Origin of the sequence: Flavobacterium sp. (assembly GCF_036405015.1) — a bacterium.
In the GTDB taxonomy this organism is placed as follows: Bacteria; Bacteroidota; Bacteroidia; order Flavobacteriales; family Flavobacteriaceae; genus Flavobacterium.
This window is the reverse complement of record NZ_DASWYK010000238.1, coordinates 1-50,812: the sequence shown is the minus strand read 5'-3', so window position 1 is coordinate 50,812 and position 50,812 is coordinate 1. Positions and strand designations below refer to the sequence as shown.

Genomic DNA, 50,812 nt, shown 5'->3' with positions numbered 1-50,812 from the left:
AAGAGAGTAAATATTATAAAAACAAGTTTTTTCATTCAACTAAACATTCGCATTAATCGACATTAAATACTTTTTCGGTGTTGTTCCGAATTTCTTTTTGAATGCGGCTATAAAATGACTTCCCGTGCTGTAGCCAATTTTCAATCCTACTTCGTTTACATTATAAGAACCGCTGTCTAATAGTTTTCTAGCGAAATCCATTTTGTAATCGAATAAGAAACCGTAAACCGTATCGCCATAAATTTGTTTGAAACCCATTTTTAGCTTTTTCAAATTCAAACCAATTTCATCTGCCAATTCTTGCAATCCTGGCGGTTCGGCCATATTGGCGATTACAATTTCTTTGGCTTTTCTGATTTTTAAAACATTGTCTTCGTCAATTAAAAACGGACATTGTTCTGCATTCGGGTCTTCGGTTCTGTTGAAATACAAACTCAACAATTCGTATCCTTTTCCTTTGTAATAAAGGTTTTTTATCGAAGGATGAAGATTATAATGAAATAACTGACTCAACACAATCGCCATCGACGGACTGATATTTCCTTCGTTATAATACTTCTTGTCTTTATTGTCTGGACTTAAAAAAGTAATATAATCGGCTTCGGCAGAAAACAACGCGTGAAATTTCTTGATGGAAACAATTACTGAAATCGCCCACGAGTTTGGAGCAAGTTCTAAATTAAGCGGTAATTCTTTCTGCGGATTGTATAAAAGCAACGATTTTTCTTCTTTCAATTCTAAAGCATAAGTGCCTTGATTGAACAAGAATTTTGCATTCCCTTTTATCCCGAAGTGAAACTGTATCAGACCAGTACCTATAATTTCGTGTTGTGCATGAAATGGTTCGGCACCGTCGTTTTGAAAACGGATCAGCGTAAAGTCGTCTTCAATTTTTATAATTTCTTGAGAACCCATAGCGATATTTTTTTGAAACGAAAATCAAAACAAAGTTCAAATCTTATTTAGAATCACTCTAAACTAATCCTTTCTAATGAGTTGATTTTGCTACAAAAGTAGTCCTTTTTACTCAAAAACACCTATTTAGGTTCAAAAAAACATACAGCGACATAAAAAGTACTTTTAGCGTTATTTTTATCAATGCTATAGTAATAATTTTGTTGCACTTTTATGAAAGTGAATTTATGGAAAACAATAACGTACCGAAACATCTTTATTTTTACTCAGTTGGTCTGAGTTATAAAAAAGCGGATGCCGAGGTAAGAGGCCAATTTAGTTTGGATGCAGTTGCGAAGACTCGCCTGCTGGAACAAGCTAAAAGCGAAGGAATAGAAAGCTTAATTGTAACTTCAACCTGCAACAGAACCGAGATTTATGGTTTTGCAGAACATCCGTTTCAATTAATAAAACTTATCTGCGACAACAGTAATGGTTCTGTTGACGCTTTTCAGAAAGTTGGTTTCGTTTACAAAAATCAAGAAGCAATCAATCACTTATTTCGCGTAGGAACTGGTTTAGACAGTCAGATTTTAGGTGATTTCGAAATTATATCTCAAATTAAAACCAGTTTCATTCATTCTAAATCTTTAGGTTTAGCAAATGCTTTTATGGAAAGACTGGTAAATGCGGTTATTCAAGCTAGCAAAAGAATTAAAACTGAAACTGAAATCAGTTCTGGTGCAACTTCGGTTTCTTTTGCATCGGTACAATACATTCTTAAAAATGTAGAAGACATCAGCAACAAAAACATTTTACTTTTCGGAACTGGAAAAATTGGAAGAAATACGTGTGAGAATTTAGTAAAACACACTAAAAACGAACACATCACTTTAATAAACCGTACTAAAGACAAAGCAGAGAAATTAGCAGGAAAATTAAATTTGATTGTTAAAGATTACTCTGAATTGCATTTAGAACTTCAAAAAGCCGATGTTGTGGTTGTTGCAACTGGCGCACAAAATCCAACTGTTGACAAAGCGATTTTAAATCTGAAAAAACCTTTATTGATTTTGGATTTATCAATTCCGAAAAACGTTAATGAAAACGTTGAGGACTTAGAAGGCGTAACTTTAATCCACATGGATTATTTGTCTCAATTGACAGATGAAACTTTGGAAAACAGAAAATTACACATTCCGGCAGCCGAAGCGATCATCGAAGAAATCAAAGAAGAATTTGTTACTTGGATGAAAGGAAGAAAATTTGCTCCGACAATTAATGCTTTAAAAGAAAAACTAAACGCTATTAAAGCTTCGGAATTAGATTTTCAAAGTAAAAAAATTGCCGATTTTAATGAAGAGCAAGCTGAAATCATCAGCAATCGAATCATTCAAAAAATCACTACACATTTCGCAAATCATTTAAAAGACGACAGCACCATGGTCGATGAAAGCATCGAATGGATCGAAAAAGTCTTCAAAATAAAAGCATCTTAGTTTAAAATTTAAACCATATAAGTTATATAAGTTCATTTAAAAACTGTGTTTTACCCAAACCTCTTAAATTAATTATATAACTTATATGGTTCAAAAATAAAAAACAAGTTATGTTAGTTTGATTTAAAAGTATGTTTTCCCAAACTGCTTAAATTTACTTATATAACTTATATGGTTCAAAAAATAAAACATGGCTGAAAAAACAATCAGAATAGGAACGCGTGACAGCGAATTAGCACTTTGGCAGGCACATACTGTAGAGAAAAAACTAAACGATTTAGGTTATAAAACCTCAATTGTTGCGGTAAAATCTCAAGGTGATATTATTCTGGATAAACCTCTTTACGAACTTGGTATTACGGGAATCTTCACGAAGACTTTAGACATTGCCATGATTAATGGCGATATTGATATTGCGGTGCATTCTATGAAAGATGTTCCAACGGCTTTACCAAAAGGAATCGTTCAAGGAGCAGTTTTGGCAAGAGCCAATGTTTTAGATATTTTAGTCCATAAAGGAAATCCTGATTTCACAAATCCAAGTACCATTGCAACCGGAAGTCTGCGTCGCCAGGCACAATGGTTCAATAAATATCCCAATCATACTGTAGTTGATTTACGCGGAAACGTAAATACGCGTATGCAGAAGTTACAAGATAACAACTGGGACGGAGCTGTTTTTGCTGCTGCAGGTTTGGAAAGAATTAATCTAAAACCTGAGAATTTCATCAACTTAGATTGGATGATTCCTGCGCCGGCACAAGGAGCGATGTTGGTTGTGGGAATGGAAAATGACAATTATACTTTGGATGCGCTTTCTCAGTTAAATGATATTGAAACTGAAATTTGCACACACATCGAACGTCAGTTTTTAAGAACGCTTGAAGGCGGATGTACTGCACCAATTGGAGCTTTGGTTACATATAATGAAGACGAAGACACATTGCATTTTCAAGGTGTTTTGCTTTCTATCGATGGAAAACAAAAACTGGAAATTGACAAAACTGTTGATATTTCGGAATGGAAAAAACTAGGTTTCAACTCGGCTCAGGAGATTTTGAATAATGGCGGAACGGAATTAATGCAGCAAATCAAAGAATCCCTGAAAAAGTAATGGCAAACCGAGTTCAAATAGTATCTACAAAAATATTATCTCCTCTTCATAAACAAGAGTTAATGAAATATGGCGTTGAATTAATCGAAGCCGATTTCATTAAAACCGAAAACAAACCTTTCGAATTAAAGGACCTCAACGAAAATCTTATTTTCACCAGTCAAAATGCTGTTCATAGTATTTTATCACATCCAGATTCAGAGCAATTAAAGAAAAAAAACGTGTATTGCGTTGGATCAAAAACCAAAACGCTTTTAAGCGATAATGGCTTTAATGTCGTGGCTCATACAGGTTATGCTGCCGATTTGGCTGAAATTATCACATTGATTTATGGAAGTGAGAGTTATACTTTTTTCAGCGGTAATATGAGAAGAGATACTTTACCAGAAGCTTTAAAAGAAAACGGAATTAAATTCAACGAAATTGAGGTTTATGAAACTACACTTCAACCTCAGAAATTAAAAGCAAATCCAGAAGCGATTTTGTTTTTTAGTCCGTCTGGCGTTAAAAGTTATCTGAAACACAACACCATAAATAAGCAAATTTGTTTCTGCATTGGCGATACTACCGCAGAAGCTTTAATAAAAATCACCAAAAACATTATCGTCGCAGATCAGCCTACAATCGAGGATGTGATCGAAGATGTAATTCACGAATATAAATAAGAACCTTTGCAACTTTGTCACTTTGAGACTTTGCAACTAAAATAAAAAACATGTTAAAAAACGACCTATTTTTAAAAGCATTAAAAGGAGAAACAGTTCAGCGTCCACCAGTATGGATGATGCGTCAAGCGGGAAGATATTTGCCAGAATTTAGAGCACTTCGTGATAAATATGATTTTTTTACACGTTGCGAAACTCCAGAATTAGCTGCAGAAATTACCGTTCAACCAATTCGTAGAATTGCTCCAGATGCTGCGATTTTATTCTCAGATATTTTAGTTGTGCCACGAGCAATGGGAATTCATGTAGAATTGAAAGATAATTTAGGTCCGATTATTCCAGATCCAATTCGTACCATGGAACAAGTAAACCAAGTTTTTGTTCCAGATGTAAATGAAACTTTAGGTTACGTTTTCGACGCAGTGAAATTGACTAAAGAAATGTTGAATGACGAAGTTCCGTTAATTGGTTTCGCAGGTTCGCCTTGGACAATCTTCTGTTATGCTGTTGAAGGAAAAGGCTCTAAAAGTTTTGATACAGCAAAAGGATTCTGTTTTTCAAACCCAGTTGCAGCGCATACTTTATTACAAAAAATCACAGATACGACTATTTTATACTTAAAAGAAAAAGTAAAATCGGGAGTAAATGCTGTTCAGATTTTTGATTCTTGGGGAGGAATGCTTTCTCCAGTTGATTATCAAGAATTTTCATGGAAATACATCAACCAAATTGTGGATGCTTTGGCAGAAATCACACCGGTTATTGTTTTCGGAAAAGGATGCTGGTTTGCTCTTGGCGAAATGGGTAAAAGTAAAGCTTCTGCATTAGGAGTGGACTGGACTTGTTCTGCAAGAAATGCTAGATATTTATCTGGCGGAAACATTACTTTACAAGGAAATTTCGATCCATCAAGATTGCTTTCTCCAATTCCAACAATCAAAAAAATGGTTCATGAAATGATCGACGAGTTTGGAAAAGACAAATATATTGTAAATTTAGGTCACGGAATTTTACCAAATATCCCTGTAGATCACGCAAAAGCGTTTATTGACGCTGTGAAGGAATACGGGCAATAATAGTTTTCAGTATTCAGTCGCAGTTTTCAGTTTGACTGAGACTGGAAACTGCGATTGTAAACTTAAAAACCAAAAAGCCTATGTTTGCCACTTTAAACTTCAACAGAAACTCCCCTTTTTCATTTATTGAATACGGCTTTCAAGCCTATTACGCTTATGTGTTTTTAATGGTTTGGATTCATCCTGAACTTCATCCCGTAAGTTTGATAAATGATTTGGCGATTTTAATGGCTTTTGAGTTTATAATGGTACATTCTGGAGTTTTTATGGCGGTTATGCCTAAAAAGTGGTCTCTATTTATATTTTTTCCGTTGTACGGATTATTTGCGTTTGGTTTTAATGAATCCGTTGTAAACACCAACATTCTATACATTTACCTGCTTACAGTCTTAAACAGAATGCGATTTGCATTTTCAAATGTAAGTCCAGAAGTTCGAATGACACAAATGGGAAAATCTGCTCTAAGAGCCATTTTCTACTTTTTCTTGATACTAGGAGTTTGTATTGCAAATAACATTATCCCTCCATTTGGATTGACACAAGAGTATTTAGAAAAATCTGGTTATTTTCAAACGGTTAAGTCAAGCGGATTGTTTATAGAAAAGCCTTTTGTACCAATTTGTATGGGATTTATCTATTATGCTTTACCTGTTTTATATTTTGTTTATCGAACAATAAAGAAATTTGGTCCAACTTCAAAAGGTAAATTAGTTTATAGTCAAACCACATTCAAATCTAATAAAATGTAATTTATGCTGAATAAAGGTTTAAGAGATGAAGAAAGTATACGAATAGAAAATACTTTAAGAACTTTACATGCATTAATTTTCGTTCCAAAATTTTGGAATGCTGAAGATACAAGTCTTATTGACGAACAGTTAAAAAGCTTCGGTTTAAGTTTACAAAGAACAATTGAAATACCGGAAGATGAATTAATCATTCTCTTGCAAAGATGTCATTTAGATTGGAATCAACAAGAACAGTTTGCAGATATTCTAGTTGGATTATCTCAAGAGAGTCAATTTAATTTTTTAGGTAAAGCACTTGCCATTTATCAATACATTCAAAAAGAAAGCAAAGTATTTTCTTTTGGAATTAACACTAAAATTGCTTCGGCGAAAGCCAAAAAACAATAACAATGAAAGACAAATTTTACGCCTACATACAAAATTTACAAGACCAAATCTGCGCTGGATTAGAAGCGGTTGACGGAACTACAAAATTCCGAGAAGATTTATGGAAACGTCCAGAAGGTGGTGGCGGAAGAACACGTGTTATTGAAAACGGAACTGTTTTCGAAAAAGGCGGTGTCAACATTTCGGCCGTTCACGGAAAACTTCCTGAAACCATGCAGAAAATGTTTGGAGTTGGAGAAGCCGATTTCTTTGCCTGCGGATTAAGTTTGGTGATTCACCCGAAAAGCCCGATGGTTCCTACCGTGCACGCCAATTGGCGATATTTCGAAATGTATGATGAAAACGGAAATGTCATTCAGCAATGGTTTGGAGGCGGACAAGATTTAACACCTTATTATTTGTTTGAAGAAGATGCTGTTCATTTTCATCAGACTTGTAAAACAGCTTGCGACAAACACAATCCAGAATTTTATCCAAAATATAAAAAACAATGCGATTCGTATTTTTGGAATGCACATCGAAATGAAGCTCGTGGACTTGGTGGTTTATTCTTTGACTATTGCAAAGCAAATGAATCAATGTCAATGGAAAATTGGTACGATTTCGTAACCGAAGTCGGGAATAGTTTCCTTCAAGCATATGTTCCGATTGTAGAAAGAAGAAAAAATCTTTCGCACACACCAGAACAAAGAACCTGGCAGGAAATTCGCCGCGGACGTTACGTCGAATTTAATTTGGTTCACGACAAAGGAACTTTATTCGGTTTAAAAACAAACGGAAGAATTGAAAGTATTTTAATGAGTTTGCCACCGCACGTGCAATGGGTTTACGATCATCATCCGGAAGTTGGAAGCGAAGAAGAAAAATTAATCAACGTATTAGCAAATCCGCGTGAGTGGATTTCTTAATCTAAAAATTTTTTAATTTGATATATATGTCGCCCCGCTGGGGCTTCTTTTTTTAGTTGTCGACTCAATTTTCTATAAATATTATGCTCCGCTGGAGCATTTTTTTTGCTTACTATATAAAGGGAATGTATATAAAATATGTTTCGCTCCGCTGGAGCTTTTGCTTTGTCTTGTCTTTCTATTCTATAAATATTTCGTCCCGCTGGGACTTAGCACTTACCTAAAAAGCTCCAGCGGAGTGAAATGTTTATAGAACAAATTTACATCCATTGAAAAAAAGTCCCAGCGGGACGAAATATTTATAGGAATTCAAATCCACATTTTCAAAAAGAGCTCCAGAGGAGCGAAATATCTGTAGAAAAATTCCCCCTCAGGTAGAAAAGCTCCAGCGGAGCGAAATATCTATAGAAACAGTTGACCCCAATTTAAAAAAGCCCCAGCGGGGCGAGATATCTATCTCCAAAAAAACAATATTTATCCTACAAATAAAAAATTATTGATTAGCTTTATCAAACTAACATTCTAAATATGGCAAACACTTATTCTCAATTGTACATTCAACTTGTTTTTGCCGTAAAAGGAAGGCAGAACTTAATTTCAACAAAATGGAAAGATGAAATCTACAAATACATTACAGGAATCATCACAAATCAGAAACAAAAACTAATTGTAATTAATGGAATGCCAGATCATATTCATATCTTAGTTGGAATAAAACCAGACATTTCAATATCAGATTTAGTAAGAGATATTAAAACCAATTCATCAAAATTCATAAATGAACAAAAATGGATTAATGGTAAATTTGAATGGCAGAATGGTTTTGGTGCTTTCTCATACGGTCATTCACAATTGGGAAATGTGATAAAATACATTGAAAATCAGGAAGAGCATCATAAAACAAGAACATTCAAAGAAGAATATATTAAGTTTTTAAAACTATTCAATATTGATTTCAAAAATGAATATCTTTTTGAGGAGGGTTAATTTTTATGTCGCTCCGCTGGAGCTTTATTCATTCGGGCGATTTAATTGCTATAAATATTCTGCTCCGCTGGAGCATTTTAAAATTATTGTTCATGAATTTAAAATTAATTTACGCTACATTCTTCACCAGCATTTTGGGCTGTTTTGCCCAAAACGACACTTTGCAGAATCCGTATTTTAAATCATATGATGAAAAAATTACTGCAAGCATTTATTATTTAGATACTTCCAATAGTTTTGAGATTGCTTCAGATAATCAGGATCCTAAAATATTTGTCAATCTTATTCCTAATCGTCGAGAACAGATTGGTTTCAATTTAAATTATAAAATCATTGATGTTACAATTGGTTTTGCTCCTAAATTTCTGAGCAGAAACAAAGGCGATTCTAATTCGAAACACTTCAATTTCAACACTCGTTTTTATTATAAAAAATGGATGCAGTCTTTCACTTTTATCAATCAAAAAGGATTTTATATTAGCGATGACAATATAACAGCCCAATTACCACGCATGCGAACCACTAAAATCGGTGGATCTACTGCTTATGTTTTCAACGATAAATTTTCTTTTAAAACATTGGTAAGTCAAAACGAATGGCAAACAAAGAGTTCTGGAAGTTTTATTCCGTCCTTTTCATTTTATTATACCAATCTTGATTTAAATACTCCCGATTCGTCTCCTGGAGATATGTATGTATTTACATTGGCTCCTGCCTACTTTTACAATTTTGTAATTAGTGATCGGGTTTTAATTGGTGCTGGAATTGCTTTGGGTGCTGGAATTAATGATATTGACGGAGATACCTCAGCTTTGTATCAAGCCGATTTCAATTTAAAACTAGCTTATAATAAAGATCGCTTTTTTGGTTTTGCCAGCCTCAATACAATAAGCTTTGCGCAAGATGATAAAGTTGATCCAAGATTAAATGATAATATTGCTACTGTAAAACTTTCTGTTGGCTACCGATTTGATCCTCCAAAAAAAGTAAAAGAAGTCTACGATAAAGTCAATAAAAAAATCGGACTTTAAGAAATCTTCAACCTGAATATTGCACCAAGACCAATTAAAATGCTTAAATTACAGAGATTTATACAAACTAAATTTCATAATTATGGCAAATCAGGAACAATTAAATCGAATGCAAACCGGCAAAGGATTTATCGCAGCACTTGATCAAAGTGGCGGTAGTACACCAAAAGCATTATCGCAATATGGCGTTGAAGAAAACAGCTATTCAAATGACGAAGAAATGTACACTCTTGTACATGAAATGAGAACCAGAATTATCAAAAGTCCTGCTTTTGAAAGTGAATATATCCTCGGAGCTATTTTGTTTGAAAACACTATGGACCGTAAAATCGACGGTCAATGGACCGCAGATTATTTATGGGAAAAGAAAAATATAGTTCCGTTTTTAAAAGTAGATAAAGGACTAACTGACCTTGCAAGCGGTGTCCAGCTTATGAAACCAATTCCGAATTTAGATGATTTATTGACTAGAGCCGTAGAGCGAAATATTTTTGGAACTAAAATGCGTTCTGTTATTAAAGAAGCAAATCCTGATGGAATTCGCGATGTTATAGAACAGCAATTCAGAGTCGGGTTACAGATTTTCAATAAAGGACTTATTCCAATTATTGAACCTGAGGTTGATATTTACAGTCCTGACAAAGCAAAATCGGAAGAAATTCTAAAACAGGAAATCAAAAAACAGTTGAATGCTTTGGACAAAGATGTAAAAGTAATGCTGAAGCTATCTATTCCTAATGTAAATGATTTTTACAAAGACTTAATTTCAGATCCGCATGTGGTTCGCGTTGTGGCACTTTCTGGAGGTTATTCGAAAGAAGAAGCCAATGACAAACTCGCACAAAATCACGGATTAATCGCCAGCTTTTCCAGAGCATTATCTGAAAGTCTAAACGCCAAGCAGTCTGATACTGATTTTAATACAGAACTTGCTAACACTATAAAAGCTATTTACAAAGCTTCAATTACTTAAAATCAATTTCTTTTAAATAAAAAAATCCCCGAAACTTCAATTTCGGGGATTTACTTTTTTAACTCGACTCTTATTTTGAAGCCATCATTTCATCAGCTAAATCTAATGTTTGTAAAATGATGTTTTTATTCGATTGCGAAGAGTTTAATTTAAAGACAAACTTAAATTTATTGTCAATTAGTTTTTTTGGTGACTCTATTGCAAAGTCAGAAAACTGATTTGTAATTCTATTGATTCGAACTAAATCGTCTTGTTTCGCATTTTTACCAAAAGATTTTACTGTTTGTGCAATATCCAGCTTTCCATAGATGCTGTTTTTTCCTAAAACTTTCTTAGCATCACCAACAAAAGAACCATTTCCTGTTCTAAAATAATCTTTTGTATTCGCAACAACTACAACATCTTTGTCTTTCAAAATAAAAAGATCTCCATATTCTTTCGCGCCCAAAATCTGGTAATAATCGCCATTTTGCGATAATAGCTTTTTACGAACGCCCAATTGCAAAAGTTTGTCTCCAAATGTCGGATGCGTCGAAGTAAAAATCACAGAAAACAAAGGGACTGATTTCTTCACTTTTTCCTCTGTTATTTTTTCTTCATAATTCTCATCATAACCATATTTTTTGGTCATTACCTCAACATCTTTCATTCCGTATAAAAAAGCGCTTAAATCGCCATCAAAAAGCTTTGCTGTAGCTTCTTCATCCACAATTGTAGAAATTAAATCGGTAATTAACGTTATGTCTTCTTTTAGCAGTTTCGGACTTTGCAACATTTCACCCATTAAAGACGGAAAGTTTTCAAGCGTCGCTTTTGTATTGAAATGATACGACATATATCCCAAAGGTTTTGTTGCTGGGAAATAATTGAAAATATTTTTGTTGATTTTTCTATTGCTTATTTTACTCACAACTTCTGCCATATCTTTAGAATATTCTACAAGTTCTTCAATTCTGGCATTGTCATTATCAAAATAAAAATCAAGATTTATACCTTTTATAAAATTTCCGAAGTTTTTCTGCATTGGAAGATATTTATCCAAACCTCCCAAAACTGCCATTGGATAATTGTACATCGAATACAAACTCGAAATGGCGCCGCCATAATCTACCCAAGTTGAAATATCTGCTGACTCATTTATTTTGGAAGAAGTTGGCGCAATAAAACCATTTTCAAATAAGTTTTTTATAATCTCTTTTTGACTTTCAGCCAATTTTTTATCAAACTCTGCTTGTTGAACTGTGTATTCTTCATACGGATTTCCATCGTACAAAGAATCTTTTTCAGCTTCAGCTGGATCATCAAATATAATTGGATCTGTATTTTTTGAAGCTGGCTCCGCAATTGTTGGCGGATTTTCAATTGTTGGAACTCCATAAGCAGGCACATCAACTACTGTTTCTTCATACGGTTCTGCAACTGCAACAGAATCCATTGCCACAGAAGTTTCGGCAAAATCATAAAATTTAGAAGGAAGTTTTTTAGTCAATTCAAAAACAACCAAATAATTCTCATTCCATACAAATGATCTTTTTACTCCTTTTGGTGTAAAAACAGCATATTTTCCAAAATCTTCAATCGAACCGTTTTTTCCATTTGCATTTTGTTTTTCAACCAGATATTGTCTAACCGCTTCTTTATTTTGAATTGGAATCGTAAATTGATAATACGGAACGCTATCTAAAAAGCTCCCGTGAATGGTAATTTTCTGGTCCATTTTAATAATCGAAGTATATTTTCGAAGATCAAAATCAGGTTTTTTACTAATGTATTTCGTGATAATCGGATGATTCAATACTTCATCAATACTGACTTTTTTAGAAAGCTGATTTCCGTTGAATTGTATAAAATAATCGTGTTTTGCAACATTTTGTCCAAAAGTCAAATAAGTGGCGAATAGTAAAATTAAGGTGTAAAAATGCTTCATAAATCAAGGCGTTAATTGGATGGAATTATTCATTAAAGTCGATTTTTTTAAAACGCTGTACATGCTTTGTTTTAAAAAAACGGTTTTTTTGTTTTTCGAAATTTTACTGTTCGTATTGTCAGCAGTTAAAATATCTCGGTCAAAAGTGTAAATAGAAATAATGCTGGCTTCTTCGAGATCTTTCTTTTTCTTTGGGTCGTTTACCACTTTTTCTGGAACGGGATAAGAAGCAATTCGTTGGAAATTTTTATCGCTTCCGCTAAAGTGAATCTGATCGCGCTGATTGTTTATCGTATTGACCACAGCGTTTAAAGCTTTCAAATTCGCGTAATTGAGTTTGATGATGAAAACATAATTTTGAAAATCGGTTTTAGTACTGACATTTGAAATTCCATCAATTTTTAAAGCTTTTGTTTTAAAGTCTTCCAGTTTTTGAGTGATTTCCTGTTCGTTCGGAATTTTGACTCCGTCAACTTCTTCCAGCCAAATAGCCGATTTGGTTTTAAACCAAGACTTCGAAAAATCGATCATCAAAGTATATTCACCACTTTGATCATCGTGATGTTTGATTCTTTCTGTAATCTCAAAACAACTTGTTAAGAACAGACAGCAAAATAAAGCGAGAATTTTCTTCATATTACAAATTTAGACGGAAAAATTCTAAAAACCTATTTTGATCAAATTCAATATAAAAAATCAAATTTTTAGATAATATTAACGGATTCTGTTACGAGCTAAACGCCTTATTTTGTTCCTTTTTCAGTAACTTTGCACCGCTTGTAAAAAGTAACACAACTTCAAAAAAAAATAAAAAAACAACTACGGTTTTAGAAACCACGATTTATAAATCTGAATTCTAAAATCTAAAATCTAAAATGATATGTTCCCATTACAAAGAGGCAGAAGATTAAGAGTAAATGAATCCATTCGTTCTTTAGTACGTGAAACCAGTTTAAGTCCATCGGATTTTATGTTTCCAATGTTTATTGCTGAAGGCGAAAATGTAAAAGTCGAAATTCCATCAATGCCGGGAATTTTTAGAAGATCTATAGATTTAACGGTTGAAGAAGTAAAAGAACTTTTTGATTTAGGAATTCGCGCGGTTAACATTTATGTAAAAGTGAGCGAAAACCTAAAAGACAATACTGGAAAAGAAGCTTGGAATCCAAACGGATTAATGCAACAAGCTATTCGTGCCATAAAAGCGGCTTGTCCAGAAATGATTGTGATGCCTGACGTAGCTTTAGATCCTTATTCTATTTATGGTCACGACGGAATTATAACAAATGGCGATGTAGAAAACGACAGCACTGTTGATGCTTTAGTAAAAATGGCAGTTTCTCACGCAGAAGCCGGTGCCGATTTTGTTGCACCAAGTGATATGATGGACGGGCGTGTTCTACGCCTTCGCGAAGGTTTGGATGCTGCAGGATTTCAAAATGTTGGAATTATGAGTTATTCTGCTAAATATGCTTCGGCTTTTTATGGCCCGTTTAGAGATGCTTTGGATTCTGCTCCAGTTGACACAACCGATATTCCGAAAGATAAAAAAACCTACCAAATGGATTATGCCAACCGCATTGAAGCTATTAAAGAAGCTTTGTCTGATGTAGAAGAAGGCGCAGATATGGTGATGGTAAAACCTGGAATTGCTTATTTGGATATTGTTCGCGAGATCAAAAACACGGTAAATGTTCCTGTAACGGTTTATCAGGTTTCTGGAGAATATGCCATGATTAAAGCAGCATCTGAAAGAGGCTGGCTAGATAATGACAAAATTATGATGGAACAATTAATGTGCATTAAACGTGCAGGTGCCAATCTTATTTCTACTTATTTTGCTAAAGAAGCGGCAATTCTTTTAAAGAAATAAGATGAAAAAGGTTTTATTTTTAGCGGCTGTTTTAGCTTTTGCTTCTTGCAAAAAAGAAGGTGCTGAAACGACAACAACGGAATCGGTTTCTGAAGGCGAATCAGCGAAAGCGAAAACTCCTGAAGAATTAGGAAAAGAACTTTTTGAAGGAACCGGAAATTGTTTTGCCTGCCATCAGCCAGATCAAAAAGTAATTGGACCTAGCATTAAAGAAATTGCTAAGATATATAAAGATCAAAAAGGTGATATGGTCACTTTCTTAAAAGGAAACGCAGAACCAATCGTAGATCCAAGTCAGTTTGCGGTGATGAAAACCAATTTTGCCATCACGCAAGCCATGTCTGATGAAGAATTAAAAGCAATTGAAGCTTACATTTATAGTCAATTGAAATAATTGTATACTATGTTTCCTAGAAATGTTTGGTAGACTATATGACTAAAATTTATATTAAAATCAAACGTTCCTATGGAACGTAAACAAATGTGACTTCAATATCTTTACTACCGACGAAACATTCCTACGGAATGATACCTGATATCACAAATTATAAACAGAAAAATTAAAAAGGGGCAGTTCACTTTAGAAACCGCCCCTTTTTCATTCTTAAAATTGACTACCAAATTTTAACTCGTTTATCTGGTTCCAAATACATTGGATCTCCTTTTTTAATTCCAAAGGCATCATAAAAAGAGTCTAAGTTTTTGATTGGCACAACCGCTCTGTACATTCCTGGAGAGTGCGGATCTGTTTTCACCTGACTTTTAATTGCTTCGTCTCGAGATTTTGTTCTCCAAACTGTTGCCCACGAAATAAAGAATCTTTGTTCTGGTGTTAATCCATCGATCAAACCTGGGTTTCCGTGTTTTTTTAGATACAATTGCAAACCGTCATAAGCTGCGTTAGTTCCGCCTAAATCTCCTATATTTTCACCTAATGTAAATTTACCATCTACAAAAATTCCAGGAAGTGGTTCCAATGCGCTGTATTGCGCTGCCAATTGACCACCAAGGGCTGTAAATTGTTTTAAATCTTCTGGAGTCCACCAATCCACTAAGTTTCCGTCAGCATTGTAACGAGCTCCAGAATCGTCAAAACCATGAGAGATTTCATGACCAATTACGGCTCCGATTCCACCATAATTAACGGCTTCGTCAGCTTGGTAATTATAAAAAGGTGGTTGTAAGATGGCCGCTGGGAATACAATTTCATTATATGAAGGATTGAAATAAGCGTTAACGGTTTGTGGAGACATTCCCCACTCTGTTTTATCAACTGGTTTTCCAAGTTTTGCAAGATTTTCAGCGTAAGCCCATTTTGCTAAATTTTTCATATTATCAAAATAAGTACCGCCTTCATTTACATTCTTAAGTTCTAATTTTGAATAATCTTTCCATTTGTCTGGATATCCAATCTTAACAGTCAACTTATTCAGTTTCTCGATTGCTTTAACTTTTGTTTCTTTCGACATCCATGGCAAAGCGTTGATTCTGTTTTCATAAGCCAACATTACATTTGCAATCATATCTTTGGCTTTGGCTTTAGCTTCAGCTGGAAATAATTTTTCTACATATAATTTCCCTAAAGCTTCTCCAGTTGCTCCGTTGATTACTTGTAAAGCTACTTCTTCGCGAGGACGCTGTTTTAAAGCTCCTGTTAATGTTTTTCCATAGAAATCAAAGTTGGCATTTTCAATATCTGTGGTTAAAGTTGAAGCTGCTTTGTTTAATAAAGACCATTTCAAATACTCTTTCCAAGCTTCTACTTTCTTTTCTGTAAACGTTTTTTCTAAAGCGATCATGTAACGAGGCTGCGCTACATTTACCGTATCTAATTTTGTCATTCCGATTCCTGAGAAATATTTTTCCCATTGAATTGAAGGTGTATTCTTTTTCAAATCGGCAACTGCTGTCGGATTGTATTGTTTTCTTCTGTCTCTTCTCTCCACACGATCCAGTCTTGGAGCCGACATTTCGATTTCTAAAGCCACGATTTGTTTAGCACTTTCTTTTGCTTTCGCTGGAGATTCTCCAATATACTGCATCATTCGGGCAACATGAACTTCATACTTTTCACGTTTTTCTTTAGAATCTTTATCATCAGAATTGTAATAATCTTTATCAGACAATCCTAAAGTTCCTGGGCTTAAGGTTACAGAATTTTTATTACTATTTTTAGCATCAGCTCCAACATAAACTCCAAAGAAACCTGATCCGCCAGAAAGTTGCATTTCAGTTATGTAATTTTGAAGATCAGCTACATTTTTAATGGCATCAATTTTCTTTAAATAAGGCTGAAGTGGTGCAACTCCTCTTTTATTTCTTCCAACAGTATCCAAAATGGTATTGAATAAAGCAATGGCTTTACCCTGATCTGTATTTGATTTGTACTTTGGATCTTTTGATGCTGCTTTTAAAATAGCAAGAGCATCGTTATCCGTTTTTTGACGAAGTTCATTAAAACTTCCCCAAGAATTACGGTCACTTGGAATTTCCGTTTTGTCTAACCAGGTTCCGTTTACATAACGGAAAAAATCCTGACTTGCACTAACTTTAGGATCCATGTAAGAAATATTAATTCCAGGCTCCTTTGGTTTTTCATTTTGTGCTTCGGCTGCTGTCAACGAAAACATTGCACAAACCACACAAAACATAGGTTTAGAAAGCTTTTTAGTCATTTTTATTTAGTGTTTTAGTATATTTACAAACATATTGTTATTATTTTTAATTCTGTGTTAAAATTTTCGAATAAATATTTTGTAAGAATAAGTCTTGAATTTATAGCATTTCAGACAAATAAAAACGGCGCTGAATCAGCGCCGTTTTAAGTATTCTATTATTTTGATTACCAGATTTTAACTCGTTTCTCTGGCTCAACATACATTTTATCTCCTTTTTTAATATCGAAAGCTTTGTAGAAAGCATCAACATTTTGGATTGGCACATAAGCTCTGTACATTCCTGGAGAGTGCGGATCGGTTTTTACCTGATTTTTGATTGCTTCGTCTCTTGATTTTGTTCTCCAAACTGTCGCCCAAGAAATAAAGAAACGTTGTTCTGGTGTAAATCCGTCGATCAAACCAGGATTTCCGTTTTGTTTCAAATACAATTGTAATCCGTCGTACGCCGCATTGATACCACCTAAATCTCCAATATTTTCACCTAAAGTAAAATGACCATCAACATGAACTCCTGGAAGTGGCTCAAGTGCGCTGTATTGGTCTGCCAAAGCAGTTCCTAAAGCTGTAAATTGTTTCAAATCATTTTCTGTCCACCAGTCTACCAAGTTTCCTTCTGCATTATAACGTGCTCCCGAATCATCAAATCCGTGAGAAATCTCGTGTCCGATTACAGCTCCAATTCCACCATAATTAACGGCTTCGTCTGCCTGATAATTGTAGAAAGGCGGCTGTAAAATCGCAGCTGGGAATACAATTTCGTTATAAGACGGATTGTAATAAGCATTTACAGTTTGTGGCGACATTCCCCATTCTGTTTTATCAACTGGTTTTTTCAGTTTATCAATACTTTCTTGGAATCCCCATTTTGCTAAGTTTTTCATGTTATCAAAATAAGTTCCTCCTTCAGCAGTACTTTTTATCGTTAAAGCAGAATAGTCTTTCCATTTATCTGGATAACCGATTTTGATAGAGATTTTGTTCAGCTTTTCAATCGCTTTTACTTTTGTTTCAGGCGACATCCAAGTTAGTGCATTGATTCTGTTTTTGTAAGCCAAAATCACATTCTGAATCATTTTATAGGCTTTCTCTTTTGCTTCAGCAGGAAATAATTTTTCTACATATAATTTTCCTAAAGCTTCACCAACAGTTCCGTTAACCAAGTTAAGTGCTCTTTCTTCAGCAGGAAGTTGTTTGATTGCTCCTCTCAAAGTTTTGCTGTAAAAGTCAAAACGAGCATTATCAATAGCCGTTGTTAATTGTCCTGAAGCTCCGTTTAGTAAATCCCATTTCAAATATTCTTTCCACTGGTTTACCTTGTTTTCTTTAAAAACGGTTTGTAGTGCTGTCATATATTTAGGTTCAGAAACAATTACAGAATCTACTTTAGTAATTCCTAAACCAGTAAAATATTCATTCCATTTAATTGCTGGAGTTAATTTTTGAATATCAGCAATTGTCATTGGGTTATATTGTAAACGGCTGTCTCTTCTTTCTACTCTGTTTAATCTTGGTGTAGATAATTGTGTTTCTAATGCCAAAATCTCAGCAGCGCTTTGTTTTGCTTTTTCAGGAGATTCTCCAATAAACTGAAGCATTCTCGCTATATGCAATTCATATTTAGCACGTTTTTCTTTAGAATCTTTATCGTCTGAAGTGTAGTAATCTTTATCAGGAAGTCCTAGTCCGCTTGGCACAAGGTTTACAGAATTTTTTGAGCTGTTTTTATCATCTGCTCCAATGTAAATTCCGAAGAAACCTGAACCACCCTCTTTTTCCATTTCTATTAAATATTTCTGAACATCAGCAACATTTTTAATAGCATCGATTTTTTTCAGGTAAGGTTTTAATGGTTCAATTCCTCTTTTATCTCTTCCAATTGTATCCAGATAAGTGTTGAATAAATTTACGGCTTTTCCCTGATCAGTATTAGATTTATATTTTGGGTTTTTAGAAGCTTCTTTTAAAACCGCCATTACATCTTTATCCGTTCTTTTGATCAGTTCATTAAAGCTTCCCCAAGTTGTACGATCGCTTGGAATTTCTGTTTTTTCTAGCCATGTACCGTTTACATATTTGAAAAAATCCTGACTTGGGCTGACTTTCGTATCCATATAAGATACATTAATACCTGGTTCTTTTGGGGCATTTTGAGCCTGAACTGCTGTTAGCGAAAACATTGCAGATATCACACCAAACACAGGTTTAGCAAATTGTTTTTTCATAAAAATTTATAGTTTAAGGGAAAATACAAACATATTGTTATTATTTCAAAAATTATGTTAAAATTATAACCGGAAATTTAAAATCATGAATAAATTTCACAAATCAGAATTTAAAACTATTATACTTAGTCTGTAAGTCCGCTAAAAATGTTACAAAAGCCTGTTAAAAAAATAATACAGTAAAGTTTTTAAAATCTGCTTTTTGTATTTTTGCGCCAAATTATTTTTATGAAATCGCTTTTATACAAATACCGCAAATTCTTTATTGTTTTAATAGTATTTTCGGTTGTTACGATATCTTTGTTTTATTCGGCATTAAAACCTAAAAAGACACTTCCAATCTACAATCCTGCTGATGTAAATCCTGAATTAGTTGATAGTACCGTTCAGTATAAAAGTAAATACCATACTATTGCCGATTTTTCTTTTGTAAACCAAAATGGTGATACCATTACCCAGAAAAATTACGAAGGAAAAATTTATGTTGCCGATTTCTTCTTTACAACTTGTGGTTCGATTTGTCCAAAAATGACAACTAATCTGGAAGAAGTTCAAAAAGCGGTTTTGAATAATCCAAAAGTAATGTTGTTGTCACATACTGTATTTCCAGAAGTCGACAGTGTTTCGGTTTTAAAAGAATATGCCATAAAACATCATGTTGTAGATAGCAAATGGAATTTGGTTACTGGAGATAAAAAAGAAATTTATACGATGGCTAGAAAATCCTATCTGGCTGTAAAATTAGGAAGACCAGATCAGCTTTATGATATGGTTCATACCGAGAATTTTGTTTTGGTTGATCAAAAACGTCGCGTTAGAGGATTTTATGACGGAACAAATAAAGAAGACATGAAACGTCTTTTAGAAGACATCGATTTCCTTTCTCAGGAGTAAAATCCCTTATTTTTAGAAAGTTTTAGCATTTGTGTAAGCACAAAATGCCAGTATATATAGAATAATTACCTATTTTTGCAATCTAAATTCAATCTAAATAAGCTTGCAAAATACAATCCACACTCTGAAAAAAGGCGAGAAAGCCATTATCAAAGATTTTGATATCGATCTTATTCCACTTAAATTATTAGAAATGGGTTGTCTTCCGGGCAGCTTAGTTGAACTACTACAAGTTGCTCCTTTTGGTGATCCGTTGTATTTAGACATAAACGGTTCGCATGTTGCCATTCGTATTGAAACCGCTCGTGAAATTGAAGTTGAACTTATCCAAAACAATTTATAATGAGCGTTCAGAATATCAATGTTGCCCTTATCGGAAATCCTAATACCGGAAAAACTTCTGTTTTTAACCAACTGACTGGTCTTAATCAACAAGTTGGAAATTACCCTGGAATCACTGTTGAGAAAAAAATGGGATTCTGCAAATTACCCAACAACGTCAAAGCTAACATTCTGGATTTACCAGGAACTTATAGTTTGAACGCCAGTTCGATGGACGAAAGTGTGGTAATTGAACTTTTATTAAACAAAAACGATAAATTATATCCAGATGTTGCCGTAGTCGTTACCGATGTCGAAAACCTAAAAAGAAATTTACTGATTTATACTCAGATTAAAGATCTTGAAATTCCGACTATTTTGGTCATCAATATGTCTGATCAAATGGAAAGAAAGGGAATTTCTTTGGATATTCCTTTTTTGGAAGAAAAGCTGAAAACAAAAATTGCTTTGGTTAGCTCACGTAAAGGTCATGGAATCGAGGAGTTGAAAGAGCTGATTGTTTCTTATAAAACCATCACAAACGAACCTTGTTTAAATGCATCTGTAATTGATCCTGAATATTTTGAAAGATTAAAACAAGCTTTTCCAAATCAGTTAATGTACAAATTGTGGCTGGTTATCACTCAGGATGTTAATTTTTCGAATTTAGACCGAAATGAAGTCAGAAGTACTTTTACTAAATCAAATTCAGAGTTAAAACGACTTCAACAAAAAGAAACCATCAAAAGATATCAGTTTATCAATGATGTTTTAAAAGAAGGTTTAAAAATTGATGCTTCGATGGCAAAAGATATTCGTGCCAAATTAGACCGCGTTTTAACGCATAAGGTTTTTGGTTACGTTATTTTCTTTGCGATTTTGTTTTTGATTTTCCAATCGATTTTTAGTTGGTCAACCATTCCGATGGATTTCATCGACAGTACTTTTGCTTCTTTAAGCAGCTGGGTTGCTGAAGAATTACCAAGCGGAATTCTAACCGATTTACTTTCACAGGGAATTATTCCGGGAATTGGTGGAGTTGTTATTTTCATTCCTCAAATTGCGGTATTGTTCTTATTCATTTCTATTTTGGAAGAAAGCGGTTATATGAGCCGTGTGGTTTTTTTAATGGATAAAATCATGCGCCGATTCGGACTTTCAGGAAAAAGTGTTGTGCCTTTGATTTCTGGAACTGCTTGTGCGATTCCGGCTATTATGGCAACACGAAATATCGAGAACTGGAAAGAACGCCTTATTACGATCTTAGTAACGCCATTTACGACTTGTTCGGCAAGATTACCCGTTTATGCAATTATCATTTCGCTGGTTGTTCCGAGCAAACGAGTTCTTGGTTTTCTAAATGTTCAAGGATTAACTTTAATGTCATTATACGTTTTAGGATTTTTTGCAGCGATTTTGTCTGCTTATATTTTGAATAAAGTTTTAAAACTAGAATCTAAAACGTATTTCGTAGTCGAAATGCCAAGTTATAAAATGCCACTTTTCAAAAATGTTGGTATTAATGTGATTGAAAAAACGAAAGCATTTATCGCTGGAGCTGGAAAAATCATTTTAGCAATATCTGTTATTTTGTGGTTTTTGGCTTCTTATGGTCCAGGAAAAGAATTTAATGATGCTGAAAATATTGTAAAAGAAAGATTTGCCAATACCACTCTAGACGAAACTCAGTTTGAAAACGAAGTGAATTCTCAAAAATTAGAGAATTCATATATCGGATTAATGGGAAGAGCAATAGAACCAGCGATTCAGCCTTTGGGTTATGACTGGAAAATCGGAATTGCCTTAATCAGTTCTTTTGCAGCACGTGAAGTTTTTGTTGGAACTCTGGCGACTATTTACAGTGTTGGAGACACCGATAACGAATCGACCATAAAAAGCAAAATGCAGGCAGAAGTTCGTCCCGATACTGGAAAAAAAGTCTTTGACTTTGCCACAGGAATTTCGTTATTACTGTTTTATGCCTTTGCGATGCAATGTGCCAGTACATTAGCGATTACCAAAAAAGAAACCAATTCGTGGAAATGGCCTGCTATGCAGTTAGTTTTCATGAGCGGATTAGCTTATTTTGCCGCATTAATTGCGTATCAAGTTTTAAAATAAAAAGTTATGTTTCAGGAAATTATAGCCTTTGCCATATTAGGATTCGCTGTCGCCTTTTTGATTAAAAAGTTTTTCTTTAAATCGAAAAAGAAAAAAGATTGTGGTAACGGAACTGATTGTGGATGTTCTTAATTTTAGCTACTAAGTTGCTAAGATTCTAAGTCGCTAAGATTATATAAACAAAAGCTTCACAGAGATTTTTAAAATCTTTGTGAAGCTTTTTCTTTTTAGTTATACACAAAAAAACACTTTATAACTAGCAAAAAAAATGTCTTATTCTAATGGTTTTAAGACATTTAAGGGTATTTTTTAACTATTGTACAAATTATTTTTGAAGCACTAAAAATACATTCAAAATGACAAAATTTGAAAAAGAGGAGATGATTAGAAACAATAGAGTAACAAGGTTGCTTTGGTTTTCTTTTGGATTTTTATGCGCTTTCGGAATAATGTGTCTTATAAAATCTAAATTATAGATTTACACAAATGTTCCAGTTTATGGATTGATTACAAATGTAAAACGACTCTAGATAAGAGCCGTTTTTTATTTATACTCTTAGTAACAAGACTGAGAACTGTAACTGAAAACTATTTCAATCCTTCCCATTCTGCATAAAACTGAGCAAGGAAAGTTTCCATAAAACGATGTCTTTCGGCAGCGATTTCTTTTCCTTTTTCGGTATTCATTTTATCTTTTAAAAGCAAAAGTTTTTCGTAAAAATGATTTATCGTTGGCGCATTATTCTTTTTATACTCTTCTTTTGTCATATTGGTTACTGGAGCAATTTCCGGATTATACAAAGCTCTGTTCTTAAATCCGCCGTAATTAAAAGCTCTTGCAACACCAATCGCACCGATTGCATCTAAGCGATCAGCATCTTGTACAATATCCAATTCGATTGAAGAGAACTTTCTTTCGAAATTTCCGCCTTTATAAGAGATATTTTCAATGATATTGACAACATGAAGGATAATCTCCTCTGAAACATTTTCGGCCTCTAAAAACGCTCTTGCTGTTTTTGGTCCGATAGTTTCATCTCCATTATGAAATTTGCTATCGGCAATATCATGCAATAAAGCGCCTAATTGTACAACCGTAAGATCACAATTGGTATCTTTTGCAATTAAAAGCGCATTTTTATAAACACGTTCAATATGAAACCAATCGTGTCCGCCTTCGGCATCGTTTAGTTTCTCTTTTACAAAAGCAATGGTTTTAATAATCAACTCTGAAGCGTTCATAAAGGCATTTTTTAATTATATGTTATAAAAAAATGTTGATTGTCAAAGATTCGAAAATCTTCAACAATCAACAAATATATTTTTTTAAAACTTCAAAAACTAAATTCCAAACTCCAATTTAAAAATCTAAAATCTGAAATCTAAAATCTAAAATTTATTAAAGTCTCGCTGGCTCTACCCATTTAAAGATGTGAGATTCTTTAGGAATCACAATTCTTTCAGAGATTTTTGCCATACGTGCCGGTAATTTCATTAAGTAATCACGAGCTTTTTCTGCTTCATCAGTCAAATTAGAAATTTTGTCAATTTCCCATTTGTTCATTAATTTCTGCATGATTTCTACGTAATCTGTTGCTGTATAAACTCCGATGCGTTGTGCAGAATCTGAGAATTGTTCAAAAGCTGTACTTATTTTTTGTCCAGATTCTCTCAAGAAGTGCGCTGGCATAACGATTTTTTGTTTCATCATATATTGAAACGCCAACATCATTTCGCTTGGGTCAACTTGGAAAATTCTAGTTACAAATTCGCTGTAGGCATGGTGATGACGCATTTCGTCTCCTGCAATCATTTTACACATTTTAGACAACTTGTTATCTCCGAATTTCTTTGCAATTTGCGAAACTCTATTGTGAGAAACATAAGTTGCTAATTCCTGAAAACTAGTATATACAAAGTTTTTGTACGGATCAGTTCCAGTTCCAATATCAAAACCGTCGTTGATTAAATGCTGTGTTGTCATTTCGATTTCACGCATGTTTACACGACCAGACAAATACAAGTATTTATTTAAAAGATCTCCGTGGCGGTTTTCTTCTCCGGTCCATTGACGGATCCATTTAGACCAACCATTACCACCATTTTCTACCTGATCTACTCCTTCTACATCCATCAACCAGGACTCATATGTAGGCAAAGCTTCTTCGGTGATCGTGTCACCAACAAGCGTAACCCAGAAATCGTATGGAAGTTCTTTAGCAATTTCGCGTAATTCTTTTACCTCTTCGAAGAAATTTTCTCCTTCAGAATTTGGTAAAAAATCCGACGGCTGCCAAATTTTTTCCACTGGAATTAAATACTGTTCAACGAAGCTATCCACGTTTTTTTCCAAAAACTGCATTACTTCTAATCTAATGTTTTTTATAGACATTACTTATTATAGATTTGGGTTTTACATTTTAGCTCGGACCAAAACTTAAACCTGTTTATACTCATTTATTCCTTCTTTAACTGCTTTCTCAGTAATCTCCATCAGCTCTTCAAATTTATAGTCTTTGACAGCTAAAGGTTTGTGAGCTGTAAACTTCAGATGATTTCCTAAACCAACAGGAAAAAAACCAAATTTTACCATTTTCCATGAATTATTAATACTCACAGGCACAACATATGCAGATGGCGCATATTTGCATAAAATTTTTAAACCGCTTTGAGCGAATTCTTTTGGTTTACCCGTTTTACTTCTTGTTCCTTCTGGGAAAATAACGGCAGATCTTGTGTTTTTTTCGATATATTCAGACAAGCCTTTGATAACTGGTATCGCTTGTTTAGGGTCTTTTCGGTCAATTAAGACAGATCCTCCGTGTTTCAGATTGTATGAAACGCTCGGAATTCCGCTGCCTAACTCCTTCTTACTTACAAATTTACAATGAAAACGTCTAAAATACCAAATCATTGCCACGATATCGTACATACTTTGGTGATTTGCCACAAAAATAATCGGCACGCCTTTCGGAATAGTATCTCTATTTTCAATCGTATATCTAGTTCCAACAAGATTCGTACATCTTAAAAGGCAGAAGTTTAAATAGTCAACGCTTTTTTTGTGAGCCTGGTAACCAAATATATTTAAACAAATCCACTGAATTGGATGAAAAACAGCCAAACACAAACCAAATAATAAATAGTAAATTACCGATATGGGATAAGAAATAATTTTTTCCATGCTTCAAAAATTAATGCGCAAAAGTAGTAAATATATTTTTAGACTTATTAAAATTGAAAACAATAACCGTTTTTCTGGTTTAATTGTACCTTTGTACCAAAATTTGCAAATTTTTTCTGAATTAAATGAACTTTACATACCCTAAAAACGAGCGTTTAAAAAGCAAAACTACTATTGGATTACTGTTTTCTGAAGGAAAATCGGTTTCTAAATATCCGCTTCGTTTGGTTTATCGTCAGGCGGAAGCAAATTCAGAAGAACAAACCAAGATTGGCGTTTCGGTTTCGAAGAAATATTTTAAGAAAGCCGTTGATCGCAATTACTTTAAAAGAGTCTTGAGAGAAACCTATCGATTGAACAAACATTTGCTTTTGGACAATCTGGATCAGCCATATTCGATTATGCTTTTTTATCAGACCAAAGACCGTTTGTCTTACGAAGAAATCAATACCAAAATGATTCAGTTGTTTGAGAAATTTTCACTTCAAATCAACAAAACGGAAGATTCTGAAAATAAAACAGAATCGTAAATCCCAAAACGTAAGATTAATAATCAACTTAGGCAAAAAAATCGTAGTTTTAGCTCTAAATCGAAATTTTATGAGGTCTATTTTTTCTTTGTTCGTTTTTTTTCTAATTCTCTCTGGCTGTAATAAATCTAACGAACCGGACAGCAAAGATCTTGCAGTAAGTGCTGTAATGGTTGCGCCTCCACCACCTGGCGCGAGCAATTCAAATCGAAAAGATGAGGATAAAAGTGAATCTTCACCAGAAATTCCGCAAAAAATAATTAAACAAGCTTCTCTAAGATTTGAAACTGATAATCTTGAAAATACTTTCAATCAAATTCAAAAAGCCGTTGAGAGTAATAAAGCTAGAATAATAAACGATTCTGAAGGAAAAGATTATAGTAATGCTTACAGAAATATTATCGTAAAAGTACCAAGCCAGAATTTTGACCGTTTTATAAGCGACGTTTCTAAAGGAGTTTCTTATTTTGAAGTCAAAAATATTTCTGCAGAAGATGTTACCGAACAATTTATCGATCTAACATCAAGATTAAAAACAAAGAAAAAACTCGAAGAACGTTATCTTCAAATTTTACAGAAAGCCACTAAAGTCAGTGAGATTTTAGACATTGAAAAACAGATTTCTGCCATTCGCGAAGAAATCGAAGCCAAAGAAGGCCAGCTGAAATATTTAGAAAGTCGTGTTTCTGAAAGTACAATTACCATAGAATTCTACAAAACCGTTGCCGAAAAAGAAGGTGTTAAAATATCATACGGTTCCAAACTTTGGACTGCTGTTAAATCAGGATTTTTTAGTTTATCAGACTTTTTAATTTCGTTAATTAGCGTTTGGCCTTTTGTTATTATATTTTTTGTACTAGCCTATTTTATTAGAAGAAGATTTAAAAGAAGAAAAAAAGAATAATCATGTATCCGTATTTCAAAAAGAAATTTATTATACCAGTCGCTGCGGCGGGAATGTTGTTTGTTGGAACCAGTTTTAAAGAAGATTTTTTTGAAATTGCCAAACAGATCGAAATTTTTACGACTTTGTTTAAAGCTGTAAATACCAATTATGTAGACGATACCAATCCTGGTGATTTGATGGACAAAGCGATTAAAAGCATGTTGGCAAGTCTGGATCCGTATACGGTTTATTTTAATGAGCAGGATGTTGTCAACTTCAAAATCAACAATACGGGAGAATATACCGGAATTGGCGCTTTGATTTCCAGAAAAAAAGACCGTCTAATTGTTCGTGAACCTTATAAAGATTATCCTGCCGACAAAGCCGGACTTAAAGCAGGTGACGAAATCATTCAGATTGGTGACGTTTTAATTGCCGATTTTAAAGATGACGCTTCGCAATTATTGAAAGGAACAAAAAACACTAAAATCAATATTAAATACCTTCGTCAAGGAAAACCGAACACTACCGTTTTGGTTTTGGATGAAGTAGATATTAAATCGGTTCCTTTTTACGGAAAAATTGATGACAAAACAGGTTATATTGTTTTGGCCCATTTTAGCAGAAAAGCTGCGAATGAGGTAAAAGAAGCCCTTGAAAAACTAAAAGCAGACGGAGCCAAACAAATCGTTTTAGATTTACGCGGAAATCCTGGAGGTTTACTAAACGAAGCAATTGATATCTGTAATTTATTTGTTCCGAAGAATGAAGTAATCGTAACGACTAAATCGCGAATTGAAAAACACAACAATACTTATAAAACACAAAAAGAACCAGTTGACACACAAATTCCATTGGCGATTTTAGTAAACGGAAGAAGTGCTTCGGCTTCTGAAATTGTTTCGGGCGCTTTGCAGGATTTGGATCGCGCTGTTATTTTAGGAAGCAGAAGTTTTGGAAAAGGTTTGGTACAGCGTTCTGTTGATTTAACTTACGGAACTCAATTAAAAGTGACTATTTCCAGATATTATACTCCTTCGGGAAGATGTATTCAAGCTTTGGATTATGCGCATAAAGACAAAAATGGCGTGGCTCAGAAAACAGATGCTAAAAACTTCAATGCTTTTAAAACCAGAAAAGGCAGAACCGTTTATGACGGTGGTGGTGTTTTACCAGATATCGAACTGGACGAAACCAAAACGAGTGCCATTGCTACAGCTTTGATCAAAAATGATGGCGTTTTTGACTATGCCACAACATACTATTACAAAAACCCAAACTTGGGAGATAAAATTCCAGTCATAACTGATGCAGATTATGTAGCTTTTAAACAATATCTAAAAACCAATAAAATCACTTTTGATACCGAAACAGAAATCGCTTTAAAAAATACTTTAGCTGCAGCTAAAAATGAAAAAATAGACGAAACTATTGCTCCTGAATATCAGCAGTTATTGGCCGCTTTAGAAAAAAGTGAAACTACTTTACTGGATAAAAACCAAAAAGAAATCAAAAGTATGATTCAGGAAGAGCTGATTAAAAGATATCAGTATCAGGAAGGTTTATATCAGTTTTACATTAAAAACAATTCAGAAATTAAAAGAGCGGTTAGCGTATTAAACAACCAGACCGAATACAAAACCATTTTAAAAATGTAGTAGCGTCTTAAAGACATAAAAAAAGCCGTTTAGAGAAAATTAAACGGCTTCAAAAATACAATGGTTTTGGTTAGAAAAAATTAGTAGTTTTTAAACTATGAATTGTGAAAAGTGAGAAATTCCTTAAACCTTTCACAAAGAAACACTAGATTATTTCTAAAAGCATCCAACAGAAGTTTTTAAAATGTCATTAAAAGACAAATTTCTTCCAAACAAAACTTTATTCTAAAAAATGCAGATTACAGTTTCTGATTTTAGAGATTGTTATCATTCTTATTGAGTTGCAGTTCCAGATTCTTAATATACTTTTTTTGCAGTTTTATAGTATATTTTGCTTCTTCGTATAGATCTTTGTAATTGAAGACATCCTCCCAAATACCTATTTCAGTTTCATCTGTTATCTCCTTAAGCATATTTCCTTTTCCAGTTAGAATCCATTCTGGATTTAAATCTGAAAAATGTGAGTAGATTAACTCTGCATCATACGTATTTCTAGACTTCCAATTTGAAACAACCTGAGCAGAAACTCCAATATGTCTGGCAAAAGCAACATCGCTCTTAAAATCGTAATGCTTTATTATTTTATTAATTATTGTCAATTTATCCATCATTCCCTTCAACACATAAACATTTTGTGTAAAAAACCCAACATGTAAACAAAATGTTTATACATTTGTTTAGCTCAATGAGCAAAAAAGCAAAGGTATCGTTTTAAAACTATTAGCATACAATAGTTTGCACTTTAACCTTCTTATACGCACTCTGGAATTTCCAAATTCAAAAAATATCCTCGTAAAGAGATCATCAATCTACTTACAAGCCCTCCATTTTACTAGTCTTTTTTCTTATGCGATAAAATTCGCATAAAAACGCATGAGAAAAAACTTACTTATCTGATAATTTTGCCAAAATTTCAAGATTTATGAAAAAGTATATTACAATGAGTTTGATGTTAGTGAGTTTGGGAACGATAAAAACTCATGCACAAGTTGGTATGCCAACTAATAATCCCAATAAAAATTCGGTTTTAGATTTAAATAAAACAGATGGTACCAACGATAAAGGATTGTTGTTACCAAAAGTTGCTTTAACAGGAGCAAATAATGCATCGCCACTTTCTACCCATGTTGCAGGTATGTATGTTTATAATACAGCTACTGTGGGTACAGCTGGAAATGCTGTAAGCCCAGGAGAATATTACAATGACGGAACAAAATGGCTTCGTATGCCAACATCTCCTTGGAACATTACAGGGAATGCAGGAAACACAACTTCTAATTTCTTAGGAACAACAGACGCTGTAGATCTTGCTTTTAAAACCAATAATACAGAACAAGTACGTATTACTAAAACTGGAAATATGCTAGTGGGTACAAATACGATACCAACAGGTGGAACTAATGCTAAACTTATTGTAAACAATAATACTACAGCTGGAGCTTTACAAATTGTAGATGGATCACAAGCAAATGGAAAAGTATTAACTTCTGATGTTAATGGAGTAGCTTCATGGGAGCCACCAGTTAGTGAAAACACTAAAATACTCACTATGGGAAGTGGAACTTACCTTCCAAGTTCTTCAGCTAACACAAGCGTTTGGTATTATACAGGAAATTCTATAAGTCTTCCTCCTGGCAAATGGCTAATCTCAGCTGATATATTACTTATCAAAGATACTGGCCCTACAGCTGTAAATGAAACTTGGTGGGTACGTTCTACGTTTATGGACACTCCTAATCCTGCTGTAGGTACATTACATTCTACTGATATTACATCAACATCCTATTTTATAAGTGGTTTGCTTCCTGGAAGCAGTCAATTTGCTATGATAAAAGGAAATGTAGTAATAACTAATAGTAGTACTACAAACAAAACTTATTATTATGTAGCTGGTTCATTTGATTCTATTAATACCACTGGAGGAGGTGTTTGGATTGGGGATGGAAATGTAAGTGAAAACAAAATTACCTATCAACGAATTTATTAATAACCTAACAATTATTTAGTTAGTGGGAAACACGTAAATAAAAATGAAAAGAATATTAAAAATAGTAATGATAATTTTTCTGTTAAGCATATCTAATATAAATGCTCAAGTTGGAATGATGACCAATAATCCTAATAAAGATGCAGTATTAGATTTAAATAAAACAGATGGTACTAATACTAAAGGGCTTTTATTACCCAAAGTCGCCTTAACAGCAACCAATAGTCCCTTGCCAATGACTGCCCATGTACAAGGCATGAAAGTATATAACACCGCAACAGCTGGAAGTGGTGCAACACGAGTGATACCAGGAATGTATTACAACGATGGCACCAAATGGACAGAAGTATCAGCAGATTGGGAAATCACAGGTACAGGAGCAACAGATGTAACTGCAAATTTTATTGGTAATACTACCACTGTTGACTTTCCTGTACGTACCAATAATACTGAAAGAATGAGAGTAACTAGTGCTGGACAATTATTAATAGGAAGTACCGTAACCCCCACAGGAGGAACAAATAGCCGAATGATTATTAATAATGGAACGACAAAAGGAGCGATTCAAATAAAAGATGGCACAGAGAGCACTAAACGTGTTTTGATTTCCGATGCAAATGGAGTAGGAAGCTGGAAAGATCAAGCTGTAGAAGTTTTATTCATAGATCCATCATCAGCAGGAATTAGTTTGCCAGCGACCAACACACCACGTTGGGTCTATACGAACACAAGCATAGTATTACCAACAGGAAAATGGATGGTTACAGTTAACACATTACTGTCGAAAAGAAGTTGGACAGCAGCAAATGAAACCTGGTGGGTAAGGACTTCATTTAGTGACAACAGCGCTATTATTGCTGTATCTCCAGATATTGTATCGAGATCAACTCTAATTAGTGGTTTACTTCCTTCCAATTCATTTTATGCATTATTAACTGGAACAGTAATTATAAACAATACAAGTGGAGCAAATAAAACCTATTACTACGTTGCGGGAGACATTGATTCTGTAAACGCAACTGGTACGCTCTCTAATTTTGGAGGAGGATGGGCTGAAAATGGTTTTATGGTACAAAGAATCAATTAATGTAGTTCAAAACTGTATAAAAGAAAAAATGAAAAAAATATTTAAAACTGCCTTAATATTAGCATATCTAACATTAAGCAATACATATGCACAAATCGGTGTTCCTAATAATAATCCAAACAAAGATGCTGTACTAGATTTAAATAATACAAATGGTACAAGTTCTAAGGGATTGTTATTGCCTCAAGTTTCCTTAATCAGTACAACCAGTTCTTTACCTTTAAGTACAAATGTTGCAGGTATGCACATATACAATACTGCTACCGCAGGAAGCGGCACAACTCAAGTTAAGCCAGGTGAATATAGCAATGATGGTACTTCTTGGAAAATGATACAAACAACTGGATGGGGATTACAAGGAAATGCGAATACTACTACAAGTAATTTTATTGGAACTACAGATGCCGTAGATTTTCCAATTCGAACTAATAATACGGAAAGATTAAGGGTCACCTCGGCAGGAAAATTACTCTTGGGAACAACTACAGTTCCAACAGGAGGAACTAACCCTAAAGTCATCCTTAACAATGGAACAACGACTGGTGCCATTCAATTAAAAGATGGAACTGAAGGAAACAACTTTATATTAACTTCGGATGCCAATGGCGTTGGAACGTGGAAAGCACAAACGCTTGACGTTTTCTTTGCTCAAAATTTCGGAGCTGGGGCATATATATCTTATAATCAACTAAACAAATGGTATAATACAGGAACAACAATAACTTTACCTGCTGGTAAATGGTTATTATCTATAACTATGCTCATAAATAAAGATGTTGTAAATGGAACATATTGGACTACTCCAACAGAAAGTTGGTGGGTAAATACATCCTTTAGTGACAGCAACACTACTTTAAATTATTCTGCTGATCTAATTGGTGGAAAAATTGCTAGCGGAGTATTACCTCCAAACAGCCCTTTCAATATATTAACAGGTTCAATAATCATAAATAATACGTCAGGAGCTAATAAAAATTATTATTTTATGGCTAATGTATATAGCGCAGTTGGAGGATCTGGACAACTTCGAGGTTTTGGTGGATCTTCAGGAGAAAATAATATCAGTTGGAAAGCTATAGATTAACATAACAAACCTTTGCTTCTCATTTGAGATATGGCAAAGGTTTGTTTTTTTAGTTTCAAAAAAGGAAACTAAGCATAGTGCTAAAAGTTTTGAAAAGTCAATTTATTAACTCTTAAACGAAATCAAAAATGAGTAAGGTAAAACTAACCAATGCCCGTTTGGCCAAAGGTATTTCTCAAGAGGAACTCGCAGATTTAATTGGCATGACGCAGTCTAACTACAGCCGTCGCGAAAACGGCCATAAGAAAATAACAGAACTCGAATGGCAAAAAATTGCCAAAGAACTTGGAGTCAACAAAGAAGAAATCTACGAACCAGATCCCGACACAGATCCTAAAAACGAAGTTCCAAAAATGCTACAATTTACTATTCCGCATTTTATACTAGAACACATAGAACTTTTAAAAAAAGAAAATAAAGCATTAAAAGAAAAGCTAAAACAGCTTAAAAAGAAAAATCTAAATTCTTAATTATAAAGTTCTTGCCACAAAGACGCAAAGACACAAAGTTTTTTAAACTATAGTCAGTTTTCTTTGCGAAAATACTGGTGTGATTCTTTCTTCATCAGAATAACAAACCTCTGTTGCTTTGTTAGTTTGGCACTTTGCAACTTTGCAACTTTGTCCCTTTGTCCCTTTGTCCCTTTGCACCTCTAAAAAAAACTATTTTTTCGTCATTACAATTTCCATGCTTTTGTATTCAGAGCCGTCTTTTGTATCGTACATCTCCATTTTTCTCGTTTTTGGATCTACAATGGTGTAGACTTCACGATAAGGTGTTTTTTTGCCGTTTACCGGATTTACCATTTCGCCTTTTAGCTCCATGCTTTTTTTACTTTCGTCGTATTTTCCCATCGCAACCATCATTCCGGTTCCCATATTGTCTATGAATGTTGTGGTATATTCTTCGCTGGCATTGTTGTAAGCCAAAGTGCTTTTTCCTTCAAATGGTTGTCCCATCATCGTTCCTTTATAATCGGCTTCCTGATAACGCCCTCCTAAAATCATTCTGATTACTGCGGTTGAAGTTGCTTTTTCTGGTTTTCCGTTTGCTTCAGACCAGAACGTCATATCGCAATTCCAAGTTCCAACTTCGTCTGCCATCATTTTATGTGGATTTCCTGGGGTTGCATATTCCTGCCAAGCTTTCATTTGTGCGGCAGAATCTAATGGTTCTTCAATAAGTGGTTCTTCGGTTTTAACAGCTAGAGAATCTGTTGCTGTTGTGGTTTCGGTTTTTACTTCTTTTTTACACGAAATAAAGCATAGGGTTGTTAGTACTAATGCTGCGGTTAATTTTTTCATAACTATTTGTTTTGATGTTTGTTATGAATAAAAATACGAAAATTATTTTGTTTCAGGTTTAAGATGACATGTTCTCTTCAAACTTTATTAATATTCAACTTGAAACGATACATAATGAATTGTAACACGGAGGTCGCAGAGAACTTGAAATCTGAAATGTGATAAAAATTATAGGAATTGTAACGCAGAGGTCGCGGAGAATTTTCGCAAAGGAAATTATTAAACTTTAGAAGAAGGCTAAGGGCACAGAGAACTATTCGGTACGTTCATAGCCCAAGGTTGAAACCTTGGGCTATGTTTTATAATCGAAATAGTGCTGTTTTAAGGCTTTTTAAGGTGTTTTATATGCGTTGGCCTGAAACTATGTCGAGAGCGAAGGAATTTGCGTGGAGAACGCTGTTATTCTTTTATAAAAAGGCAAAGTTCGTGGAGAATTATTCGGTATCTTCAGCCATAGCCCAAGGTTTTAACCTTGGGGAATGTATGTGTGAATATTACAATATTTTTAGATGTCAAACGTGAGGTACCCAAGGTTGAAACCTTGGGCTATATTTTATAATCGAAATGATAAAAAAACAATTCACATAGCGTGAAGATTGCAGAGAATCTAAAAATTGAAACGTAAAAAAAATTTATAGGAATTGTAATGCAGAGATCGCGGAGGATTTTCGCAAAGGAAATTATTAAACTTTAGAAGAAGGCTAAGGGCGCAAGAACTTGAAACCTAAAATGTGCAAAAATTTACAGGAATTGTAACGCAGAGATCGCAGAGGATTTTTCGCAAAGAAAATTATTAAACTTTAGAAGAAGGCTAAGGGCGCAGAGAATTTCAAAACTCTAGCACATAACTCTTAACTTATAACTCTTAACTTATAACTTCCAAATTTACCTCTTATCTACTTTTACTGATTTGATAATGGCTTCCAACTCTAACATAAGATCGCGTTCTTGATTGGACGGTGAATAACAAAATCCTTCTATAACCAAAAGTCGGCTATAGGCTTTATCTACAATTGCATAATTGATGAAGGGACCTGCCATAAAATCGTTTTTGAGTTCCCAGGTTCCTTTTGTTTCGAAAGCGTCTTTGTTGTCTAATATCACTTTTGAAAAATAAGGAGCATAAGCATCACTTGTAATCATAGGCGTATTGGGTTCGCGTCCTTTAATGTAACGTCCAACAGAGTCTCGCATGTGTACAATTGAGTTTACGACATCTTTTTTCTTTTCAAATTTATGAAGTGGAATCTGGTAGACCAATAAGCTGGTATTTCCACTGATGATTTCTTTTTTCAGCCATATAAAATTCTTTTTATGTAGCATATATTCATATCCAGTCGGAATCTGAAGATCGATGTGGAACTTATTTTTAATGATTGCAGGATTCAACAATGATTTGCTGTTGTCTTCCTGTATTTTCTGGATTTCGGCATTGCGAATTTGTCGTATTATTTCAGGCGAATTCAATTCGATACTGCAAATAATATCGTCTACAGATTTTCCGTAAATACGAAATGTATTGTGTGGAAGTGCTTTATTATGAATAACCTCAAACTTATCTGTTGCAGCTTTTTTAACTACAATAATGCTTCGGCTGTCGGTTACAAACCCTTCAAGTAATCGGGCAGGATATTGATTAATGGTAAAAAGCGGTTCTTCTTGAGTAAGTCCAAGAACCGGAGAAGCAAATTTATTTCGAATACTATCTCCTACCTCACCATACCATAACTGATCATCAATAATGATAGAAATTGTATTGGTTTTTCCAGAAACTGATTCATTTTGTTTTTCTCCTTTAAAACAGGAAATCAGCAAAAACGGAAGTAATAGCAATAAAAAATGGGTTTTATTCATTTTTTTAATTTATGAAATAAAACCCAAATTTAATAAGATTATTCTATTATCCGTTTATTTTAAGTTTCATTCCCGGTTTAATATCTTCATCTTTAATACCATTCCATTTTTTAATATCTGAAATTGTTACTCCAGGATATTTTTTAGAAATGCTGTATAAAGAATCTCCTTTTTTAACGTAATAATCTTCGCTAACGTTTTTAGAAAGTGCTTTTTTCTTGAATGAATCAACCGAGTTTGATGCAATTGCTGTTGAAGCCGGCTCTTCTATAACTATTGCTGCTTTAGAAATAATAAGTGTTTTTCCTAAACCAATGTTATTTGAAGTTAAATCGTTAAGTTCTTTTAACTCCGCAATAGTCGTACCGAATTTCTTTGCAATGCTACCTAAATTATCACCAGCTACTACAACATAGTCCATATCGACCGCTGTTGGTTTTGTTTTTTCATCTGCAGAAGCGATAGCTTCTTCTCTTTTATCAACAACAGGAGCTGTTTTAACAGGAGTTTCGTCATCAGTTTTAATTTTCAGACTTCTTCCAATAGCAACCGCATTTGTTTTAAGATTATTCCATTTTTTAAGTTCGCCGATACTTACATTGTATTTAGAAGCAATTGCTCCTAAGTTATCTCCTTTTCTAACTTTATAGAACTCAAAATCGTTATTATTGATTGTTGCAGGTCTTGCAGATGCTGGTTTAGCTTTTGGAGCATATTTAGCAGCCAATCTCGATGAAGTCGTACTAATTTCAGAATCGTGTTTTACGTATGCATAAATCTGTTCTTCGTTGGAAACAAAAGTGGCTATTTTGTCTTTTGGAAGTCTGATAAAATGTTGTTCTCCTTGATAAAAAGGAACAACATTCATTTTGTAAGATGGATTTAAAAGTTGAATCTGAGATTGTGGCATGTCTAGTAAATCAGCAATTTGCTTAAAAGACATTTGATTTTTTACACAAACAGTATCGGTTTCAAAGTTTTTAACCACTGCCCTTTCTGGATTAATTCCGTGTTCTTTATGATATTCAAAAAGATACATTGTAGCTAAGAAAGCCGGAACATAACCTTGTGTTTCTTTTGGAAGATAATTACGAATGTCCCAGTATTTTGTTTTTCCTCCAGAACGACGAATCGCTTTGGTAACATTTCCTGGTCCTGAATTGTAAGAAGCTAAAACCAGTTCCCAATCTCCAAAAATATTAAACATTTTGCTCATGTATTCTGAAGCTGCGGCTGTAGCTTTAAGAGGATCGCTTCTTTCGTCGATATAAGAATCAATTTTTAAAGCGTATTGTTTTCCGGTTCCATACATAAACTGCCAGAGACCCGTGGCGCCCATTCTAGAAACTGCTTTAGGATTTAAAGCAGATTCTACAACAGCTAAATATTTTATTTCCAAAGGAACATTTTGTTTGGCAAAAGCGTCCTCAAACATTGGGAAATAATATTCTGATAAAGCCATTAATCGAGAAAACGATTTTTTACGGTTCTTAAGAAATGACTTTATTATATTTTCTAGACCTTGATTGTATTCAATTTCAAAAGGTGACTTTTGATTCATCGCCACTAAACGCTGTTTTAGCAATTCGGTTGGCAATTCTTCATCGACAGTTACATCCTTGTTGATGGTTTGTATGTCTTTAGTTAAATCATCATAAATATCGAGACTTACTAATTCATTCATCCATAAACTATCGACTTTTGTAGCCAGATTGTTTTTTTTGAATGTGCTTTTAATAGAATCTAAATACGACAACTTAATGTCTTGCTTAATCTCTTTTGGAAATTCTGCAGATTCCTGCGCGAACATCGATAAAGAGAATAAAGCTGTCACCACTAAGGATATTTTCTTTACAATCATATAACATTATTTTAAAATTCTGTAATTCAAACAATTACGAGAGTTGTATTTTTGCAAACATAAGCCCTTTATTGAAAAAAAGTGTTTAAAAAAATGTTAATTGTGATATTTTAGTCTAAAATCGCAGCGATTCCAGGTAAAATTCTTCCTTCTAACATTTCTAGCATTGCCCCACCACCAGTAGAAACATAGCTCATTTTATCTTCAAATCCGAATTGTTTTACTGCAGCAACAGAATCTCCACCACCAACTAATGAAAATGCTCCATTTGCTGTAGCTTCTGCGATATAATCTCCTAATGCAATTGTTCCTTTAGAGAAAGTTTCCATTTCAAAAACTCCTAATGGACCATTCCAAAGAATTGTTTTTGATTCTAAAATTACTTTTTTGAAGTTTTCTCTAGATTTTGGACCTGCATCTAAACCTTGCCATCCATCAGGAATTGCAGTTACATCTACAACCTGAGTATTTGCTGTGTTTGAGAAATCGTCTGCAGCGATAACATCAACCGGAATATGAACTTGTACTCCTTTTTCTTTTGCTAATCTTAAGATTTCTAAAGCCAAATCTAATTTATCATCTTCACAGATAGACTCACCAATTTTTCCGCCTTGCGCTTTAATGAAAGTAAAAGTCATACCTCCACCAATAATCATGTGATCTACTTTATCTAAGATATTTTCGATAACCGTGATTTTAGACGAAACTTTAGAACCACCAAGAACAGCTGTTACAGGTTTTTCACTGTTTTTAAGCACTTTATTTAAACTGTCAATTTCTTTTGCTAATAATGTTCCGAAACATTTTTTGCCTTCGAAAAACTGTGCAATGATTGTAGTCGAAGCGTGCGCTCTGTGAGCTGTACCAAATGCATCGTTTACATAGATATCTCCAAGAGAAGCCAATTCTTTAGCGAAAGCTACATCTCCTGCTTCTTCTTCAGCGTGGAAACGTAAATTTTCTAATAATAAAACCTCACCTGGTTGTAAGTTTTTAGCAGCTGTCTGAGCTGGTTCTCCAACACAGTTTTCAGCAAACTTAACCTCAACTCCTAAAATTTCAGAAGCTGTTTTTAAAATATGTTTTAAAGAATATTTTTCTTCAGCACCTTTTGGTCTTCCTAAGTGCGACATTAAGATGACACTTCCGCCTTGAGCTAAAATAGCATCAATTGTAGGCTTTGCTGCTTCAATACGTGTGGTATCAGTTACATTAAAATTCTCATCCAACGGCACATTAAAGTCTACACGGATAATTGCTTTTTTATTTTTAAAATCGAAATCGTTTAAAGTTTTCATCTAGATAATTTTTTAGTTTTTTTAGAAAGAAAAACAAATATAGGACTTTTAGGCAAGTAATAAATTCGAATAAACTAAAAAAGAAGCAGGAAAAAGAACGAAAACGTTATAAATTTACAAAAAAATTGCTTTATTTAAGAATAAAAACAATTTTAGAATAGTAATTCAATATCTATCACACATAAAAAAACCTTTTCTGTTAACAGAAAAACAGAAAAGGCAAAAAATGAATCTAGTTTATTTTTTGTTTCTGGAAGTTGTAATTAGTCTTCTGTCTGAATATAACAAATAGACAAATTATCCTGAACAGGAAACATAAGGGTTTCGTATTCGTTTTTGCTTTCTGTATTTTTAGAAACCAGATAATTTCCTTCTATAATTCCGAAATAATTTAATAAGGGCGAATAAAATGTGATTCCGATTTTATGTTTGCTGCTATCTGTTACATCTGTATTTATAATATCTAACTGATAATTGATAAAAGGAAAATAATTGTTACCCAAAACATCTGTAACGCGATGAAAATTTCCTTTTAATTGTTCGACATATCCACTCGCAGCAATTCCCGTTAGAAAATGAAGTTGAGCGGCTTTTTCGTTTTCGCTTATTAATTCCCTAAACGTATTTTTTTTGTTTGCTTCAGAATTAAACTGCTGGCTTTGCATTTGATATTCTTTGAAAGTATCTTCAAAAACATATTTATCCCACAAAAACGCAGACGATTTATCTATCACGATACGATAAGCCAGTTTTATTTTAGTTATTTTCATGCATCAAGTGATTTTAATGGAACTTCGATTACAATCAAAATTGCATTTTCTGATAGCGCTTCCCATTCAATTTTATTGGTTTCTTTTAAAGCTAAACCGTCTTTTGCCTCCAAAAGACGATCTTCTACTTCAAAAGCACCGTTGAGTACAAATACAAAAACGCCATTTTTAGAATTTCTCAACTTAAAAGAACCTGTTTTTCTTCCGTCGTATATTCCGATAAATCCGAGTGCTCTTTCTACTTCAAATAAAGAATGTAGTTTGTTATGTTTATTAAAATCGAATTTGTATTGCTGAAAATAGTTTTTGTAATACTGTTTTCCCATGTGAAACTCTAGTTCCAAATAACTCACATTTTCACTTTCGTACGGATTAAAGATTTCAACTTTTAATTCGTCATCAGCAGCCAAAACTCGTATTTCATCAACTCTTAGAAATTCTTCATTTCCAATATTATCTTTATATTCTATTCCGCCGAACAAAGGCAAAAGGATCACATTTGTTTTTGAATTTACAAATCGTGTAATGCGCTGTTGTGGCGCCAGTATTACTTCGTTTAAAATCTTAAAAGATCCAAATGCATTTCGGGACAAATCCTGATACTGTTCAAAATTAAAAGTAGCAAAACAATTGTGCTTTCCTGAATTGAAAACACCTCTTGAATCTGACTTATAAATTTGGGTTGGAATCTGCGCTATCATGATAAACTATTCTTTAAAAATTAACTTGCCACGTTGATCGTATGTGTTAAAACATACCCTTCGCTGATACTTCCGGTTACGGTTCCTAATTCGTTTGCAACTGAATCTGAAAAAACATTGTCTGATGCATTATAAGTGTAACCCGACATTCCTTTTGTGTAACCATTTGCACTAGATGCGTTTACTGTAGCAACTGCGCTGTTTGTTCCTTCTGGAAAAGCAATTTGTGTTACCAACAAAGAAGTTCCGCTTGCATTGTAAATGTGAACATGAACATGTGTTGCGCGCCCTGAATACCATCCGGGAAAAATGGATGTAAAGGTTACCAAACCATTTTCGTCTGTAGTTTGTCTTCCTCTTAAAAAGTGAACTGACGTGTAATTTACCGATTGCATCCCCGTTCCGCCATATTCAGAATAATAACCGTCTTTGTCGCAGTGCCAAATGTCTACAATTGCATCTTTTAAAACTGCACAATTTGCTTTTGTGTTTTTAATCGTGATTTTTATAGTAAAACCTACACCCGTTCTATCCATCACAATATTTGATTTTACTAAAGATGATGGTGAGATTGTTGGAAACGGACCTGCAGTTTCTGATGGTGTTACGGAACAACTGCTTGAAGAAGATCCAGAACCAGAACTTGAATCGGTTCCTGTTGATGATTCAGATGAATCACTATCCTTGCTACATGAGTTTATGATTGGAATTGCCAAAGTACCAATTCCTACTAATCCCAAACCTCTTAAAAACTCTTTTCTTTCCATTTTTTTGCTTTTTTAAATGTTATTCAATGAAATGATTAACAGCTATTTTGAAGTAAAATTATTGGAAATTGAGGCGTTGTAAAAAGTTTGAGGTAAACGTTATTATTTATGAGGTAAACGGATGAAATATTTTTTTTTGCAGTAAATTTCTTAATCTAAATCTGAGTTACTTTCCTTCAAAAAGTGTAAAAAAAGCTTCTTCGTAACTGGCACTAATTGGAATTTCGGCCTGTTCAATATATATGATTTTATTTCTGATTTTAGATACTTTACTAACAGGGACGATAAACGAACGATGTACACGAATAAATTCTGTCTCTGGCAATTTTTGAAGAATTGCTTTTAAGGTCATACGAGCCACAACTGTTTTTTGATCTCGAATATGAATTTTTAGATAATCATCTAGACCTTCTATGTACAAAATGTCTGAAAACAAAATTTTATTAAGACTGTAATCGGCACGAATAAAAAGATATTGCTGTTCGATATTCTGGTTTTGCAATTTCCATTGTGTAAAAGCCTTTTCTGTAGCCTGCTGAAATCTAGCAAGTGAAATTGGTTTTAATAAATAATCTGTTGCACTTAGCGTGAAACCTTCTACAGCAAATTCAGAATAGGCAGTAGTAAAAATTACCATGGTTTTGTGTGGTAATTTTTTGTAGAAATCCAATCCAGAAATGGATGGCATATTGATATCCAGAAACAATAAATCGACTGGATATTTTTTTAGGTATTTGAATGCTTCATCAGATTTCGTAAACGTTTTTCTGAGTTCGATGTAATCAATCGTTTCACATAAACTCTGAAGGATTTCTAATGCCAGCGGCTCATCATCTAATGCAATTGCTTTTATCATTGAATTTTAATGCTCAAATTTACAACGTATTTCTCTTCCGAATCTTCAATCATCAAGGCGTGTTTATTAGGATATACCAATTTTAATCTTTCGATTGTATTTTGTAAACCAATGCCTGACTCTGACTGAACAGAGAAAGTCTTTTTATTAGAAACGTATAAAGTTAAGATTTCTTCTTCAATATCTATTTTAATATAGATTTCTGAAGTTTGGTCTGGATTAACTCCGTATTTGAATGCATTTTCAATAAAAGAAATTAAGATAAGCGGAGTGACCACTTTACCAAAAGTACTTCCTATTACCGAATAGTGGATGCCAACGGTGTTTCCTAAACGTGTTTTTTGTAGCGAAACAAAATTATTAATGTAATTGATTTCTTTTGTTAAATCGATAACCTCATCATTAGAATTGGTCATAATATAGCGCATGAGTTCTGATAACTGAACTACGGCATCGGGAGTTTTGTCGTCTTTTTTTAAAGCAAGTGCATAAATACTGTTTAAGGTATTAAACAAAAAATGCGGGTTAATCTGCGCCTTTAAAAATGCCAGTTCTGATTTTACTTTTTCTTTTTCGACACTTTGTAATCTTCCCGAAATAGCAAAAAGCAAACTTGTCACTACTCCGATCAAATACACAAGAATGGTGTGATTGTATTGTGTTGGTGGGCCTCCGTTGAATCCGAAAGGCATTGGGTGAGTACCATGCGGAAGTGGCGGAAATTTTCCGTGAAATGGTACGGGATGACTAGGAAATTTTCCCGAATGGTATTCAAAATCTAAGAAATTCCGACTTGGATGATCTAAAACGGTTGAGATCCAGAGAAAGAATAAAAGAAAAATGATTATGGTTACGTAATACAAAACTTTCTTCTCTGAGAAATATAGCTTTGGGATTAAATAATAATAGTTGAAATAAAAGAAACAAAGCAGCGCAAAGTAGATAAAGAAATAAATTCTGTCATGCGCATTGGTGTACAAATTGGGTAATGAAAAAAAAGTATTTGTTGTCGTAAATGCATACGGCAGAAATAAAAAAGCGAGGCACAATACTATGTGTTTCGCATAAAGTGAAAATTTTGTTTTCATGATCAAATTCGATTTATACCTTTTTGAAAAACAAAACGATAAGACTCAAATTTAATGTTATTGAAGTTTTATTTCAAATTATTGCGGTAAAAACACCTAATGTTGCGACTCGCTTTATATTATTTGCCTTTTTGAGGCCTTAAATCATCTTTTTAAGACTCCTTAATCATGAACCGGACCTTGTGTACAAGGACAGTTACTGATCGATTGTAAAAAATCAAATCCGATAGTGATAGAATGCGTTCCTGAGTTATAAGTTCCAAGTCCGTTAAACATCAACTGGTAAGAATAAGCAAAATAGAATTTTGATTTCATAAAACCAGCCATTGGCCCAGCTGCTAAAGGTTTTGGAAACTGGTCGTTTAAGAAACGATACGAAACTCCAATCCAGTAGTAATCTTCGTAACGGTTATAACGTCTGTACTTAAAGTTAAAATCGGTTGTAGAACGCTGGTCACTTGCAAAATATTGTAAGAACACCGATGGTTCGTATTCAATTCGTCTGTTTTCACCATCTCTAAAAGTAAATCCAGAATATACCTGAAAGTTAGAAAGCAAATCTGGTTCGTTTGTTCTATCCTTCGTCAAATTTTTCTTTAATACGTTGTTGGCGTTGAAACTTAAGAAAAATCCTTTTTGACGATACAAAGCACTAATATCAAAGTTATTATTTGAAGTTTGACGATTATCTGTTATCGAAGGGTCAAGACCGCCTCCTACTCCTTCAAAATTACCTGTTTCTAAACGAAAGGTATTTAAGTTATACGAGATACCAAATGATAGATATTTTTCTGAATAATAATCTAAAATTAAGTGGTGTGCAAACGAAATCTTTGCTCCTGTTTGTCTGGTGTTACCGTTACTATCGTTGTATAACGAAATACCAACTCCCGAACGATCTAGGACACGAAAATCTGCATACAATGATTGGTTGTCTGGTGCATCTTTAATTCCGACCCACTGTGTTAAACCATTGGCTCTAATTCGGAGGTTATCTCCAATACCTGCATAAGCTGGCGAAAGAATAAAAGGGTTATCAGCTAAATACTGTGTAAACACCGGTAGGTTTAACTCTTGGCTGTAACTTGTTGTTACAGCCATGAGTACTAAGGATAAAATAAGCTTTTTCATTGTAATAATTTTTTTAGATAACATCATTGGGGCTATAATTTTGTTATCTGTATAATGTGAAATGTCCAACAAACTCTCTAGGATCTTTAGGATCATTCAGTTTAAGAACATACCAGTAATCTCCTGTTGGTAATTCGTTTCCGTTGTATCTACCATCCCATTTTCCTCCAACTTTATATTTACCAACTACACGACCGTATCTGTCGTAAACATCGAATGTTAGATCTTTGTAAGCCAATGCACCACAATCTGGACCAATAGTCGTATTACCATTTCCACCGTTTGGTGTAAAGTAGTTCGGTAGACAGAAGTCATGGAACGTACCTTCAACAGGTATTTCAAACGTACATCCATTTTTATCTCTAACAATTACTTGGTAAATACCTGACTTATAAATTCTATAAGTGTTAGATGATGAGAATGGTTCTCCAGCGAAACTGTACTCATAAGGAGCAATACCTCCAGAAGCTTTCACTGTGATTGTATTAATAGTTGTTGTTTGCTGAGTTACATCTATTAAATTCAACGGATCAACTTGATCAACGTGAACTGTATTAGATTCTTTTTCACAGTCATCAATACTTGCTCTAACACTGTAGTCACCTGAAACCAGATTTCTAAATATGTTATCTCCTGTTTGAACTTTCACTGTATTTCCACCAGATATTAAGGTATAAACAATTTCACCTTTTCTAGCCTCAGGGAAAGTTGAATCTACCGTAACTGTAATTGCATTTACAGGAAGATCGTTTTCACAATCGTAATCCACACCGATCTTAGGATCTAATTTCACTGGTACTGGCATAGAATTACTTACGAATGAAATGATACAATCGTTAGCATCTTTGATGTAAATCGTATGCTGACCTCCAGCTAGACCTGTAAAACTAAATGTTAATGGGTCAATATCTGGATCAACGAATGGTCCTTCTTCGTTATCAATACTTGCTTTGTATGGCGCTGTACCAGAACCATCTACAACTTCAATAAACAATACTCCATCTTTCTCACCTGAACAGCTTTCTGGAATCATTGAATCAACTAATTCTGTAGCTTTTAATACAGTTGGCTGATTAATAACAAATTCAAAGATCTCATGACATCCGTTCTCATCTGTTGCTACAGCTGTATACGGTCCAGGAGCTAAATTTTTGAAAATATTAATTGAATCATATCTGTCCAATTCTGGCGAAATAGCGTACTGAATTTTACCTGTACCACCAGAAGCAATAATCTCTAACTCACCATTACTAGATCCGAAACAAGTAGCATCTTTAGTCTCAATTCTTGCTTGGAATGGAGTATCTGGTTCTTTGATAGTAACATCGTCACTTGTATAATCACAATCACCACTAACTACTTTTACTCTGTATACACCATCAGGTAAATTTTCAAACGTACCGTTTGCCTGATCTCCTCTGATAACTGTTCCAGAATTATTTAATAATGAGTAAACATAATTTCCTAATCCGCCAATAGCATCAGCGTATATAGAAGCTGTTTCATCATCCTTACATTTCACTACAGCAGCAGAAACATCAATTTTCAGATTTAGCGGCTCTAGTGGTTCTACATTTCTTTCTTCAGTTAAATAAGATGTACATCCATTAGCATCTTTTACGTAATAGCTGTAAACTCCAACTGGTACGTCAAAAGAAATAGAAGAATTAAACTGTCCTAAATTACTAAATCCATCTACACTGTAAGTATATGGTGGAGTACCTCCAACAGCACTAATTGTTAACTGTGTAAGAGTTGTACAAGTCTGTTGTCTAGTTACTGCTAAAGTAGCTTTAACAAGCGTTGGCTCCTCAATTACAATTTCATTTGAAACAGCCTCACAGCTATATCCATCTGTTACTGTTACAGTGTATCTTCCGGCTCTTAATCCTGTAAACACAGGATCAGATGTTGGCCCTATTATGCTTACTGGGTTGTCTGAAACTACTTTTAATGTATACATGTAGTTGCTTCCTTGACCACCTGTTGGCTGTGACGCTATAATTATTCCTCCGTCATCATCATAACACAATAACATTGGCGAATCAGCAGCAGCTGTAAACTGAATCGGATCAGGATTTCTTAATTGGATCGTTGTTGTACTTGTACAATTTCCACCGTCTCTTACTGTAACTGTGTAATTTCCTTCTGTTAAAGCAGTAAATTCAAATTTAGTAGAGAAGTCTGCAACTATACTATTTGTATCATTATTATATAATTGATACTCATAATCATTATCCCATCCACCTGTAGCAGTTGCATAAATAGCTCCGTCTCCGTTACCACTTACACAAGTAATATCAGACTTAACAGCAGTTACCGCTAAAGCATTAACCGGCTGTACAATTGTAAACATCGTTGTAACTGTACAATATGGTTTTCCAACTAAAGTTGCTGTTACGTGATACTCACCTGCACGAAGATTAGATATTACAACTGGTCCTGCATTTGATGATCTCGTAAGAGGAAGTGAATATCCATTTGAACTAGTAATAGTGTAATCGAATATTCCTGCTTCATTTGAAGGCGTTGGTTGATTATCTATGAAAGTTAATTCAACGCTTCCGTCAGAAGTTCCAAAACAGATCTTTTTGTTAGTAGCTACAGCTTTAATTTCGAAAGTGTTAGGGTTATTCACATAATGAACAGTTCTAACAGTACATCCTGTTGCTGGGTTTGTAACGGTAACAATATAATTTCCAATTGGTAAATCAACGAATATACCCGTTTGGTTACTTGGATTACCCGCTACAGCGTTTCCGTCTGCATCTGTAATTGCGAAATCTAAAACTGGATTTACTGCTGGAGTAGTAACTACCTCAACAACTATATCTTCAGCATTATTACAAGTAATCTCTTCTGTAACTCTAATAGCTACATTATCTAAATTAATGTATGGATTTACTGGCTGAGTAACTACAACTGTTCCCACACAATTATTTTCATCGTAAACATTTACAACATAGTTTCCTCCTAAAAGATCTGTTTCTGTAAATACGTTACGAGGACCTTTGTAAAGAACAACTCCATTTCTGATAAACTCGTAGTTTGGATATGTTCCATTACCACCCGTTACACCAGTTACCGTAATTGTTGCGCCATTACTATTGTTTTCAGATGTACAACCGTATTGAACAACTGCTGGATCTGGTACTCTAATTAAATCCGGCTCACTAACATAAACTCTAACTTGAGCAGGGCAATTTCTTCCTGAAACAACAGACACATCGTAATATCCTTCAGTTAATCCTGTAAATACTGGACTTTCTTGTGGAGTTCTTCCGTTGATACTGTACATGTATTTCGGATTGTCATTTACCCCAGGACTTGTTGGATCCATACTAGCGATAATTGTTCCATCGCTTCCTCCGTTACATGTTACTGGAGTTGGATCTGCTTTAAATCCAGTAACTATAGTTGCCTTTTCCAATTCGAATGTTACAACATCTGTACAGTTATTAGGTGTTCCTAAATCTGTTACAACAATGGTGTGAGGACCTGATCCTACAGCATTAAATACCGCTGGAGTCGTCATTATAGTTAATCCTCCGTCAAGCGTATAACTGAAGTTACCTGTACCTCCTGTTGCTGATGCAGTAACTTGTCCGTCTCCATCTGTACAACTTGGTTGGATATCTTTTTTGACATCTAATTTTACTGGCTGTAAAATAGTAATTTCAGCTGGGAATGTAGTTGTACAACCAAAACGGTCTCTCACTATTAAATCATACGTTTTAGGTACGTTTACAGTAAATGTAAGTTCTGATTGGAAACCTCCACCAATACTATATTCGAAAGGTGCCATTCCTATTGTTCCTGGAGTAACTACGATTTCGTAGTTTCCGTTTGTATCAGGACATTGAGATGTCGCTGTCGCTGTAAATCCAGCTGGCAGTGGACTAGTTGTAATATTTACAAGTAAAGGATCAGAAGTACATCCGTTAATGTCTCTAGCATAAATATGCCAAGCAGGAATTGTTGGATCTAATTCTCTTCTTGTTTCAGGATCAAATGCACCTGGACCTGCAAGAGTTGCATCAACAAATGAATAGGTATATCCTGGGTTTCCTCCTTTTCCAAGAACCTCTACTATTGCACCTCTGTTACAGTTTGCATCTAGATTTTCTACTAAGTCAACTTCAACAATAGTTGGTTGTTTTACTTCTGCTGAAGCTTGATCATCACAACCTGTTATATTATCAACAACTGTTATTTCGTAATCTCCAAAAGCTAAATTATCTAAGTCAATTGAAGTATTAGAAGTCGATGTTCCTGAAGCAAAAGGAGCACCATCTTTAGTAATTGAATAGTCATATGTTCCTGCAAAACCAGAAACTGTAAATGTTACTTTTCCATCGTTTGTCGTGTTACAAGACATATCTGCAACTGGCTGGCCAACAGCATTTATTCTAATAACATCTTTGATAGTTAATAACTCATTATAAGAACATGTGTTACTATCTGTAACTCTGAACAGATAATCTCCAAATGGTAGATCATTGAATACCGCATCAATTGTATTATCTGCAACCACTACTGGAGCATAAGGCACCGCTGGAGTAGCTCCATTGAATTCAATAATTTCAAATCTCAACTGACCAACACCATTTGTTGCTCTTACGGTAACATCGCTACTATTTCCTGAAATACAAGTAATAGCAGTTGGAGTAAATGTTAAATCTGTTGGTTTATTCAATGGTACGATTGGTACAGTTACTACAGGAGTTTCACATCCGTTAGCATCTTTTACTGTATACGTAACATTTGCAATTGAACCATCATTTGCAACAGATATTCTATCCGCTCCTTCTACATAACCTTTATTATTGAAATTATAGTAATAAGGCTGTGTTCCTCCTTGAGGCGTTACAACAATTTCTGTTGTTGTATAACAACCTGCATTTGGTGTAATAGTATGAGGAGCTGTAAGCTCTACTGGTTCATCTATAATTACATCAACTGGTAGAGAAGTACATCCTTTAGAATCTGTAATAACTACAGAATATGTACCAGCAGTTAAGCCTGTATAGATTCCTGTTGAATCTCCAGTAGTATTTGTAGCAAGAGAAAGAACGAAAGTATAAGGACCAACTCCACCTGCTGGTGTTATTGTTAAACTACCGTCACTTAACGTTTCACATGTTACATTAACGTGAGTTTCTGAACCTGTTGGTGCAATTGGAGTTGTTACTGTTACAGTATTTGTTGTCACAGAACATGATGGTGTATTACTATCTGTAATTACAAAATAGTAATCTCCAATCGCAGTAACTGTTTCCGTAAAGTTTCCTGTAGCTGGTGTTACAGGACCTGCAACACCATTATGATACATTTGATAAGTGTAATCGCTTACACCTCCTGCAATTGTAACATCAATTAATGCATTATTCGGAGCACAGTATAAATCTTGTGTTATCGCAGCACTAGCAATTAATTGCTCTTGAATGATATACTCTACATCATCAGTACATCCGTGATCATCTGTTAAGATGATTTTGTAAGTTCCTGGAGCAGTAAATGTTGCTGTAGAACTTGTTGGTAATCCATCAATAGTAAATGATTTGTTACCACCGTAAACTGTAGAAAGAGCATCAAGATCTACTGTTAAATCTGCACCAACAAAACATTTCTGTGCTGGCATATTAAGAACAGGAGCCACATCGTGAGTAATGTTAACACGAACTGGTGCAGAAATACATAAGTTACGATCCTGAATATAAACATCCCATGCTAGGTTTGTTAAGTCAGTATCTACTACTAAAGGATCTGTAGCTGGTGTAAAAGCTGTTGGAGCTGGCTGACCTGCACCTGCTATAACCGCAGCATAAGAATAAGCTGAAGTTCCTCCAGTTATATTACTAATTGTAATTGTAGAATTATCTTCTGTACAATATACGTTGCTTCCAACCGCATCAAACAAAATTGGAGCAGGCATCGTAATTGTAACAGAAGCGCTTTGTGAACAATGCGTTGTATTATCTTCAACAGTTACTGTATAAGTTCCTTCTGATAAACCATTTAAAGTTATAATATCACTAGTAGATACATTTGGTGTAACAGGTGTTAATGTTGTTGGATTATATGCAACTGAAACAGTATAATTTCCACTCGCACTAAAGTCAGAAACTGTAAAAGTTGCTGAACCATTATTACTAGTTCCATTTACTGTATTACAACTTACATTAGTAAATGAAGTTCTCACAATATTAATTGGAACAACTGGATCTACTGTATAGTTACCCTCAATGTAACAACCATTTGCATCTGTAACTCTAAATAAGTAGTTTACATTTGGAGCCAATCCTGTAAATGTATCTGAAGTAAAATTATCTCTGGTTATAGGAGAAATAATTTCATACTTCGCATAAGGAGTATATCCTCCTGTCACATCCACTCTAATATCAGCAACATTTCTTGAACAATCTGGTGGTGTTACAACTGCAAAAT

General features: G+C 34.2%; 42 protein-coding genes. 22 read left to right on the top strand and 20 right to left on the bottom strand.

The genetic code is table 11. The features are described from left to right. Window positions 1-39 precede the first annotated feature (39 nt). Complete coding sequence (locus tag VGE71_RS20925; protein WP_331140050.1) at window positions 40-915, bottom strand: AraC family transcriptional regulator; 876 nt, start codon at window positions 913-915, stop codon at window positions 40-42. Between the two features lie 227 nt (window positions 916-1,142). On the opposite strand from VGE71_RS20925, the gene hemA reads away from it, so the two are divergent. From hemA to VGE71_RS20875, 10 genes are all read left to right on the top strand, one after another. Then, the gene (hemA, locus tag VGE71_RS20920) at window positions 1,143-2,393 is read left to right on the top strand and encodes a glutamyl-tRNA reductase (RefSeq protein WP_331140049.1); all 1,251 of its coding nucleotides are present in this window, start codon (window positions 1,143-1,145) and stop codon (window positions 2,391-2,393) included. A 190-nt stretch (window positions 2,394-2,583) separates the two neighbouring features. After that, window positions 2,584-3,507, top strand: a complete 924-nt coding sequence (hemC, locus tag VGE71_RS20915) for a hydroxymethylbilane synthase (RefSeq protein ID WP_331140048.1) — start codon at window positions 2,584-2,586, stop codon at window positions 3,505-3,507. After that, a complete protein-coding gene (locus tag VGE71_RS20910; RefSeq protein ID WP_331140047.1) occupies window positions 3,507-4,172 on the top strand; it encodes a uroporphyrinogen-III synthase in 666 nt (221 codons plus the stop codon). The genes hemC and VGE71_RS20910 overlap by 1 nt, the downstream gene beginning before the upstream one ends. A gap of 50 nt (window positions 4,173-4,222) precedes the next feature. Continuing rightward, on the top strand, window positions 4,223-5,248 hold the full coding sequence (gene hemE / locus VGE71_RS20905) for a uroporphyrinogen decarboxylase (protein ID WP_331140046.1): 1,026 nt from the start codon (window positions 4,223-4,225) through the stop codon (window positions 5,246-5,248). Window positions 5,249-5,328: 80 nt separating this feature from the next. Next, window positions 5,329-5,997 (top strand): hypothetical protein, encoded by a 669-nt coding sequence (locus tag VGE71_RS20900; protein ID WP_331140045.1) that lies wholly within the window; start codon window positions 5,329-5,331, stop codon window positions 5,995-5,997. A 3-nt stretch (window positions 5,998-6,000) separates the two neighbouring features. Beyond that, on the top strand, window positions 6,001-6,384 hold the full coding sequence (locus VGE71_RS20895; RefSeq protein WP_331140044.1) for a hypothetical protein: 384 nt from the start codon (window positions 6,001-6,003) through the stop codon (window positions 6,382-6,384). A 2-nt stretch (window positions 6,385-6,386) separates the two neighbouring features. Continuing rightward, complete coding sequence (gene hemF / locus VGE71_RS20890; RefSeq protein WP_331140043.1) at window positions 6,387-7,292, top strand: oxygen-dependent coproporphyrinogen oxidase; 906 nt, start codon at window positions 6,387-6,389, stop codon at window positions 7,290-7,292. 528 nt (window positions 7,293-7,820) lie between these two features. Further along, window positions 7,821-8,279: an IS200/IS605 family transposase gene (tnpA, locus tag VGE71_RS20885; protein WP_331140042.1), complete on the top strand. Its 459-nt coding sequence runs from the start codon at window positions 7,821-7,823 to the stop codon at window positions 8,277-8,279. Between the two features lie 92 nt (window positions 8,280-8,371). Next, window positions 8,372-9,310: a DUF4421 family protein gene (locus VGE71_RS20880; RefSeq protein ID WP_331140041.1), complete on the top strand. Its 939-nt coding sequence runs from the start codon at window positions 8,372-8,374 to the stop codon at window positions 9,308-9,310. 82 nt (window positions 9,311-9,392) lie between these two features. Further along, window positions 9,393-10,283 carry a fructose bisphosphate aldolase gene (locus VGE71_RS20875; RefSeq protein ID WP_331140040.1) on the top strand — a complete coding sequence of 297 codons (891 nt, stop codon included), beginning with the start codon at window positions 9,393-9,395 and terminating at the stop codon, window positions 10,281-10,283. 70 nt (window positions 10,284-10,353) lie between these two features. On the opposite strand, the gene VGE71_RS20870 is transcribed toward VGE71_RS20875, so the two are convergent. Together VGE71_RS20870 and VGE71_RS20865 are read right to left on the bottom strand one after the other, a co-directional pair. After that, a complete protein-coding gene (locus VGE71_RS20870) occupies window positions 10,354-12,210 on the bottom strand; it encodes a hypothetical protein (RefSeq protein WP_331140039.1) in 1,857 nt (618 codons plus the stop codon). Window positions 12,211-12,213: 3 nt separating this feature from the next. Continuing rightward, window positions 12,214-12,846, bottom strand: coding sequence for a hypothetical protein (locus VGE71_RS20865; RefSeq protein ID WP_331140038.1), 633 nt, complete (start codon window positions 12,844-12,846; stop codon window positions 12,214-12,216). Window positions 12,847-13,090: 244 nt separating this feature from the next. Here VGE71_RS20865 and hemB point away from each other — a divergent pair, with 244 nt between their 5' ends. After that, complete coding sequence (gene hemB, locus VGE71_RS20860) at window positions 13,091-14,083, top strand: porphobilinogen synthase (RefSeq protein ID WP_144216523.1); 993 nt, start codon at window positions 13,091-13,093, stop codon at window positions 14,081-14,083. Between the two features lies 1 nt (window position 14,084). Next, window positions 14,085-14,477, top strand: coding sequence for a c-type cytochrome (locus VGE71_RS20855; protein ID WP_331140037.1), 393 nt, complete (start codon window positions 14,085-14,087; stop codon window positions 14,475-14,477). 220 nt (window positions 14,478-14,697) lie between these two features. Here VGE71_RS20855 and VGE71_RS20850 read toward each other — a convergent pair whose 3' ends face one another. Both VGE71_RS20850 and VGE71_RS20845 read right to left on the bottom strand, forming a co-directional pair. Continuing rightward, window positions 14,698-16,758, bottom strand: coding sequence for a M13 family metallopeptidase (locus VGE71_RS20850; protein WP_331140036.1), 2,061 nt, complete (start codon window positions 16,756-16,758; stop codon window positions 14,698-14,700). Between the two features lie 167 nt (window positions 16,759-16,925). Further along, window positions 16,926-18,983, bottom strand: a complete 2,058-nt coding sequence (locus VGE71_RS20845) for a M13 family metallopeptidase (RefSeq protein ID WP_331140035.1) — start codon at window positions 18,981-18,983, stop codon at window positions 16,926-16,928. Between the two features lie 228 nt (window positions 18,984-19,211). Here VGE71_RS20845 and VGE71_RS20840 point away from each other — a divergent pair, with 228 nt between their 5' ends. The 3 genes from VGE71_RS20840 (at window position 19,212) to feoB (ending at window position 22,319) form a co-directional block, all read left to right on the top strand. After that, entirely contained in the window at window positions 19,212-19,877 is a 666-nt protein-coding gene (locus VGE71_RS20840; RefSeq protein ID WP_331140034.1) for an SCO family protein, read from the top strand. 103 nt (window positions 19,878-19,980) lie between these two features. Then, window positions 19,981-20,220 (top strand): FeoA family protein, encoded by a 240-nt coding sequence (locus tag VGE71_RS20835; protein ID WP_144216515.1) that lies wholly within the window; start codon window positions 19,981-19,983, stop codon window positions 20,218-20,220. Beyond that, the gene (gene feoB / locus VGE71_RS20830) at window positions 20,220-22,319 is read left to right on the top strand and encodes a ferrous iron transport protein B (RefSeq protein ID WP_331140033.1); all 2,100 of its coding nucleotides are present in this window, start codon (window positions 20,220-20,222) and stop codon (window positions 22,317-22,319) included. Before VGE71_RS20835 ends, feoB begins: the two co-directional genes overlap by 1 nt. 588 nt (window positions 22,320-22,907) lie before the next feature. On the opposite strand, the gene VGE71_RS20820 is transcribed toward feoB, so the two are convergent. From VGE71_RS20820 to VGE71_RS20810, 3 genes are all read right to left on the bottom strand, one after another. Continuing rightward, on the bottom strand, window positions 22,908-23,561 hold the full coding sequence (locus VGE71_RS20820) for an HD domain-containing protein (protein ID WP_331140032.1): 654 nt from the start codon (window positions 23,559-23,561) through the stop codon (window positions 22,908-22,910). Window positions 23,562-23,718: 157 nt separating this feature from the next. Continuing rightward, window positions 23,719-24,711, bottom strand: a complete 993-nt coding sequence (locus tag VGE71_RS20815; protein ID WP_331140031.1) for an acyl-ACP desaturase — start codon at window positions 24,709-24,711, stop codon at window positions 23,719-23,721. A 45-nt stretch (window positions 24,712-24,756) separates the two neighbouring features. Then, complete coding sequence (locus VGE71_RS20810) at window positions 24,757-25,503, bottom strand: lysophospholipid acyltransferase family protein (protein WP_331140030.1); 747 nt, start codon at window positions 25,501-25,503, stop codon at window positions 24,757-24,759. Between the two features lie 125 nt (window positions 25,504-25,628). Here VGE71_RS20810 and rnpA point away from each other — a divergent pair, with 125 nt between their 5' ends. The 3 genes from rnpA (at window position 25,629) to VGE71_RS20795 (ending at window position 28,577) form a co-directional block, all read left to right on the top strand. Next, window positions 25,629-26,033, top strand: a complete 405-nt coding sequence (gene rnpA / locus VGE71_RS20805; RefSeq protein ID WP_331140029.1) for a ribonuclease P protein component — start codon at window positions 25,629-25,631, stop codon at window positions 26,031-26,033. A 70-nt stretch (window positions 26,034-26,103) separates the two neighbouring features. Next, on the top strand, window positions 26,104-26,937 hold the full coding sequence (locus VGE71_RS20800) for a DUF4349 domain-containing protein (RefSeq protein WP_331140028.1): 834 nt from the start codon (window positions 26,104-26,106) through the stop codon (window positions 26,935-26,937). A 2-nt stretch (window positions 26,938-26,939) separates the two neighbouring features. Continuing rightward, on the top strand, window positions 26,940-28,577 hold the full coding sequence (locus VGE71_RS20795) for a S41 family peptidase (RefSeq protein ID WP_331140027.1): 1,638 nt from the start codon (window positions 26,940-26,942) through the stop codon (window positions 28,575-28,577). Between the two features lie 254 nt (window positions 28,578-28,831). Here the strand turns inward: VGE71_RS20795 and VGE71_RS20790 are convergent, their stop codons facing one another. Then, complete coding sequence (locus VGE71_RS20790; protein ID WP_331140026.1) at window positions 28,832-29,200, bottom strand: helix-turn-helix domain-containing protein; 369 nt, start codon at window positions 29,198-29,200, stop codon at window positions 28,832-28,834. Window positions 29,201-29,499: 299 nt separating this feature from the next. Here VGE71_RS20790 and VGE71_RS20785 point away from each other — a divergent pair, with 299 nt between their 5' ends. The 4 genes from VGE71_RS20785 (at window position 29,500) to VGE71_RS20770 (ending at window position 33,205) form a co-directional block, all read left to right on the top strand. Further along, entirely contained in the window at window positions 29,500-30,564 is a 1,065-nt protein-coding gene (locus VGE71_RS20785) for a hypothetical protein (protein WP_331140025.1), read from the top strand. Between the two features lie 43 nt (window positions 30,565-30,607). Further along, the gene (locus VGE71_RS20780; protein WP_331140024.1) at window positions 30,608-31,651 is read left to right on the top strand and encodes a hypothetical protein; all 1,044 of its coding nucleotides are present in this window, start codon (window positions 30,608-30,610) and stop codon (window positions 31,649-31,651) included. Between the two features lie 28 nt (window positions 31,652-31,679). Beyond that, window positions 31,680-32,735 carry a hypothetical protein gene (locus tag VGE71_RS20775; protein WP_331140023.1) on the top strand — a complete coding sequence of 352 codons (1,056 nt, stop codon included), beginning with the start codon at window positions 31,680-31,682 and terminating at the stop codon, window positions 32,733-32,735. A 128-nt stretch (window positions 32,736-32,863) separates the two neighbouring features. Continuing rightward, entirely contained in the window at window positions 32,864-33,205 is a 342-nt protein-coding gene (locus VGE71_RS20770; RefSeq protein WP_331140022.1) for a helix-turn-helix transcriptional regulator, read from the top strand. Window positions 33,206-33,397: 192 nt separating this feature from the next. Here VGE71_RS20770 and VGE71_RS20765 read toward each other — a convergent pair whose 3' ends face one another. The 11 genes from VGE71_RS20765 to VGE71_RS20715 all read right to left on the bottom strand — a co-directional run. Beyond that, window positions 33,398-34,039: a DUF1579 domain-containing protein gene (locus tag VGE71_RS20765; RefSeq protein WP_331140021.1), complete on the bottom strand. Its 642-nt coding sequence runs from the start codon at window positions 34,037-34,039 to the stop codon at window positions 33,398-33,400. An 885-nt stretch (window positions 34,040-34,924) separates the two neighbouring features. Then, a complete protein-coding gene (locus VGE71_RS20760) occupies window positions 34,925-35,893 on the bottom strand; it encodes a DUF4837 family protein (protein WP_331140020.1) in 969 nt (322 codons plus the stop codon). Window positions 35,894-35,939: 46 nt separating this feature from the next. Further along, complete coding sequence (locus VGE71_RS20755; RefSeq protein WP_331140019.1) at window positions 35,940-37,754, bottom strand: LysM peptidoglycan-binding domain-containing protein; 1,815 nt, start codon at window positions 37,752-37,754, stop codon at window positions 35,940-35,942. Window positions 37,755-37,864: 110 nt separating this feature from the next. Next, window positions 37,865-39,052 (bottom strand): phosphoglycerate kinase, encoded by a 1,188-nt coding sequence (locus VGE71_RS20750; protein ID WP_331140018.1) that lies wholly within the window; start codon window positions 39,050-39,052, stop codon window positions 37,865-37,867. A gap of 263 nt (window positions 39,053-39,315) precedes the next feature. Next, window positions 39,316-39,822, bottom strand: a complete 507-nt coding sequence (locus tag VGE71_RS20745; RefSeq protein ID WP_331140017.1) for a hypothetical protein — start codon at window positions 39,820-39,822, stop codon at window positions 39,316-39,318. Beyond that, window positions 39,819-40,523 (bottom strand): hypothetical protein, encoded by a 705-nt coding sequence (locus VGE71_RS20740; RefSeq protein ID WP_331140016.1) that lies wholly within the window; start codon window positions 40,521-40,523, stop codon window positions 39,819-39,821. The genes VGE71_RS20745 and VGE71_RS20740 overlap by 4 nt, the downstream gene beginning before the upstream one ends. A 20-nt stretch (window positions 40,524-40,543) precedes the next feature. Further along, window positions 40,544-41,290 (bottom strand): intradiol ring-cleavage dioxygenase, encoded by a 747-nt coding sequence (locus VGE71_RS20735; RefSeq protein ID WP_331140015.1) that lies wholly within the window; start codon window positions 41,288-41,290, stop codon window positions 40,544-40,546. Between the two features lie 166 nt (window positions 41,291-41,456). After that, window positions 41,457-42,146: a LytTR family DNA-binding domain-containing protein gene (locus tag VGE71_RS20730; RefSeq protein WP_331140014.1), complete on the bottom strand. Its 690-nt coding sequence runs from the start codon at window positions 42,144-42,146 to the stop codon at window positions 41,457-41,459. Continuing rightward, window positions 42,143-43,234 (bottom strand): sensor histidine kinase, encoded by a 1,092-nt coding sequence (locus VGE71_RS20725; protein WP_331140013.1) that lies wholly within the window; start codon window positions 43,232-43,234, stop codon window positions 42,143-42,145. Before VGE71_RS20725 ends, VGE71_RS20730 begins: the two co-directional genes overlap by 4 nt. A gap of 162 nt (window positions 43,235-43,396) precedes the next feature. Further along, entirely contained in the window at window positions 43,397-44,365 is a 969-nt protein-coding gene (locus tag VGE71_RS20720; protein WP_331140012.1) for a type IX secretion system membrane protein PorP/SprF, read from the bottom strand. A gap of 43 nt (window positions 44,366-44,408) precedes the next feature. Continuing rightward, window positions 44,409-50,812 (bottom strand): T9SS type B sorting domain-containing protein (locus tag VGE71_RS20715; protein WP_331140011.1); only part of this gene is annotated, 6,404 nt, incomplete at its 5' end.

Excerpts from the sequence above, each read along its gene's own strand:
- VGE71_RS20925 (WP_331140050.1), bottom strand. The coding sequence starts at position 915 with ATGGGTTCTCAAGAAATTATAAAAATTGAAGACGACTTTACGCTGATC.
- hemA (WP_331140049.1), top strand. The coding sequence starts at position 1,143 with ATGGAAAACAATAACGTACCGAAACATCTTTATTTTTACTCAGTTGGT.
- hemC (WP_331140048.1), top strand. The coding sequence starts at position 2,584 with ATGGCTGAAAAAACAATCAGAATAGGAACGCGTGACAGCGAATTAGCA.
- VGE71_RS20910 (WP_331140047.1), top strand. The coding sequence starts at position 3,507 with ATGGCAAACCGAGTTCAAATAGTATCTACAAAAATATTATCTCCTCTT.
- hemE (WP_331140046.1), top strand. The coding sequence starts at position 4,223 with ATGTTAAAAAACGACCTATTTTTAAAAGCATTAAAAGGAGAAACAGTT.
- VGE71_RS20900 (WP_331140045.1), top strand. The coding sequence starts at position 5,329 with ATGTTTGCCACTTTAAACTTCAACAGAAACTCCCCTTTTTCATTTATT.
- VGE71_RS20895 (WP_331140044.1), top strand. The coding sequence starts at position 6,001 with ATGCTGAATAAAGGTTTAAGAGATGAAGAAAGTATACGAATAGAAAAT.
- hemF (WP_331140043.1), top strand. The coding sequence starts at position 6,387 with ATGAAAGACAAATTTTACGCCTACATACAAAATTTACAAGACCAAATC.
- tnpA (WP_331140042.1), top strand. The coding sequence starts at position 7,821 with ATGGCAAACACTTATTCTCAATTGTACATTCAACTTGTTTTTGCCGTA.
- VGE71_RS20880 (WP_331140041.1), top strand. The coding sequence starts at position 8,372 with ATGAATTTAAAATTAATTTACGCTACATTCTTCACCAGCATTTTGGGC.
- VGE71_RS20875 (WP_331140040.1), top strand. The coding sequence starts at position 9,393 with ATGGCAAATCAGGAACAATTAAATCGAATGCAAACCGGCAAAGGATTT.
- VGE71_RS20870 (WP_331140039.1), bottom strand. The coding sequence starts at position 12,210 with ATGAAGCATTTTTACACCTTAATTTTACTATTCGCCACTTATTTGACT.
- VGE71_RS20865 (WP_331140038.1), bottom strand. The coding sequence starts at position 12,846 with ATGAAGAAAATTCTCGCTTTATTTTGCTGTCTGTTCTTAACAAGTTGT.
- hemB (WP_144216523.1), top strand. The coding sequence starts at position 13,091 with ATGTTCCCATTACAAAGAGGCAGAAGATTAAGAGTAAATGAATCCATT.
- VGE71_RS20855 (WP_331140037.1), top strand. The coding sequence starts at position 14,085 with ATGAAAAAGGTTTTATTTTTAGCGGCTGTTTTAGCTTTTGCTTCTTGC.
- VGE71_RS20850 (WP_331140036.1), bottom strand. The coding sequence starts at position 16,758 with ATGACTAAAAAGCTTTCTAAACCTATGTTTTGTGTGGTTTGTGCAATG.
- VGE71_RS20845 (WP_331140035.1), bottom strand. The coding sequence starts at position 18,983 with ATGAAAAAACAATTTGCTAAACCTGTGTTTGGTGTGATATCTGCAATG.
- VGE71_RS20840 (WP_331140034.1), top strand. The coding sequence starts at position 19,212 with ATGAAATCGCTTTTATACAAATACCGCAAATTCTTTATTGTTTTAATA.
- feoB (WP_331140033.1), top strand. The coding sequence starts at position 20,220 with ATGAGCGTTCAGAATATCAATGTTGCCCTTATCGGAAATCCTAATACC.
- VGE71_RS20820 (WP_331140032.1), bottom strand. The coding sequence starts at position 23,561 with ATGAACGCTTCAGAGTTGATTATTAAAACCATTGCTTTTGTAAAAGAG.
- VGE71_RS20815 (WP_331140031.1), bottom strand. The coding sequence starts at position 24,711 with ATGTCTATAAAAAACATTAGATTAGAAGTAATGCAGTTTTTGGAAAAA.
- VGE71_RS20810 (WP_331140030.1), bottom strand. The coding sequence starts at position 25,503 with ATGGAAAAAATTATTTCTTATCCCATATCGGTAATTTACTATTTATTA.
- rnpA (WP_331140029.1), top strand. The coding sequence starts at position 25,629 with ATGAACTTTACATACCCTAAAAACGAGCGTTTAAAAAGCAAAACTACT.
- VGE71_RS20800 (WP_331140028.1), top strand. The coding sequence starts at position 26,104 with ATGAGGTCTATTTTTTCTTTGTTCGTTTTTTTTCTAATTCTCTCTGGC.
- VGE71_RS20795 (WP_331140027.1), top strand. The coding sequence starts at position 26,940 with ATGTATCCGTATTTCAAAAAGAAATTTATTATACCAGTCGCTGCGGCG.
- VGE71_RS20785 (WP_331140025.1), top strand. The coding sequence starts at position 29,500 with ATGAAAAAGTATATTACAATGAGTTTGATGTTAGTGAGTTTGGGAACG.
- VGE71_RS20780 (WP_331140024.1), top strand. The coding sequence starts at position 30,608 with ATGAAAAGAATATTAAAAATAGTAATGATAATTTTTCTGTTAAGCATA.
- VGE71_RS20775 (WP_331140023.1), top strand. The coding sequence starts at position 31,680 with ATGAAAAAAATATTTAAAACTGCCTTAATATTAGCATATCTAACATTA.
- VGE71_RS20770 (WP_331140022.1), top strand. The coding sequence starts at position 32,864 with ATGAGTAAGGTAAAACTAACCAATGCCCGTTTGGCCAAAGGTATTTCT.
- VGE71_RS20765 (WP_331140021.1), bottom strand. The coding sequence starts at position 34,039 with ATGAAAAAATTAACCGCAGCATTAGTACTAACAACCCTATGCTTTATT.
- VGE71_RS20760 (WP_331140020.1), bottom strand. The coding sequence starts at position 35,893 with ATGAATAAAACCCATTTTTTATTGCTATTACTTCCGTTTTTGCTGATT.
- VGE71_RS20755 (WP_331140019.1), bottom strand. The coding sequence starts at position 37,754 with ATGATTGTAAAGAAAATATCCTTAGTGGTGACAGCTTTATTCTCTTTA.
- VGE71_RS20750 (WP_331140018.1), bottom strand. The coding sequence starts at position 39,052 with ATGAAAACTTTAAACGATTTCGATTTTAAAAATAAAAAAGCAATTATC.
- VGE71_RS20745 (WP_331140017.1), bottom strand. The coding sequence starts at position 39,822 with ATGAAAATAACTAAAATAAAACTGGCTTATCGTATCGTGATAGATAAA.
- VGE71_RS20740 (WP_331140016.1), bottom strand. The coding sequence starts at position 40,523 with ATGATAGCGCAGATTCCAACCCAAATTTATAAGTCAGATTCAAGAGGT.
- VGE71_RS20735 (WP_331140015.1), bottom strand. The coding sequence starts at position 41,290 with ATGGAAAGAAAAGAGTTTTTAAGAGGTTTGGGATTAGTAGGAATTGGT.
- VGE71_RS20730 (WP_331140014.1), bottom strand. The coding sequence starts at position 42,146 with ATGATAAAAGCAATTGCATTAGATGATGAGCCGCTGGCATTAGAAATC.
- VGE71_RS20725 (WP_331140013.1), bottom strand. The coding sequence starts at position 43,234 with ATGAAAACAAAATTTTCACTTTATGCGAAACACATAGTATTGTGCCTC.
- VGE71_RS20720 (WP_331140012.1), bottom strand. The coding sequence starts at position 44,365 with ATGAAAAAGCTTATTTTATCCTTAGTACTCATGGCTGTAACAACAAGT.